This is a genomic window from Kitasatospora sp. NPDC057936 (assembly GCF_042887525.1).
Taxonomy (GTDB): Bacteria; Actinomycetota; Actinomycetes; order Streptomycetales; family Streptomycetaceae; genus Kitasatospora.
The window spans coordinates 1-56,281 of record NZ_JBHVPD010000019.1; the positions used below are offsets into that span (position 1 = coordinate 1).

Here is a 56,281-nt window from a genome sequence, read left to right on the forward strand (position 1 = left end):
CGGCCCCCCCTCCGTGCCCTTTCTTCTGGTCAACGCGGGCCGGTTCAAATTAACCCCCCCGGCTCCCGCCCCCCCCCCCCCCGCCCGGGGTGGCGGCGGCCTCTTCGCGTCCCCTGCTCCCCCTGCTACTCCCCCCGCTCTTCCTCCACCGGGTAGTCCCAGTCCGTGCCGGCGCCCGCCGCCAGCAGGTGCTCGGCGATCGCCAGCGGCAGCGCCACCAGCGGGACGCCCGAATCCAGCGGGATCCGGATCCGGTGCGTGCCGCCCGGCGCGCACACCTGCACCACCGCCGTCACCCCGCCCACCAGCCGCACGGCGTCCAGCCGCGCCGCCGCCTGCGGACGCCCGACGTCGGCCGGGTAGGTGGTGAGCGTGAAGACGAGGTCCCCGAGGTCGTCCAGCAGATCGGCGTAGACCGCCAGCGGCGGCGCCGGCGCCGAGACCGGCAGGCGCGGCCCCACCCCGCGGTCCGGCTCCGCCCATCCCGCGGCCTCCCCGCCCAGCGCCGCGAACAGCTCGTCCCGCGAGGCGCTCACGTCGAGCCGTACCTCTTCCCAGGGCGTCCCCACGATCACGACACCCGCCCCCGGGAACATGATCCGCTCCAGCCGCCGCGCGCCCCCGGTGTTCGCCCGCTGCAACGCGGCCGCCTCCCGCAGGAAGTACCCCCGCGCCAGGCCCTGCCGTCCGCCCCCCATGGCACGTCCCCCTCACCGGCCTTGACGGATGCTCACCAAAGCGCACGGTACCGCCGCCGCCACGCCACCCGTTAGCCGATTTCCGTCCAACTTCCCTCCGCCACGGACCCGGTGGGGTCCGGCGGCATGCGACCGGTGACCGCCGGCATGCGCGGGCGACCGCCGGCGAGCGGAAAATCCGCTCGCGGGACGTGCCGCGGTGTGGCAGGGTGCGGGCCGTCCGCGCCCTGCCACCGACCGGAGTCGTCCCGATGCCCCTGCCGCCCCGACTCGTCCCGCTGCTGGCCGAGTTCGACTTCGCCCGCACCCGCCTGCGCGACCGGCTGGCCGGCCCCGCCGTCGACAGCGGCAACGGCACCGCGGTGGCCGTCGGGCCGCTGACGGACGACGAGTACCGCTGGGAGCCGGTGCCCGGCTGCTGGTCGGTGCGGCGCCACGCGGACGGGCCGGGCGAGCGTGCCACCCTGCTGGTCGGCGCCGGCGCGTGGGGCCGGGACACCGCCGGTTGGCCGCACCCCGAGCCGCCGCCGTTCACCACCCTCGCCTGGCGGCTGACCCACCTCACCGAACTGCTCCTGCTGCGCGCCGACCACACGGACGGCACCCGCGCCCTCACCCGCGAGGCCTTCCCGGTCCACGGCGACGCCGAATCCGCGGTCGCCGCCTTCGACACCGCCGCGGACGCCTGGCGGAAGGCCCTGCTCGCCGCCGACGACGCCGCGCTCGACACCGTCGGCCACTGCACCTACCCCTACGGCGGCGACGCGGACGAGCCCTTCCTGGACGTCGTCTGGTGGGTCAACCAGGAACTCCTCCACCACGGCGCCGAGATCGCCCTGCTGCGCGACCTCTACCGCTACTCCGCGCGCGGCTAGGGCGCGCCCTGCGGGTCACTCCGGGCGCGGGGGCAGCGGCACGGGCAGGGCGGGCAGGCCGTCGATGCTGGTGACGACGTACGGCTTGTTCTCGCAGTAGGTGCCGAACTCCTCGTCGCTCTTGCGCGCGAAGTAGTCCGCGTGGAGGGCGCGGTCGGCGCGGTAGTCCATCAGCGGGACGGCGAAGCCGCAGGAGTCGCTGACGCGTTCGGCCGCGACCAGGACGACCGCGCGCAGGGCGGGACCGTCCACGCCGGGCCCGAAGCGGGCCAGGAGGCCGGTGAAGCGCGGGTCGTCGCGGAAGACCGGCTCGCCGCGGCCGTGGACCCGTACGACGGTGGGCGGGCCGTCGAAGGCGCACCACATGAGCGTGATGCGGCCGTTCTCCCGCAGGTGGGCGATGGTCTCGGCGGTCGAGCCGCCGAAGTCCAGGTAGGCGAGGGTCCGTTCGTCCAGGACGACCAGGGTGCCGGAGCGGCCCTTGGGCGACACGTTGACGTGGCCGTCGGCGGCGAGCGGCGCGGTGGCGACGAAGTAGACGGGCTGGCGCTCGATGAACTCGCGCAGCCGGCCGTCGATGTTCTCGTACTGCTTTCCCATGCCGCCATTGTGCGCTCATCTCGCCCATTGAGAAAGATCGTTTCTCATATCGAGACTGTTCGCGTGGCGGACCTTCCGGCGGACCTTCCCGGGAGAACACGCCGGCGGCGGGCCCCCGTGCGGTCGTTCGCACGGGACCCGCCGCCGGGGACGTCCGGCCCGGTCAGGCCTTCATGTAGACGCCCTCCATGAACTCCAGGATCTGCTGGTCGGTCAGGCGGTGGCCGTCGCGCCGGCCCATCGCCAGGTCGGCCTCGCTGATCATGCCGACCAGCCGCTCGCCGTCGATCACCGGGATGCGCCGGATCTGGTGCTGCTCCATCTTCCGCAGCACCGCGTCCATGTCGTCGTCGGCCCGCACGCAGTGCAGGTGCCCGGCGAGGTCCATGGCCGTCATCTTGGCCGGGTCCTTGCCCTCCGCGAGACATCGCACGACGATGTCGCGGTCGGTGATGATGCCCTTCAGCTTCTGGTCGTCGCCGCAGATCGGCAGCGCACCGACGTTCTTGTCGCGCATCATCATCGCGGCCTCGGCGAGCGTCTGGTGCGCGCCGATGCACTGGGCGCCGGTGTGCATGATCTCTCGGGCTTTGGTCACGGGGACTCCTTCGTGAGTGGTTCCCCCCAGAGGTCGTTCCCCCCGGAAGTTCCCCCCGTTCGCTCCCCCGTCGGCGGCACCGCGCACCCGCGGTGTGACCGTGCGATCACCATAGGCAACATCCCGCCCGCCCGCGACCGCGGCCACCGATACTGGGAGGGTGACGACGGAAGCCGCCGAACCCGTGCGCGAAGGCGTGGTCGACGAGGCAGTCCGGGCCCGGCCCGCGACGGCGCTGCGCCCGTACGTCGCCTGGTACTCCGGCTACCGCCAGCGCGGCATCGCGCCCGCCGTGCACCGCGGCCTGCCCTCCCCCTACCTGACCTTCATCCTCACCCTCGACGAGCCGCTGGTCCTCGCCGCCCACCCCGACCCGGCTCAGCGACCCGACGCGTACGCCACCCTGCTCGGCGGCCTGCACACGGCCCCGGCGCTGATCACCCACGACGGCCGGCAGTCGGGCGTGCAGATCGCCGTGCACCCGCTGGCCGCCAGGGCGCTGTTCGGGGTACCGGCCGGGGAACTCGCCGGGATCGACCTCCCGGCGGAGGACGTCCTCGGCCGACTGGCCCCGCACCTCCAGGAGCGGCTGCGCGCCGCCGCCACCTGGGACGAGCGCTTCGCCCTGCTGGACGGCGCCCTGCTGCGGGCCGCCCGCCCGTCGGGGCGGGTACCGCCGGAGGTCTGCTGGGCCTGGCAGGCGCTGCGGCGCAGCGGCGGCGGGCTCGCGGTGGCGGCGCTGGCCCGGGAGACGGGGTGGAGCGCGCGGCACCTCCAGGAGCGCTTCCGCCGCGAGACCGGGCTGACGCCGAAGGCCGCCGCCCGGGTGATCCGCTTCGACCGGGCCCGGCACCTGCTGGCCGGCGGCGCGCCGCCCCGGCTGGCGGAGCTGGCGGCCCGCTGCGGCTACTTCGACCAGGCGCACCTGGCCCGCGAGTTCCGCGCGCTGGCCGGGGCGGCGCCCAGCGCGTGGCTGGCGGCGGAGGGGCCGGAGGAGAAGCGGTTCCGAAACGTCCAAGGCGGGGCGGGCGACCCGGTCGCAGAGTGGGAGGCGTGACGGCGACCGGCCGGCACCCACCACCGCAGGAGGCAGCCATGGACACCACCGACGCGAAGACCCCCGCCCCGCAGGTCTGGCCCACGCTGCGCGCCGACGACGCGCGCGCCCTGATCCGCTTCCTGGCCGACGCCTTCGGCTTCGAGGAGGTCGTGGCGTACGGCGAGGGCGAGTTCGTCGCGCACGCCGAACTGGCCTGGCCCGAGGGCGGCGGCGTGATGCTCGGCTCGGAGCGGGACGCGCCCGAGGGCACCGAGACCTGGCCGGGCCGCCCGGGCACGTTCAGCGCCTACGTCGTCACGGCCGACCCGGACGGCGTCCACGCACGGGCCGTCGCCGCCGGCGCCCGGATCACCACCGGGCTGCACGAGACCGACTACGGCTCGCGCGATTTCGCGGCCGCCGACCCGGAGGGCAACCGCTGGTACTTCGGCACCTACCCGGGCTCCCCGCGGCCGTCGGCCCCGCAGCACGGGTGACGCCGATGCCCACGCCCGTCGACCGCCTGCGGGCGCTGTGCCTCGCCCTGCCGGAGACCGCGGAGCGGGTCGGCCACGGCGAGCCGACCTGGTTCGCGGGCGCCGGCCGCCGGGCCCGGGTGTTCGTCATGCTCGCCGACCACCACCACGACGAGCGGCTCGCCTTCTGGTGCGCCGCGCCGGACGGGGTGCAGGCGGAGCTGACCGGGCGGGACCCGCAGCGGTACTTCCGCCCGCCGTACGTCGGGCACCGCGGCTGGGTGGGCGTCTACCTGGACGCGGTGCCCGTCGACTGGGAGCGCGTGGAAGATCTCGTCGGGGACGCCCACGCCCTCGTTTCGCCCGGCTGACGGGAGCCGCCCTCCGGCGTCACTGCGGCGTCGGATCCGCCGCGTCGGGGCTCGGAGCGGGCGCCGGGGAGTCGGTGGCGGGGGAGGTCGGGGTCGGGGCCGCGCTCGCACCCGTGGCCGCGGCCGGCGTCGGGACCGGAACCACTGGCGCCGTCGCCGGGTCCATGATCACCGGGGTGCAGTTGCGGCTGTTGTCCGGCTGCTCGCCGCAGACCTGGATCCGGCTGTCGTTCTGGGACGCGTCCACCATCGGCGAGTACGCGTCGTACCCCCAGTGGACCAGGGCGGTCTGGCTCTGCCCCGCCGAGTTGGTGATCGTCGCCCGGTACCCCGCCGTGGCGTCCGTCAGCTTCGCCCAGGCCGTCCGGCAGCGGCGGCTGTAGCGCACGTAGACGGTCATCTGCCGCACGTTGGCGGTCGCGATCGTCGTGGCGTCCGATCCGCAGCCGCTCGCCTGCGGGTCCTTCCCGACACAGCCGGCGGCCTCGCACAGCGCGGTGGCCTGGGCGGTGGCCCGGGCGGTGCCCGTCGTCGCGGCGGCCCCCGGGCTGCGCTCGGAGCCGCCGTCGTTCAGGGCGAGCGCCCCGGCCACCGCGGCGACACCGGCCGCCGAGGCCGCCGCCGCCCACCACCAGCTCCGGCGCGGCCGGGCCGTGGGCTCCGACTCCCCCTCCTCCGGCCACGACGGCGGCTCCGCAGGCCCGGGTAACTCCGCCGCGGCCTCCGTCGCGCCGGCCCCGGCAACCGCCACCCGCAGCGCCTCCAGGGCGGCGCACCGCTCCGCCGGCGCCCCCGCCAGCGCGCCGAACGCGGCCAGCGCCGCCTCCGTCACCACGCGCTCCCCGTTCAGCCACCGGTGCCAGGACGACTTGCTGTAGTGCGTCTTCGCCGCCAGCTCGGCCAGCGTCAGCCCCGACCCGTCCTTCAGCGCCCGCAGCCCCGCCACGAGCTCCCGCTCCTGCGGCCCCAGCCTCGCCGGCAGGGCCCGCCAGTCACCGACCATCGCCCCGATCCCCCTTGACGCAGCGTCAGTTCGCGAACCGTCGGCAGCATAACCGCCCCACCGACCGTGCGGGCGCGTACACGGAAAGCCACGCTCGCGCCCGCCCCGCACCCCGGGCAGACTGGCAGCGGGGGCCACACCGACGGCTTCGGAGGCGGCCCATGCCGCAGATGGTCGTGGACGGGCGCACCCTCGCGCTCTCCCACCTGGACAAGGTCTACTACCCGCGGACCGGCACCCTGAAGGGCGAGGTCCTCAGCTACTACGCGGCCGTCCACACCGCCCTCCTGCCCCACCTGCACGACCGCCCGGTGTCCTTCCTCCGCTGCCCCGACGGCGTCGAGGCCGAGGTGTTCATCGCCAAGAACCCGCCGGCCGGCACCCCGCGCTGGATCCGCACGGCCGAGGTGCCCAGCGACAGCGGCGACCTGCGCCAGGTCCTCCTGGACGACGGCGCCGCGCTGCTCTGGGCCGCCAACCTCGGCTGCCTCGAACTGCACGTCCCCCAGTGGCACGCCGCCGCGCCCGGGCTGGCCGACCGGCTGGTCCTCGACCTCGACCCGGGCGAGGGCGCGACCGTCCTCACCTGCCGGACGGTCGCCGGGCTGCTCCGCGAACGCCTGGCCGCGGACGGGCTCGCCGCCTGGGCCAAGACCTCCGGCTCCAAGGGCCTCCACCTGCTCGTCCCGATCGAACCCACCCCGAGCGCCCGCGTCTGCGCCTACGCGAAGGCGCTGGCCGCCGCCCTGGAGGCGGACCGCCCCGACCTCGTCGTCCACACCATGGCCAAGGCCCGCCGGGCCGGTCGGGTCTTCGTCGACTGGTCGCAGAACAACGCCAAGAAGACCACCGCCGCCCCGTACACGCTGCGCGCCCGCCCGCAGCCCACCGTGTCCACCCCGGTCACCTGGGAGGAGCTCGCCGAGGCCGACTCCGAGGACGACCTGGTCTTCACCCTCGCCGACGTCCCCGAACGGCTCGCCGCCCACGGCGACCTCCTCGCCCCGCTGCTCGACCCCGAGCACGCCCGGCCCCTCCCCGCCGCGCCGTCCCCCGAGCCCGACCGCCAGGTGCTGCGGCCGCCCGTCGACGTCATGCGCCCGGCCGCCGTCCCGGCCGTCCCGCCGCCGGACGGGCTCGGTGGCGGGGGCGTGCAGTACGAACTCAAACTGGACGGCTTCCGCTGCCTCGCCTTCGCCCGCGGGGACCGCCCGGCCTACCTCCAGTCCCGCAGCGGACGGGACCTCGCCCCCGAGTTCCCGCCGATCGCCGCGGCCGTCGCCCGGCTGCCCGAGGGGCTCGTGCTCGACGCCGAGCTGGTCGCCTGGCGCGCGGGCCGGTTCGCCTTCGAGGAACTGCTGCGCACCCGCCAGGCCCGCGCGAGCGACGACGTCGCGCTCGGGCTGATCGCCTTCGACGTCCTCGCCCTCCCCGGCCGCGACGTGCGCCGGCTGCCGCTCGCCGACCGCCGCCGCCTGCTGCTCGCCGCGCTCGCGGACGTCCCGCCACCGATCCAGCCCGTCATGGCCACCACCGACCGCACGGAGGCCCTGGACTGGATGGACCGCCTCGCGGCCACCGGGGTGGAGGGCCTGGTCTGCAAGGCCGCGGGCTCGGCGTACCGGGCGCAGGGAGCGGGCCGGGTCTGGGTCAAGTACCGCCGCACGGACACCGTCGACGCCCTCGTCCGCGCACTCACCGGCCCGGCCGCCAGGCCGCACGCCCTCGTGGTCGAACTCGACGACGGCCGCGTCCTGCTCACCACCCCGCGGCTCACCGCCGTCCAGGCCGCCCAGATCTCCGAGGCCGCCCACCCCTACCTGGCCCCGCCCGTCCACGACCCCGCCCACGGCACCGTCCACCCCCTCACGAGCCCCCTGCGCGCCGAACTCACCCTCACCGGCCGCCCGCCCACCGCCACCTACACCCGGCTGAGGGGCGACTGACGGCCGACACCCGGGCGATGGGCGGGCGTTGGGCGGGCGTTGGCCGGTCGACGGGCTCGGAACTCCCGGCGCTCACCCCCGCCGCAAGGGCCCCGGCTCCCAGGTCACTTCCGCCGTTCCGTCGCGTGGGCGAACTCGGTGACCAGGGCGTCGTCGAAGACCGGGAGGTCGGCGGGCTTGCGGCTGGTGACCAGGGGGCCGGGGCCCTCGTGGCACACGTGGACCTCGGCGTCGATCCAGTGGGCGCCGGCGTTCACGAGGTCGGTGCGCAGGCTGGGCCAGGAGGTGAGGGTGCGGCCGCGGACGGCGTCGGCCTCGATGAGGGTCCAGGACCCGTGGCAGATCGCCGCGACCGGGCGGCCCGAGGCGCAGAAGGCGTGCACGAAGGCGACCGCGTCGCGGTCCTGCCGCAGGTGGTCGGGGCTCGCGACGCCGCCGGGCAGGACCAGTCCGTCGTACCCGGCGGCCTCCGCGTCCGCGACGACCGCGTCCACCGCGAAGGTGTCACCCGGTGCCCGGTGCCGCACGGCCTGCACCCGGCCCGGTGCGGTGGAGAGCAGTCGCGGCGTGCCCCCGGCCTCGGCCACCGCCTGCCAGGGGGAGGTGAGTTCGATCTCCTCCACGCCGTAGGGCGCGACCAGGAAGGCGACGGTCCGGCCGGTGAGCGTCGTGGTGGGCCAGCGCACGGCTCACCCCGGGCGGTGCCCGAGGACGTCCACGGCCGCGGGCGGCGGGGCGGAACTCACCCGGGCGCGCGGGCAGTCGAGGTGGACGACGAGCTCCAGGTGGTCGATCCGGGCGACCAGGGCGACCAGCACGAGCACCCGGGAGCCCGGCACCCAGGGCTCGGCATCGACCAGCAGGTGGTCACCGGCGTCCTGCTCGACCCGCCCGAGCGGGCCGTCGGTCGCCTCCACCTCGTAGCCGGCCAGGCCGAGTTCGGCGGCTTGGTGGGAGCCCGGGCGGTACTCCCACAGGTCGGTGGTCATCACACCTCCGGTTTGTCCCAGGGCCGCCGCTCGCGCCCCTCGGGGCGGTCGGGGCCGTCCGGGCGGTCGAGCGGGTCGCGGCGCCGGGCGCCGGCGCGGCGGCGCAGCAGGACGGCCGCGGCGGCGGCGACGGCCAGGGAGGCCGCCCAGACCACGCCGAGGGCGGTGAGCACGGCGACGGTCGGCGTCCGCACGCCGACGCTCAGGCAGATCGCGGTCATGACGAGGGCGGTCAGCACGACCCCGGCGGGGATCCGGCGGGCCGTGCGGCGCACGGCCGTGCGCACCCGGCCCGGCCGTTTGGCACCCATGGTGCTCAGTTTCCGGTCGAGGCGGGTGTCCTGGCGCAGCCCGGACTCGATCTCCTCGAGGAGCCGCCGTTCCCGTCCGCTCAGCGAGGGTCCGTCCATCTCGGTCACCTCCGACAAACTTCCGGTGACGTGCTCGTACCCGGGCGGTTGCCCGGTACGGGCCTGCGCTAACCGCCTCCGGGACGGCCTGTTCCCGCGCCGACGGGTCCGAAGGCCCGGGGGCGTGCGAGCAGGCTGTCGTCGAGTACCCGCAGCAGGGCGACGGCGTCGCGGTGGACCTCGGCCGCGCCGGCTGCCCGGAGGTCGGCGGCGTCGTCCCGTCCGCACTCCAGGGCGAGGCAGAGCAGCCCGGCACGGCGGGCGGCGAGGACCTCGCGGACGCTGCCGGCGACGTACACGGCGTGGTCGGCGCCGCCGCCGACGAGGTCGAGGGCGGCCCGCTCGGGGTCGCTCCCCGGGGTGGCCACGGTCAGTGCGGGCGCCCCGGCGGGGCCGGGTCCGGTCAGGACGACCGTCCAGCCCCGGGCGGCGCACTCGCGCAGCAGGTCCGCGGCACCGGTCGGCGCGGAGCGCCAGTCGGTGCCGAAGAGTGCCGTCGAGACCACGGTCATGGGCCACCGTTTCCCTTCCGGTACCGCGCGCGGACGTGGGCCGCGCAACGGAACGCGCCCTTCCAGGTTAGGCCTCCGCCCCACCGGGCGCGCTGCCGGCCGGCCACCGGTTTCCGGGCCCCGGCGCGTGCGCGGGAAGTCGGCCGGTCCGACTTCCCGTGCGGGCGGCGGAAACCCGTTTGGCGCCCCGCGCGTGGCCGTGCCCGACGGACTCGTCGCCACCGCCTTCGGCCCCACGCTCGATGCGCTGCTCCCGGCCGGCCCGCCGGTGCGCGCGCTCGCCCTGGCCGGCCCCGGGGTGCCGGCGCCCCGCGCAGACCTCGTCCTCGTCCCCCGGCCCCCACTGACCGGTGAGGTGTGGCGGCCCGGCGGTGCGTGCGCGGCCGTGCCGCTGGACGCCGAGGTCCGGGCCCACCTGGCCTCCCCCCGCGACGGTGCCCGCGTCCCGGCGACCGGCGGGCTGCCCGCGGGCGTCCAGCGCGACGACCCCCTGCCGCCGCGCCCGCCGTCCGGCTTCCGACCCGACCGCGTGCTGCTCCTGCGCACGCCGGCCCGCCTCCCGGCCGTCCGCGAGCCGTGGCTGCGGTCGGTGTACGGCAAGGCCCGCGGCCGGCCGTAGACGTCCCCGGTAGACGGCCCGTCAACGCCCGCGTCGACCGCGCGTCCACGGGCCCCGGCCACAGTCCTCGTCGAGCACCGGCAGCACGCCGGCCCGACATTCCGAGAGGACGACCATGAGGAATCCCGTACGCAAGCGCCACGCCTGGGGCGCGCTGGCCGCCGCCGCGATCGCCGTCGCGGCCCTGCCGGGCACGGCCAGCGCCGATGCGGGCACCACGATCACCGGGGTCGGCGGCAAGTGCCTCGACGTCCGCGGGAGCGGTACGGCGAACGGAACGCCGGTGCAGATCTACGGTTGCAACGGCACGGGCGCCCAGTCGTGGACCGTGACCAACAGGCCGGACTTCACGGGCGTCACCCTGTCCGCGCTCGGCAAGTGCCTGGACGTCAGCGCGAGCGGCACGACGGACGGCACGAAGGTCCAGCTGTGGGACTGCAACGGCACCGAGGCCCAGCGCTGGGTCCAGTACGAGGGCCCCGTCCTGATCAACCCGCAGTCCAACAAGTGCCTGGACGTCCCCGGCGGGACCACCCAGGACGGCACCCAGCTGCAGATCTACACCTGCAACTTCACCACGCCGGCCCAGCAGTGGTACTTCCACGCGCCGGGCGCCTCCGTCAGCGGCTGACGGCCGCCGGACCGGAGCGGCCCGCCACCCCCGTGCGGGCCGCTCCGCACGTCACCGGGCATCACCGGGCGTCACCGGGCACTACCAGGCGTCGTCGGCCAGGCGGGCGTGGAGGTGCTCGTCGTTGTAGTCGCGGCCGGGGTAGCGGTAGGAGGAACGGAGGGTGCCCTCGTACCGGAAGCCGGCGCGCTCTGCCACGTGGCAGGAGGCGTCGTTGCCGACGGCGTGGGCGAGTTCGAGGCGGCGCGCGGCGGCGGTTTCCACGCCCCAGCGGGCGACGGCGAGGGTCGCGCGGGTCGCCAGGCCCCGGCCGCGGGCGGCGGGCAGGAGCCAGTAGCCGATCATGGCCAGTCCGTCCTCGCGGTCCCGCCAGAACAGGGCGACGTTCCCGCACAGGGTGCCGTCGGCGGCGTCGGTGATCGCGAAGGCTCCGGTGCGGCCCTCGGCCCAGGTGGTGTCGCAGCGGTCGAGGTAGGCCTCGGCGGCGGACGGGTCGTCAGTGCCCAGCGGGTTCCAGCGGGCGATCACCGGATCGGCCGCCGCGGCGACGAGGGCCGGCACGGTGCCGCCCGGGAGGTCGAGGGCGCGGTCCCACGGGCGGAGCACGGCGTCCCCGAGGTCGAGGACGGTGCGCCGGAAGGTCCGCTGGTCGGTGCTCATCCGACTTTCCTATCCCGCGCCCCGCCCGCCCCGCCAGCGGTTTTCCGGTGGCGGGCGGCGCGGCGGTCCGGTCGTGCGAGGATCGCCGGGTGATCGAGCTACTGACGGCCCGCACGGCCGAGTTGGACGCATCCACGCTGGACGAGGCCCGGGCCCTGCTGTTCGAGGTGTTCGGCGCCGACCTGACCGAGGCCGACTGGGAGCACGCGCTCGGCGGCGTGCACGCGCTCCTGCGCGAGGACGGCGTGCTGATCGGGCACGCGGCCGTCGTGCCGCGCGTGTTCCGGCACGACGGGCGGCAGGTGCGCACCGGCTACGTCGAGGGCGTCGCCGTCCGGGCCGACCGGCAGGGGCGCGGGCACGGCTCGGTGCTGATGGGCTCGGTCGCGGGCCTGGTCCGAGGCGGGTACGAGCTCGGCGCGCTGAGCTCGTCGGACGCGGCCGTCGAGTTCTACGCGAACCGCGGCTGGCTGCGGTGGGACGGACTGCTGTCGGCGGCGACCCGGCACGGCGGGGAGCGGCCGACGCCGGACGACGAGGGCGGGGTGTTCGTCCTGCCGGGCACCGCCCCGCTGGACCTCACCGGCCTGCTGACCTGCGACTGGCGGCCCGGCGACCTCTGGTGACGAGGTCGGCGGACGGCGGCGGACGGGGGCGGGCGGCGCCGGGGGCCGGGCCCCCCCGCCCCGCCCCCCGGGGCCCCCCCGCGGCCGGGCGTGATTCATGAGCCGTGCTAATCAATGCATGAGCTGATCGATCTTGCTCGCCCCCGGGCCGGCTGATGAGCTTGGGCCATGAAGAACGCGGAAGTCCTCACTCCAGCCAACTCGCCTTCCACCGAGGCCCGTTGGTCCCCCGTCGTCGCCGTCGCCCTGAGCACGTTCACCGTGGTGTCCGCCGAGATGATGCCGGTCGGGCTGCTGACGCCGATGTCGGACAGCCTCTCCGTCACCGACGGTGTCACCGGCCTCTCCCTGACGATCACCGGGCTCATCGGCGCGGGCGTCTCCCCCTTCGTCCCGGCCCTCATCGGGCTGCGCGACCGCAGGAGCGTGCTCGTCGGCCACATGCTGCTGCTCGCCGTCGCCAACGCGGTGACCGCGATCGCCCCCGATTTCACCGTCCTGGTCGCCGGCCGGATCCTGCTCGGCCTGGCGATGGGCATCGTGTGGGGGCTCGTGCCCGGGCTGGCCCCTCGCCTCGTCGACGGGCCGCGGATCGCCCTCGCCTCCACCATGGTCTTCTCCGGCGTCTCGATCGCCTCCGTCCTCGGCGTCCCGCTGGGCACCTACCTCGCCGCGCTGCTCGACTGGCGCGCCGCGTTCTGGGCGCTCGCGCTCCTCGGCGTGGTCTGCGCCGCCGTCCTCGCGCGCACGCTGCCCGCCCTGCCCGTGCACGAGCGCGGCCGGCTCGACGGGATCGCGGGTGTGCTGCGACACCGGGGCGTCGCGACCGGGCTGGCCGTCACGACGCTCGTCGTCCTCGGCCACTTCGCCGGCTACACGTACGTCCGCCCGGTGCTCGAAGCCGACGCGGGCCTGGGCACCGGCGTCATCGCGGCCTGCCTCCTGGTGTACGGGCTCGCGGGCGTGGCCGGGAACTTCACGCTCGGCCCGCTCGCCGGCCGCAGCCCCAGGGCGGCCGTGACCACCGCCCTCGCGGGGGTCACGCTGGCGACCGGCCTGCTGCCCGTCCTCACCGGCAGCGTCGTGACGGTGGTGCTCGCGCTCGTCCTCTGGGGCGCGTCGTACGGCGGGGTGTCGGTCTCCACGCAGACCTGGGTCCGCACCGCCGACCCGGCCCGGATCGAGGCCTCGGGGGCGCTGTGGGCGGGCGTGTTCAACGCGAGCATCGCGGTCGGCTCCCTGGCGGGCGGCCTCGTCATCGACCACGCCGGGAACCGTGCGGTGCTCCTCGCGGCGGCGCTGGCGACGGCCTCCGGGCTGCTCGTCGCCGTCGCCTCCCGGCCGCGGCGCTAGCGGACGGGAGGGCCGGAGGGAGAGCGGATTGCCACGATGAGTGATCGACCGGATACTCGGCGTAGGGCGCCGTCGCGGCCCGCCACCTACGCAGGAGGACATCACATGACCGGCAAGGCCAGCATCGTCTTCGCCCACGGGCTCTGGGCCGACGGGTCGTGCTTCGGCAGGCTCATCCCCGCGCTCCAGGCCGAGGGCCACGAGGTCCTCAGCTCGCAGCACGGCCTCGACTCGCTCGAAGGCGACGTCGCGTGCGTCACCCGCGCGATCAACCGCGTGCCGGGACCGGTCGTGCTGGTCGGCCACTCCTACGGCGGGACCCTGATCACCAAGGCCGGCGTCCACGACCGGGTGGGCGCGCTGGTGTACATCGCGGCGCTCGCCCCCGACGAGGACGAGACCTCGCAGGGCCAGCAGGAGAAGTTCCCCGGCACGCCCGTCTTCAAGAACATCGAGGTCGCCGACGGCCGCATCTGGCTCCAGGAGTCGGGCCTCGGCGACTTCTGCGGCGATCTGCCGGAGACCGAGCAGAAGCTCGTCCTCGCGACGGGCGCCGTACCGGTCGCCGACCTGTTCACCCAGCAGGTCCCCGGCACCGCCTGGCGCACGAAGCCGAGCTGGTACATCGTCGCGAACGACGACCGCACCGTGCACCCCGACCTGGAGCGGGCCGCCGCCGAGCGCATGGGCGCGAAGACCTACGCCGTCGACAGCAGCCACGTGCCGATGCTCTCGCACCCGGCCTTCGTCCTCGACGTCATCCGCGACGCCGCGAGGAGCCTGGAGGCATAGGAAGGCGCTGGAAGGCCCAACGGCGCGACAGGTCAGCCGACGGATTCCGCGAGAAGCCCGAGGAAACGTTCCGTCAGTCCGTGCACCGCCCGCTCCCGCCGGACGACGAGCAGGGTCGACGGCTCCAGGTCGGGCACCGGGAGGTAGCGGATGTCCGGGCGCTGGACGTACCGCACGCTCGCCTCGCAGAGCAGCAGGCCCTGCGCGGTGCTGGCCACCGTCGACAACCCCTCCTGGAGCGTGGCGGCGCCCGCCGGGTACGCCAGGTCCCGCCCGTCGGGCAGCCGCCGGGGCGCGTTCGCCAGGCGCCAGTAGTCCGGCGCGGGGCCGCGCGGTTCGATGAGCCCGAGCCCGGCGAGGTCCCCGGCGGAGACCCCGGCCGCCCGGGCCAGCCGGTGGGCGGCGGACAGGGCGATGCGGACCGGCTGCCGCGAGAACTCCATGAGCACGCGCAGCCCCGGCTCCCGGCACGGCGCGAGCACGATGGCGAGGTCGACGTCGCCCTGCGCCAGCCGGGAGAACGGATCCCCCCAGGGCAGTTCGACGAGCTGGACCGAACCCTCCGGCAGGCCCGCGACGGCCCGCGCCACCGGCTCGTACACCACGCACTGGAAGCCGACCCGCATCGGCCGGTCCGCCGACGCCGCCCGCGCCCGGGCGGCGTCGAAGCCCTCCCGCAGCCGCTCGAAGGCCGGCACCACCTGCTCGGCCAGCTCCCGCCCCAGCTCCGTCAGTTCCACCCGGCGGCTGGTCCGCTCGAACACCGGCGCCCCGACCCGGCCCTCCAGCCGCTTGATCAGCTGCGAGACCCGGCCCTGCGACACCCCGAGCAGCCCGGCCGTGCGGCCGAAGTGCAGCTGGTGGACCAGCACGGAGAAGCACTCCAGCTCCTGGAGCGGCAGCTCGGGGAGTACGGGCGGTGTCCTGCGGTCCATCCCGGGAGTGTACGACCCGGCACCGACGGACCACAGTGGTCGTACGCCCCGAATCCGGGCCGGGTGCTACAGCCGCTCGGCCAGGGCCGCGTGGACGCGGCGCCAGGCGTCGGCGGTGGCGGCGGCGTCGTGGTCCGCCGGGCGGTCGGCGGCGAAGCCGTGGCGGGCGCCCGGGTAGGTGACCAGCTCGTGGCCGACCTCGGCCTCGGTGAGCTTCCGCTCGGCCTCCTGCCACTCCTCGGGCGGGAGGATGTGGTCCAGCTCGCCGCAGAAACCCAGCAGGTACACGCCGTTGGCGGCGATGCGCCCGGCCGTCTCCAGCGGCGGGACCGGGCCGACCAGCGGGAAGCCGGAGTTGAGCAGCCAGCCCGGGTAGAACACGGCGGCCAGGTCGAAGCGCAGCTCGGTGGCCGCGCGCACCGCGATGTGGCCGCCCATGCTCGTGCCCACGAAGGCCACGCCGTGGTCGTCGGCCCAGGCGACGGCCGAGTCCAGCGCCTCGGCGGCGTCGGCGACGAGCTCGTCGCGGTCCAGGGCGCGCATCAGCGTCAGGCCCTCTTCACGCTCCTCCGCGCTGTAGCCGAGCTCGGTGTGCCGCCGGCTGCGCCAGTAGAAGTCGGGGGCCAGCGCCACGTACCCGAGCCCGGCGAGCTCCGCGCAGATCCCGCGGACGTAGGCGTTCACCCCGTACAGCTCCGGGCAGACCACCACCGCGCCGCGCACCTCGCCCACCGGGCCGTGGACGTACGCCTCGATACCGCCCGGCGTGCCGAGCTCCAGCCACCGGCCACTCGTCTGATCAGTCATCAATTCCCCCGTGGAATGGACCCGCAGGTCCGGACGATGTCGCGCGCATCCTAGCGCCGCCCGGCACCCCCACCCCACCCGGCCACTATTCACACCCCTGTATACATGGTGTGTATAGTTCCCGGCATGTCACTAGGTCAGATGCTCCTCGGCCTGCTGGAAGGCCGGCCCCGCCACGGATACGACATCAAACGGCGCTACGACGAACACTTCGGGCGCGACCGCTCCCTGCACTACGGGCAGGTGTACTCGACGCTGTCCCGGCTCCTGAAGAACGGGCTCGTCGTCGTGGAGGGCGTCGAGGCGGGCGGCGGTCCCGACCGCAAGAAGTACGCGATCACCGAGGCCGGCGTCACCGACCTCGCCGACTGGCTCGGCCACCCGGAGAGCCCGCAGCCGTACCTGCAGAGCACGCTCTACCAGAAGGTCGTGCTCGCCCTGCTGACCGGCCGCCCGGCCGCCGACGTCCTCGACCTCCAGCGCGCCGAACACCTCAAGGCGATGCGCGAGCTGACCCGCCGCAAGCTCGACGGCGACCTCGCCGACGAACTGGTCTGCGACCACGCGCTGTTCCACCTGGAGGCCGACCTGCGCTGGCTCGAACTCACCGCCGCGCGCCTCGACGAACTCGCCGCCCGAATCACGGAGTCCCAGCGTTGACCGCCCCCGAACCCCTGCTCTCCGCCGAGGACCTGCACAAGTCCTACGGGCCCACCCCCGCCCTGGAGGGCGCCTCGCTCACCGTCGCGGCCGGCGAACTCGTCGCCGTGATGGGCCCGTCCGGCTCCGGCAAGTCCACGCTGCTGCACTGCCTCGCCGGGATCGCCCGCCCCGACAGCGGCACGATCACCTACCGCGGGCGTGACCTCACCGCCTGCTCGGACGCCGAGCTCTCCGCCCTGCGGCGCACCGAATTCGGGTTCCTCTTCCAGTTCGGCCAGCTCGTCCCCGAGCTGTCCTGCCTGGAGAACGTCGCCCTGCCGCTGCGCCTCAACGGGATCCGCCGCCGGGCCGCCGAGGCGCGCGCCGCCGAGTGGCTGGAGCGCCTGGAGGTGGCGGACGTCGCCGCCAAGCGCCCCGGCGAGGTCTCCGGCGGCCAGGGCCAGCGCGTGGGCGCCGCCCGGGCGCTGATCACCGAGCCCAGGGCCGTCTTCGCCGACGAGCCGACCGGCGCGCTCGACTCCCTCAACGGCGAGCGGGTCATGAAGCTCCTGACCCGCGCCGCCCGCGAGTCCGGCGCGGCCGTCGTCCTCGTCACCCACGAGGTCCGGGTCGCCGCCTACGCCGACCGCGAGGTCGTCGTCCGCGACGGCCGCACCCGCGACCTGGCGGCGGCGATATGAGCACCCGGACGGACGGGACGGTCCGCTCCCCCTTCCTCGACCACCTCGGCCTCGGAGTGCGCCTGGCACTGAACGGCGGCCGGGACGGCTGGGGCCGGCTGCTGCTCACCGCGTGCGGCGTCGGCCTCGGGGTGGCGCTGCTGCTGTTCACCGCGTCCTTCCCCGGCATCGTCCAGCACCGCAACGACCGCCTGTACACCCAGAACGACACCTTCCAGGACGAGGTCATCCCCTCCCCCGGCGACCGGACCGTCCTGATCGCCACCGCCGACACGACCTTCCGCGGCACCCCCGTCCGCGGCCGCGTCGTCCAGCCCGAGGGCGCCAACCCGCCGCTCCCGCCGGGCGTGGGCGCCTACCCCGGGCCCGGCCGGATGGTGGTCTCCCCCGCCCTCGCCGACCTCCTCCGGGACCCGGCCAACCAGCTCCTGCGCGACCGCCTCCCCTACCCCGTCGTCGGCACCATCGGCCCCGCCGGGCTGCTCGGACCGGCCCAGGCCGACTACGTGCTCGGCGGCGACGGCCTGACGGTGGACACCGGGGCCGTCCGGATCGACGCGTACGGGCACTTCTCGCCGCCCAAGCCGATGGACCCCAAGCTGATCCTGCTCAACGCCGTCGGCCTCATGGTGATGCTCGCGCCGGTCGGCGTCTTCCTCGCCGCCGCCGCGCGCTTCGGCGGCGAGCGGCGCGACCGCAGGCTCGCCGCACTGCGCCTGGGCGGCGCGGACCGCCGGATGACCGCCCGGATCGCCGCCGGGGAGTCGCTGGTGGGCGCCGTGCTCGGACTGGTCGCCGGCGCGGGCCTGTTCGCGGCCGCCCGGCAGCTGATCGGGCGGATCAGGCTCGCGGACCTCAGCTTCTACCCGCAGGACGTCGCGCCACACCCGGCGATCGCCGCCGTGATCGCGGTCGTCGTGCCGCTGCTGGCCGTCGGCGTCACCCTGGCCGCCCTGCGCCGGGTCGTCGTCGACCCGCTCGGCGTGGTCCGCCGCAGCGGCCCGGGCCGGCGCCGGATCGGCTGGCGGCTGTTGCTCCCGCCGGCCGGACTGGCCGTGACGGTCTTCGCGCTCGTGCTGCCCTCGCAGGACAACCCGAGCGGACTGCCGCGCACCGCCTTCCTCAACTCCGTGCAGGACACCCGCGGTTCGCTGCTGGTCGCGTTCGGCCTGCTGCTGATGCTGATCGGCGTCTGCGCGCTGCTGCCCTGGCTGGTCGAGGCCGTCACCCGGCGGGCGGGCGGCGGCGGGCTGTCCTGGCAGCTGGCGGTCCGCCGCCTCCAGCTGGGCTCCGGGCCCGCGTCGGCCGCCGTCAGCGGCGTCGTCGTGGCCATCGCCGGGTCGATCGCCCTGCAGACGCTCTTCCTCGGCGTCAGCGCGGGCTACGAGCGACTGCCCCGCCACCGCCCCGAGACCGGCCCGTACCAGCAGTCGGTCACCTTCCCCGGCGGCGCGCCCCGGGCCGACGGACTCGGCCAGCGGCTGGCCGGCACGACCGGGGTCGCCGCGACCGCCGCCTACACCGAGTTCTCCCTGGAGAGCCCCACCGGGAAGCCGTGGGAGATGCCCTCGGTGCGGATCGCCGGCTGCGCCGTGCTGCGCGGCTTCGTGACACTGCCCGACTGCAAGGACGGCGACGCGTTCGTCCTCAAGGGACCGGAGACGAGGCCGAGCAGCGGGGCGGAGCCCGGAACGACCGTCCACGCCGCCTTCTTCCGCGGCCAGGGCGAACCGGCGGCCTGGCAGCTGCCCGCCGCCACGCCCGTCCCGGGCATCGTGGGCGGCGACCCCGACGGGCGGATGGGCAGCGGCATGCTCCTGCTCACCCCCGGCTCCGTGCCCGCCGCCGCGCTGCGCGGCCAGCCGGCGACCGTCCTGGTGTCGATGGAGCCCGGACTGCCGGACACCAAGGAGCAGTTGACCAGCAAAGTCATGGCGATCGACCCGCAGGCGCGCACCGAGTTCCCGCTCGACCGCACGCTCGACCCGACCTACCTCGCCGTCAAGCGCCTGCTCACCGCGGGCTCCGCGGTCACCGTGCTGCTCGTCGCGCTCGGCCTGCTGGTCGGCCAGCTGGAGCGCTTCCGCGAGCAGCGCCGCGTCCTCGGCGTGCTGAACGCCGTCGGCACCCGGCGCAGGGTCCTCGGCCTCTCGGTGCTCTGGCAGACGCTCGTCCCGATGGCGCTCGGCGTGCTGCTGGCGACGGCGGGCGGCCTGGGGATGGGCGCGGTGCTGCAGTACACGGCCGGGCTCGACTTCGCCGTCGACTGGGGCGCGATGCTGTCCACGGCCGCGATCGCCGCCGGTGCCGTGCTCCTCACGACCGCCCTCGGACTGCCGCAACTCCTGCGCCTGATGCGGCCGAGCGGCCTGCGCTACGAGTGAGACGGGGTCAGGTCAGGGCCGGGCCAGCACGACGAAGCGCAGGTCCGGCCGGCCGCCGGGGCTGAGCACCTGGGCGACGACCTCGACGGGCTCGGGGCGGACGTGCGGCAGGTGCAGGCTGAACCGGTCGCCGTCGCGGTTGGCGACCACGCAGGCCCGGCCGGCCCACAGCCGGCGGCAGACCGGGTCGCGCAGGACCTCGGTGAGCAGCGCGACGAGCTGTTCGTCGCCGGGGTAGCCGGCCATGGCGAAGCGGATCATGGCGAGGGTCATCCGGGCCTGCCAGGTCCAGTCGGCCATCTGCGCGCGGGCCTCGGGGTCGGTCAGCAGCCAGCGGACGAAGTTGGCGCCGGGGCGGGCGACCCACGGGAACCACTCGGCGGCGGCCCGGTTGTGGCCGACGACGTTCCAGGCGTGGTCCGCGAGGTAGGCGGGCTCCGGCATCTGACGGTCGACCAGTTCCTGGAGGTTGCTCAGGTCACCGGGCGCGTGCGGTCCGACGGCCGGGGTGCCGCCCATCGCGTACAGGTACAGCGAGGCCCGCTCGTCGGCGTCGAGCAGCAGGACGTCGGCGAGCCTGCCCAGCAGCCTGGGGTCGAAGCGGGCGCTGCCGCCGCGCTCCAGGTCGCGGTACCAGCGCTCGCTCATGCCGAGCGTGGTGGCGACGGTCATCTGCGGCAGCGGCTTGCCGAGGCCGAGCCGCTGCCCGGCCCGGGCCCGCCAGTCGCGTAACAGGCTGGCGAGCCCCGGGAGTTCGGCGACGGCCGACTCGTCGTGGTCGAGGGGCGCGGGAATGTCCAGTGCCTCGCGCGGCACCGTGAGTCTCTCCGCCGACAAGAGTCCCCACCCCCATGGTTCCGTGCCGGAGGGGTGTCCTCGGCACGTTCAGGGGAGCCTAACTCCTGGCGTGTATTCAATCAAGCAACTATATACCTACTCAAGCAACACAGAGTGACATCAGCTGGTCAGCGCCTCCGGTTCGGCCGTGGAGGTGGCCCGCTCGGCCGCGACGGCGCCGCGCGAGGCGAGGACGGTGACGGCGGTGGCCCCGGCGAACAGCGCGGCGAGCAGCACCCAGCCCGCCGCGCCGGCCGGCAGCAGCAGGCCGGTGGCCAGGAACGGACCGATGATCAGCTGCGCGCTCATGCCGGTGCTGAACAGCGACAGGTAGCTGGACCGGCCCGCCGGCGGCGCGAGTTCGTAGGAGATCTCCCAGCGCGAGACGGCGTGGAGGTTCTCCCCGACGGTCAGCATCGCGACGGCGACCACCGCGGCCCCCAGCGCCAGGTACTCGCCCCGTCCGTCGGCGAAGGCGAAGAACGCGCAGGCCAGCACCAGGAACAGGCACGCGACGCGGAGCATCTTCAGCGCCCTGGCGAGCCCCTGCGCGAGGCGGCCCACGGAGAGTTGGAGCACCACGGTGAGGACGGTGTTGATCGCCAGCAGGCCGGAGCTGGCGCTGGCCGGCAGCCCGGCCCGCTCCACCACCCAGAGCGGGAGCAGGATGAACAGCACGCAGTCGTGCAGCATCAGGATCGCGTTGGCGGCGGTGACCAGCAGGAACCGCCGGTCCCGGTAGGGCGATCCGCCCGTCGCGGCGGCCTCGGCCGGTGCGGCCCCGGCGGCGGGCGCCGGCGCTTCGGCACCGCCCGCGACCCGGCCGGCCCGCACCACGGCGAGGGCCACCGCCGTGAAGGCCGCCGCGTTGAACAGGAACAGGGCGACGAACGCGGCCCGGGAGTGGGCGGCCTGCACCAGCGCGGCCAGCAGGAAGCCCGCGGTGAGGCCGATGTTGGTGATGGCCCGCAGCGAGGCCATGGTCTTCGTGCGCTCGGCGGCCCCCTCGAACTCGCCGACGATCACCTGCAGCAGCGGTGAACAGGCCCGCGCCGCCGCGATGGTGAAGCACGTGACGACGAGGTACCCGGCGTAGCTGCCGACCAGGGCGTACCCGATGAACCCGGCGCCGCGCGCGAGCGTGAGCGCGACGTAGACCGGGCGGGCGCCGAACCGGTCGGCGACCGGCCCGAAGACCAGCGGGCTGATCAGGCCCACGACGTTGGCGGAGGCGATCGCGGTGCCGACGGCGACGGCGCTGATGTTCAGGTAGTGGACGAAGTACAGCGTGGCGGTGGCCAGGTAGAGGCCGTTGGCCACGGCGTCCACGGTGGTGCCGGCGGCCATGATCCGGCCCTGCCGGGAGCCCGGCAGCAACGACGCAGTGAGCCGGCGCAGCAGACTCGCCGCCGGCGGGGCGGTGGCAGTCGTCGTCACTCGGACTCCACGGTGAAGCGGACCGAGTCGGCGAGTTCGCGGGCGAGCTTGCGGGCCTGGGCGGGGGTGTCGGCGCCGACGACGATGACGCCGGCCCGGTCCCCGGAGGTGCGCAGCGGGCGGACGGTGCCGCCGGGCGCGACGGCGAGTTCGGCGCGGAGCACGTCGGGGTGGGCCGCGGCCTCCTCCCAGCCGTCGACGGCGACGACCTTCCCCGGCGGCGGGGCGAGGTAGCGGGCGGCGGCGGCCCGGACCGGCGTCAGGTCGGCCGCTTCGCGCGGGAGGCCGAGCAGGTCGTCGTAGATGAGGCCGTAGACCTGGAACCCGGGGATCACGTGGCCGAGCATGCGGTGGATCCAGTCGCCGCCGTAGCGGTTGTGGACCTCGCCGAGCACGATGCCGTCGGGGCCGAGCCAGAGCTCGACGTGGAAGGCGCCGCGGCGCAGGCCGAGGACGTCGAGCGCCGCCGCGACCGTCCGCTCGATCTCCGTCCGCCGCGCGTCCGGGAGTTCGGCCGGGAGGATGTGGCCGACCTCGACGAAGAACGGCGGCTCGACCTTCTCCTTCTCGGTGACGGCGAGGACGACCGGCGCGCCGTCGAGGAAGAGCCCCTCGACGCTGTACTCGGCGCCCTCGACGAACTCCTCGACCAGGAACGGGCCGGTGCCGGGCAGCAGGGCGACGGCGTCCGCCAGCCCGTCCGGGCCGGTGATCCGGCTCACGCCCGTGCTGCCCATCGCGTCCCGGGGCTTGACGATCCAGGGCCCGGTGGACGCGGCGAGGAAGGCCGCGGCCTCGTCGGTGCCGGCGCAGAGGCGGACGGCGGGCTGGCGGAAGCCGGCCGCGGCGAGCGCCTCGCGGCAGGCGTCCTTGGTGCGCACGCGGCGGACGGCCTCCGGCGGGTTGCCCGGCAGCGCGAGGGCCTCGGCGGTGTCGGCGGCGGCGACCTGGGCCATCTCCTGGAGGGCGAGGACGGCGTCGAACCGGGTACCGTCCGCGACCTGGCGGCGCGCCCAGGCGGCCGTCTCGCCGGGGACGGTGAAGTCCACCGCCGAGACGGCGCCGGCCCGGCCGGTCACCGCCTCCGTGGCGGCGAGCACCGCCTCCTGGTTGGTGAGGTGGGTGCGCAGCCCCCGCTCGTGGGCTTGGTCGAGGGCGAGTTCCGCCATGTCGAGGCCGAGCGACACCGCCCGTACCCCGCCGACCAGCAACAGCGTGGCGGGGTCGGTTCCTGCGGACATGCGAGGGCTCCTTGCTCCAGGGGGTGGGTGGTGCGTGGGTCAGGCGTCGTCGTCGGCGGGCGCGAGTTCGACCAGGACCTGCTCGGTGGCGACCAGGTCGCGCACGGCGCACGTGATCGCGGTGACGACGCCGGTGAAGGGCGCGAGGATGCGGTTCTCCATCTTCATCGCCTCGACGACGACGAGGGCGGCCCCCTCCTCGACCCGGTCGCCGACCTCGCAGAGGAGGCCGACCACGGTGCCCGGCATCGGCGTCTTGACGGCGTTGTCGGCGGCCGCGGCGCCCGCGCCGGCGACGCTCCGGTCGGCCAGGGCCACCCGGTGCCCGTCGATGCCGAGCTCCCAGCCGGCCGCGGTGCGCAGGCCCGTCCAGGCGAGGCCGTCGACGGTCCCGCGGAACAGGCCCGGGCTGCCGGGCACGGCGGTGGCGGCGACGGTGAACGGCCGGCCCTCGACCTGCACCTCGACGCTCGCGCCGCGGCGGGCGGTGAGGCCGACGCCCAGGGTTCGTCTGCCGTGGCGCAGTTCGACCCGCCCGAACGGCGCGACCGGGTCGAGCCGGCGGCGGTCGGACGGGCCGACGGTGCCCTGCCAGGGGGAGGCGGGGGCGCCGTCGAGCGGCGGGAGCTGCATCGCGGCCGCGCACGCGGCGGCGGCCTCGGCGCGCTCGGCCGGGGTGGTGCTGCCCTCCGCCGGGGTGGCGACCAGGGCGTCCACCAGGTGGGTGTCCATCCGGCCGGCGACGACGGCGGGCGCCCGCAGGAGCTCGACGAGGAAGCCCAGGTTGGTGGTCAGGCCGAGCAGGGCGGTGCCGCGGACGGCGTCGGCCAGGCGGCGCAGCGCGGCCGGGCGGTCGGGCGCGTGGGCGATCAGCTTGGCGACCATGGGGTCGTAGAAGGCGGGCACCTCGGCGCCGCCGGTGAAGGCGGATCCGCCGAACTCCGGCTCGAAGGGGTCGAGTCCGGCATCGAATCCGGCGTCGAGGCCGGTGTCGAATCCCGCGTCGAATCCGGCCGCGCCGGTGCCGTGGCCGGTCGCGGTGTCGTCGAAGGCGGCCTCGACCCGGACGCCGGCCGGCCAGCGCACCGCGGCGGCGCGGCCGGGCGCGGGGCGGAAGCCCTCGGCCGGGTCCTCGGCGTAGACGCGGACCTCGACGGCGTGGCCGGTGGCGGTGATCTCGTCCTGGGCGAGCGGGAGCGGCTGCCCGTCGGCGACGCGCAGCTGCCACTCGACCAGGTCGACGCCGGTGATCTCCTCGGTGACCGGGTGCTCCACCTGGAGGCGGGTGTTGACCTCCAGGAAGTAGCAGCGGTCGGCCGGGTCGACGATGAACTCGAAGGTGCCGGCGTTGACGTAGCCGAGCGAACGGGCGCCGCGGACGGCCGCTTCCAGGAGCTCGGCGCGGACGGCGTCGGGCAGGTTGGCGGCCGGGGCCTCCTCGACGACCTTCTGGTGGCGGCGCTGCAGCGAGCACTCGCGCTCGAAGAGGTGGACGACGTTGCCGTGGCGGTCGCCGAAGACCTGGACCTCCAGGTGGCGGGGCCGCTCGACGTAGCGCTCGACGAGCAGCCGGCCGTCGCCGAAGCTGCTGCGGCCGAGCCGGACGGCCTCGGCGACGGCGTCGGGCAGTTCGGCGGCGGCGCGCACGACGCGCATGCCCTTGCCGCCGCCGCCCGCCACGGGCTTGAGCATCACGGGGTAGCCGATCCGCTCGGCGTCGGCGAGGATCGCCTCCGCCGATTCGGTGGCGGTCTCGGAGCCGGGCAGGACGGGCACGCCGGCGGCGGCCATCAGGGCGCGGGCGGTCGACTTGTCGCCCATGGCCGTGATCATCTCGGCGTCGGGGCCGACCCAGACCAGCCCGGCGGCGGCGACGGCCGCGGCGAAGCCGGGGTGCTCGGAGAGGAAGCCGTAGCCGGGGTGGACGGCGTCGCAGCCGGTGCGTAAGGCCGCGTCCACGAGCGCGGTGACGTCGAGGTAGCTCTCGGCGGCCGCGGCCGGCCCGATCCGGACGCGTTCGACGGCGCCTTCGAGGTGGGCGGAGCGGTGGTCCGCGTCGGAGTGCACGGCGACGTACTCGACGCCCAGGCGGCGGCAGGTGCGGGCGATCCGCCGGGCGATCTCGCCGCGGTTGGCGATCAGGACTCGTTTGATCATTTCGTCATCACATCCGGAACACGCCGAAGCGCGTCTCCTGCTTGGGAGCGTCGACGGACATGGCCAGGCACAGCGCCAGCCATTCGCGGGTCTCGGTCGGGTCCACCACGGCGTCCACCCACATCCGGGCGGCGTAGTAGAGCGGGTGGGACTGCCGCTCGTAGGTCTCGATGATGGGGCGCTTGATCGACTCCTCCTCCTCGGGGGAGAGGATCTTGCCCTCCTTCGCCAGCTGGTCGCTGCGCAGGAGCGCCATCACCGTCGCGGTCTGCTCGGCGCCGACCACCGTGGACTTGGCGCTCGGCCACATCGCCATCAGCCGCGGGCCCATCGAGCGCCCGCACATGGCGAGGTTGCCGGCGCCGTAGCTGCCGCCGACGACCAGGCTGAACTTGGGCACCTTGGCGGTGGAGACGGCGTTGACGAGCTTGGCGCCGTGCTTGGCGATGCCGTCGGCCTCGTACTCGGCGCCGACCATGAAACCGTTGATGTTGTGCAGGAACAGCAGCGGGATGTCCCGCTGGGTGCACAGCTCGATGAAGTTGGCGGCCTTCTGGGCGCTCTCCGGGAAGAGGACGCCGTCGTTGATCAGGACGCCCACCGGGTAGCCGCCGATGTGGCCGGTGCCGCAGACGATCGTCGGGCCGTAGCGGGCGCGGTACTCGACGAGCTCGCTGCCGTCCAGGAGGCGGGCGAGGACGTCCCTGGCCGGGATGTGCTCGCGCAGGGTCGCGCTGACGATGCCGGGCAGTTCCGCCGGGTCGTACAGCGGCGGGCGCGGGGCCCGCGGCGGCGGGGCGAGTGCCGGGCGGCTGTCGCGGGCCATGATCTCCCGGACGATCGCGAGCGCGTGCTCGTCGTCCTCGGCCAGGTGGTCGGCCACGCCGCTGACCCGGGTGTGCAGGTCGGCGCCGCCGAGGGTCTCGGCGTCCACCATCTCGCCGGTGGCGGCGCGCACGAGCTGCGGGCCGCCGAGGAACACCGTGCCGGTGCCGCGCACGATCACCGTCTCGTCGCACATCGAGGGGATGTACGCGCCGCCGGCGGTGCAGCTGCCCATGACCGCGGCGATCTGCGGCAGGCCGAGGGCGGACAGCTCGGCGATGTTGCGGAACATCCGGCCCAGGTGGTGCTCGCCCGGGAACAGGTGCTCCTGCAGCGGGAGGTAGACGCCGCCGGAGTCGACCAGGTAGATGCAGGGCAGGCCGTTCTCGCGGGCCACGTTCTGGGCGCGCAGCTGCTTCTCGACGGTCAGCGGGAAGTAGCTGCCGCCCTTGACGGTCGCGTCGTTGGCGAAGATCACGGCCGGCCGGCCGCTCACCACACCGATGCCGGTGACCAGGGCGGCCGAGGGCACGTGCTCGTCGTAGACCTCGTGCCCGGCCAGCTGGCCCAGCTCCATGAACGGCGTGCCCGGGTCCAGGAGCCGGTGCACGCGCTGACGGGCGGTCATCTTGCCGCGCTCGGTGTGGCGCCGCCGCGAGCGCTCGTCGCCGCCGGCCACGGCGGTGGCCCTGGCCCGCGCGATGACCTGCCGCTTCTCGTCGAACGCCGCCGAGTTGCGGCGGAACGCCTCGGAGGAGGTGTCGACGTGGGACTGCAGGACGGTCATCGGCGCTGCTCCTGGGCGCCTGCGGCCTTGGCTGCCAGGCCCTCGGCACGCAGGCCGTCGTTGAGGGCGGTGCAGAAGTCCCGGATCTCCGCCTCGGCCATGTTGGCGCGCAGCATCAGGCGCAGGCCGGCCTTGCCGCGGCCGATGACCGGGAAGAAGATCGGCGAGGTGTAGTAGCCGCGCTTCAGGAGCTCCCCGGCGAGGCGGATGGTGGCCTCCTCGGAGCCGATGTCCACGAAGCGGATCGGCAGGCCGTCGCCGCTGAACGAGGTGTCCACGAGCGAGTCGAAGAGGGAGATGTTGTCCTGCAGCCGCAGCTGGAGCTCCTTCAGCTCCGGGGAGCGGTGCAGTTCGACGGAGGCCATGACGGCGCCCAAGCCGGCGGTGTTGATGCGCTGCGACCACATCAGCGGGCCGCCGTTGCGCAGCGCGGTGTCACGGCGCTTCTGATCGCCGTTGCGGCCGAGGAAGATCGCCCCGCCGGACGCGCCGAAGCCCTTGTTGAGCGAAGTGATGATCAGCGTGCGGTCGTTCATGCCGCCGCGTGCGGCCATCTCCTCCAGGACGGCGCCGCGGCCGCGCTCGCCGACGGTGGAGACGCCGTGTGCCTCGTCGAAGAACAGGAACAGCCCGTACTTCTCCTGGAGGCGCAGCAGTTCGGCGATCGGGGCGGCGCCGCCGGTGCTGTAGACGCCGTCGGCGACGAAGGCGACCTGCGGGTGCTTGCGGCAGAGGTCTTCCAGGGCCGCCATGTCGTTGTGCGCGATGGTGACGATCTCGGCCTCGTCGGCGACGGCGGGCTTGAGCGCGTTGAGGCAGAAGTGCGCGTTCTTGTCGAAGACCATCAGCGGCGGCACGTCGTCGGTGAGCAGTCCGGAGGCGAGCAGCGGCAGGCTCGCCCAGGCCGCGGCGGCGCACGAGGCGACGGTGACGGCCTCGACGTCGAACAGCTCGGACAGCGCGGTCTCGGCGTCGCGCAGCGAACCGAAGCGGATGCGCATGCGGGAGGTCGAGCTGTTGAGCGCGCCCTCGGCGAGCACTGCGTCGGCGGCGGCCCGCACGATCCGGGGGTGGGTGTCGAGGCCGAGGTAGGAGTAGGAGGACATGTTCACGAACTCGTGGCCGTCGGCCAGCGCCCGGTGCCGCCCGTCACCGAGGCCGGACACCACGATGTCGAACATCCCGGCCTCGGAGGTGACCTCCCAGAAGTCGTGGCTGATCCGCGCGGACTTCTTGAGGTTCAGGTAAGTGTGCACGCCGGTTTCCTTGTCGGATTGCGGTACAAAAATGCAAGGCGAAGCCACCCGGAATGACGACGTCATTCGGGACCATCGGGGTCATTGGGGGAAAGGGCAACGCCGCTCAGCGAACGGAAGCATTGATCCAAAGAATTCAATACCCCGGAACGACTGTCAACCGGAAACTATTTGCCGCCTCGCAAAACGGACAGACCGGTATGCGCCGGGTGCACCGGAAAATATTTGCCGGTCGGCCGCCATTGACACCCCTCGGGCCATTGGATAAAAACCGGGGCGCATTGTGCCGACCGACCGGTCGGGTGGGAACCCGGGATTACCGGATCGGGACGGCGGCGCCCGAGACGCGGACGCGGGCGTCGCCCTCGCGCAGCTCGACGTGCAGCAGACCCGGGCGGCCGAGGTCCTCGCCCTGGTGGAGCGTCAGGACGGCCGGCGCGCCGACGGCGCCCAGCTCGCGCAGGTAGGCGCCGAACGCGGCGGCGGCCGTGCCGGTGGCCGGGTCCTCCACCACGCCGCCGACGGGGAACGGGTCGCGGACGTGGAAGACGTGCGCGCTCTCCCGCCACACCAGCTGGAGGGTCAGCAGGTCCCGGGCCGTCATGTAGGCGGCGAGGCCGTCGAAGTCGTACGCGAGGCGGGCCAGGCGGTCGCGGGTGGCGGCGGCGAGCACGAGGTGACGGGCCCCGGCGTAGGCGACGCGGGGCGGCAGGTCCGGGTCCAGATCGGCGGCGGCCCAGCCGAGGAGGGCGAGCGCCTCGGCGACGTCGCCCTCGCTCACGTCCTCGACCTTCGGCTCGACGCTGGTGAGGGTGGCGCGCAGCACGCCGTCCGCGTCCGCTGCCACCTCGACCGGGACCTCCCCGACCGCGGTGCTGAAGACGAACCGCCCGGGGCCGGTGCGCGCGGCGAGGGCGACGGCCGAGGCCACGGTCGCGTGCCCGCAGAACGGCACCTCGGCGAGCGGGCTGAAGTACCGGACGGCGTAGGCGCCCCGGCCGGTGCCGGGGGTGAGGAAGGCGGTCTCCGAGTAGCCGAGCTCGGCGGCGATGGCGAGCATCCGCCCGTCGGACAGCCCGGTGGCGTCCGGGACGACGCCGGCCGGGTTGCCGCCCTCCGGGCGGGTCGCGAAGGCGGTGTAACGGAGGATCTCGGGAGTGGTCGAGGACGTGTCACGGGTCATGCCCGACGAACGCGGGCCGCCACGGCCGTGTTCCCCCTGGTCACCGTTCCCCCGGTCACCGCAGGACGGCCTCCAGCAGGTCGGAGCCCAGCCGGGCGCTGCCGGCCAGGTCGAGCTCGTACAGCATGTACCGCCCGCGCCGCCGGGTGACCAGCAGTCCGGCCTTGCGCAGCACGGCGAGGTGGCGGGAGACCTCGGGGGCCGAGAGCTGCCAGGCGGCCGCGAGTTCGCCGGTGGTGTGCGGGCCGCGGGCGATCGTCCGGGCCAGGCGCAGCCGGATCGGGTGGGCGAGCGCCTCCAGCCGCTGCTGGACGAGCGCCAGCGAGACCGGCTCCGGCAGCCCGGCCTCGGCCACGGGGTACTGGACGACCGGCCGCCAGCCCGGGGCGTGCACGACGAGCAGGTGCGGACGGCCGAACGCGGTCGGGATGAACGTCACTCCCCCGCTCGCCACCCCACTGGTGGCGTTGTCCTGGAGCTTGTCGACGACGATCCGGCGCCGGCCGTCCGCGCCCTGCTCCAGCGCGACGGACGGCGATACCGCCGCGAGCGCCTCGCCGGCGCCGCGCAGGCGCACCAGGTCGGCCTTGCGCCGGGCGTCGGCGGCGAGGTCGGGCAGGACGCGCTGCCAGGCGTCGGCGAAGAACGCCGACCCGCAGTCCTCCAGCATCCGCCGCACCAGGGCGCGCACGGCGGGCGGGTCGGCCAGCAGCCGGTCCGCGAACGCGGCCTGACGGGGGCCGCGGGCGAGGGCGAGCTCGCGGGCCCGCTCGTTCGCGACGGGATCGCTCAGCGGGGAGGCCATCCGCCGGGTGAGCCTGGAGGAGCCGCACGTGGTGATGAGCGCGGCGGTGACGTACAGCTCGTCGTCGACCCGGTCGACGGCGTCGAGCTCCTCCGCGAGGGTGGCGCCGGGCAGGCCGGGCACGAGGAAGTCCGCACGGGAGGAGCGCCAGAGGAAGTCCGCCTCCAGCAGCCGCTCCGACAGCTCGGGCGGGATCGTCGCGGCCGTGGAGGAGGCCCAGCCGTGCAGCGCGGGGTGGTGCCCGGGCTCGGCGAGGACGTGCAGCATCGCGTTCAGCTCGGCGAGCGGGGACGGCGTGAAGACGAGGCGCTCGTCGGGCAGTCCGGTGATGTCGATGGTCAAGCTCACGGAAGGAATCCTCCCACCAGGCCTGATGCACCCCGCCGTCGATTGACGCGAACCGTCAATCGACGTGCCCCGGCGGCCGGCCGGGGCGCACGGTGTCGGCCATGAGCCTGATCCAGGAGAAGTCCGTCCACGACCACGCCGCCGCCCGGGCCGGTGAGCCGCCCGCGCCGCCGGTCGGCACGAGCCGCCGCGGCCCGTCCGCCCTCCTCACCCTGCTCACCGCCGCCGGCGGGCCCCGCTACGCCGCCGCCCTGCTCGTGGACGCGGTGGGCACCGGCCTGCTGCGCCCGTTCCTGCTGCTCTACGGCATCGAGGTGCTGCACCTGACCGCCGGCGGGGCCGGCCTCGCGATGACCCTCGGCATGGTCGTGGGCCTCATGGTGGTGCCGCTGACCGGCCGGTGGATCGACCGGGGCGCCCGCACCCTGCCGGCCGCGGCGACGCTCGCGGTGCGGTCGCTGGGCGCGCTCGCGCTGCTCGCGGCCGGCGGACTGCCCGGCTTCACGGCGGCGGCCGTGCTGATCGGCGTGGGCAGCCAGTCCTGGCCGGCCACCCACGCCGCCGTGGTCAGCACCCTGACCGAGGGCCGGCTGCGGGACGCGGCGCTGGCCGCCGGGCGCTCGCTGCGCAACGCCGGGATGGGCGCGGGCGCGCTGCTGGCCACCGTCGCGGTGACCGGCGGCGAGGGCGCGATCCGGCTGCTCGCGGGCGTGACGGGCGTGACGTGCCTCGGCGCCGCCGCCCTCGTCCGCTCGCTGCGGGTGACGGCTCCGCCCGCTCCCTCCGCTCCCGTCGGCGCTCCGCAGGCCGGCCCCCGCACGCCGATGCGGCGGATCACCCTGCTCAGCCTCGCCAACGTGCCGTACGCCTTCTGCTTCGACGTGCTGGAGGTGGCCCTGCCCGCGCTGCTCGTGCTGCACCTCCAGGCCTCGCCCGCGTGGTCGTCCGGCGTCTTCGTGGGCAACACGGTGCTGGTGCTCGCACTCCAGCTGGCCCTGGTGCTGCGCCTCGCGCACCGGCCGCGGCGCGTGGTCATGGCGGCCGCCGGGTTCGCGCTGTCGCTGTCGTTCCTGGGCTTCTGGGCGGCCGGTTCGCTGGGCGGCACGCCGGGCGCGGCGGGCATCGCGGTGGTCGCGGTGCTGTTCACGCTGGGCGAGATCCTCTACACCGGCTCCGGCACGGCCCTGGTGGCGGCCGTGGCGCCGCCGCACCTGCTCGGGCGGGCGCTGGCCCGCTGGGAGCTGTCGATGGGCGTGGGCAGGGCGGCGGCACCCGCGGTGCTGACGGCCCTGCTGGCGGCCGGGCCCGGGGTGCTGTGGTCCACGCTGGCGGTCGCCACGCTCGCGGGGGCGGTGGCGGTGCTGCGGCTGGGACCCGCGGAGTGACGCCGGCCGCGGCGGCCCTTCCCGGGATGCGGGCGGGCCGCCGAGCACCGATCCTGGGCGCGACGCCTGTCCCCGGAAGGAAGATGCATGAGCGAGCGAAGCGAGCAAATCATCGAGAGGTGCGTGTTGCGCGAAGCGCCTGCCGACCGAAGGGAGGCGGGCGCATGAGCGCGCTCGACTTCGAGGTCATCGACAGCCCGGACAGCTCCCTCAACAAGACCTCCGTCCTCGTCACCGGCCCGAACGACGCCCTGCTGGTGGACGCCGGCTTCACCCGCTCCGACGGCCGCCGCCTCGCCGAACGGATCCGGGCCACCGGCAAGCGGCTCACCACGGTGTTCGTCAGCCACGGCGACCCGGACTTCTACTTCGGCGCGCAGGAGGTCCAGGACGCCTTCCCCGAGGCCCGCTTCCTCGCCACCCCGTCCACCGTCCAGCACATCCAGGACACCTACGAGGCCAAGCTCGGGGCCTGGGCGCACCTCGGCCCCGAGCTGCCCACCCGGCTCGTGCGGCCCGAGCCCCTGCACGGCGACGAACTCGTCTTCGAGGGCCACCGGTTCGAACTGCGCGGCGCCGACTTCCACCTGCCCGACCGGCACTACCTGTGGCAGCACCACCACCACGCCGTCCTCGGCGGCGTGCTGCTGTTCGAGGGCCTGCACGTGTGGACCGCCGACACCCCCGCCCCCGAGCAACGGGCGGCCTGGATCGACCTGTTGGACGGCATCGAGGCGCTGGAACCGCAGTTCGTCGCGGCCGGCCACCGCACCGCCGGCGCGCCCACCAACCTCACCTCCGTCTTCCACACCCGCGACTACCTGCGCGCCTTCGAGACCGAGATCGGCCGTTCCCCGGACGCCGCCGCGGCCGAACAGGCCCTGGAGAAGCGCTTCCCGGACCTCGGCCTGGCGATCGCCGTCGACCTCGGCACGAAGGTCGCCATGGGCGAGACGACCTGGGGCTGAGCCACGATGATCGAGATCCCGCGCGGGACCGCCGCGTTCAACGAGTCCGCCGCCCCCGCCGACGTCGTCCGCCGCCAGTACCTCGCCTCCGCCCGCGGCGACCTCGCCGCCCTGCGCGCCACCCTCGCCGACGACATCGAGTGGACGGAGATGGCCGGCTTCCCCCTCGCCGGCACCTACCGCACCCCCAAGGGCGTCACCGGCAACGTGATGGAACGCCTCGCCGCCGAGTGGCACGACTGGACGGCCCACGACGACACCTACGTCGTGGACGGCGAGAACGTCGTCGTCCTGGCCCGCTACACGGCCGTCCACAAGACCACCGGCAAACCCCTCGCGGTGCGCGTCGCCCACCACTTCGTGGTGCGCGGCGGCCGCATCGTGCGTTTCGAGCAATTCACCGACACCGCCCTGGTCCGCGACGCGACACAACCGTAGGCCACGCCCCTCACCTGACTTCACCCGAACGGGGGAGCCGGTGGCGGCGCGCCCGGCGCGGTCTCGACAGGCCACCGGCGAGGCGGCAGGCTGGCCGTCGATCCGGGCCGGAGAGCGAGGAGTTCAGCATGGGAACCGCGGACGACAGCGGACGTGAGCGGCCGATCGTCATCGTCGGCGCGTCGCTCGGCGGGGCCAAGGCCGCGCAGGCGCTGCGCGAGGCCGGGCACCGGGGCGGCATCGTCCTGATCGGCGAGGAGCACGAGCGCCCGTACGAGCGGCCGCCGCTGTCCAAGGGCTACCTGCTCGGCAAGACGCCCCGCGAGAAGATCTACGTCCACCCGCCGCAGTGGTACGCCGAGAACGACATCACGCTGCGCCTCGGCACGGCCGTCTCAGCGATCGACCCCGCCGCGCACACCGTCACCCTCGCCGACGACGGGCGGATCGAGTACGCCAAACTCCTGCTCACCACCGGCTCGGTGCCGCGCCGCCTGCCGGTGCCCGGCGCCGACCAGGACGGCGTGCTCTACCTGCGCCGGGTCGAGGACAGCGACCGGATCAAGGCGGCGCTGCGCCCGGGCGCCCGGGTCGTGGTGATCGGCGCCGGCTGGATCGGCCTGGAGACCGCCGCCGCGGCCCGGGAGGCGGGCGCCGAGGTCACCGTGCTGGAGGCCGCCGAACTCCCGCTGCTGCGCGTGCTCGGGCGCGAGGTCGCCCAGGTCTTCGCCGACCTGCACCGCTCGCACGGCGTCGACCTGCGCTTCGAGGTCCGCGTCGAGGAACTCACCGGCGCCGACGGCACGGTGACGGGCGTCCGGCTCGGCGACGGCAGCACCGTCCCGGCCGACGTCGTCATCGTGGGCATCGGCATCGCGCCCGCCACGGCCCTCGCCGAGGCCGCCGGCCTGGAGACCGACAACGGCATCACGACCGACGAGCACTTGCGCACCTCCGCCCCCGACGTCTACGCGGCCGGCGACGTCGCCAACGCCTACCACCCGCTGTTCGCCCGCCACATCCGCGTCGAGCACTGGGCCAACGCCGTCAACCAGCCCCAGACCGCCGCCCGCGCGATGCTCGGCGGGGACGACGCCGGGTACGACCGCGTCCCGTACTTCTTCACCGATGCCGAGTGGACACCCCGGCATCCTAACGAGCCGGTGGCCTCGCGGGACAAGCTGAGCATGGAATACCTCGGCTACGTCGAGCCCGACGGCTACGACCGGGTCGTGTTCCGAGGGGACGTGGAGGCCAACGAGTTCATCGCCTTCTGGCTCAAGGACGGCCGCGTCCTCGCCGGGATGAACATGAATGTCGGGGACGTTACCGACCCGATCCGCGAACTCATCCGGTCGAAGCGGGCGGTGAACGCCGATCGTTTGGCCGACCCGAGTGTTCCTCTCGGGGAAGTGTGAGCGAGGACGGATACGCGCCGCCGCGCGACCTGAGATCGCACGCCGATGGCAACGCAAAGCCCCCGGAGTGACACCGCCAAGCGTCTCCGGGGACTCTGCTGTATCCGTCCGACCCCGCCACAGAGAAGGACGGTTATCCGTACGACGCTACGGCACGACAGGGTTGGCCGCCGTCTGGACGGCCTCGGCGATGTCGAGGCGACGCATCAGCCAGCTGGCCAGCATCAGGGTTTCCTGTGCCTCCTCGCGATCGTCCGACTCGTCCGCCCCGTGACCGCGCGGATTCCGGAGCGCCTGCATGGCCCCTTTGAAGAGGTCCCGCATGCCGCTCTGCTCGCTGGGCAGCGAAGCGCCCGTCGAGCGGGTCACGACTAGCCGCGGGGCGTTCGTGCCGAGGGCGATGCCCATCAGCTTCTCGCCGATCTCTGTTGAGCCCATAAGCAGCTGGACTCGGTACTCGACAGCCTTGAACGCCGCAAACACCGCATCGGCGTAGTGCCCAGTCTCAAAGCGGCGGGCGGACACAGCGGTGATCGCCGGATGCAGAAGGCAGGTGAGTGAGAGCTCTTCGTCACCCTGCCCGGCCATCGGGGCAGGTTCGGGCATGACGAGACTGCTGCTTGCCGTCTCTGTGGCGGTCGATGTCTCGGTGCGCCCGAGGACCTGCTGGCGGCGCTTCCAGTAGCCACGCAGATCATTGACGCCGATCCCGGCAAACTTCCTGACCTGCCTGTCGAAGGAGATAGCCCACGACTCCGGCCCCTCCCCAAAGCTCAGGTTGACGCACCAAGGTTCCGTGACGGACACCTTCGCGGCAAAGACGATCACGTCAGCGTCGATGGTGTTCGGGTCGCGACCCGCCACAAAAGCGTTGAAGTCGATGGACGGCCTTACGCCGCGCTTTGGGTCCAAGGCCGGCTCCCAGCCGTTCTCAACCCCTACTGCCTGCTCCAGGAGCAGCAACATTGCTCTGATCACAGGTCCACCCGATTCGCAGTTCGCCAGCCCGGCGGGGGTGAGCTGGATCTGCTGGTGGCTCTGCGGCAGAGCACCGCGTCTCGTGTCGATCCCCCACACCAGATCGTCGGGCAACTGCTGCACCGCGACCTCGTATTCAATGCCTTTCCGGTTCAGGGTCCGGTCCAGCGTGTCGAATGTCGGCCATTCGCCGCTGTCGGACATGTGCCAGAACAGCGCCTCCAACAGCTCGTACCCGTCTCCGCCCGCCGGGCGCGGCATCCCCTCCGGAGCCGTGATGCGCATGTTCCCCACCTGTCGCTCGTCCCGTACTGGACGGCAGGCTATCCGTCGACCACACCGGGACGCATCGTGATTCATCGCCTCCCGGAAGCCGCTGGTCATCGGCCTTCCGCGGCGGCGGCACGGTCAGGGCTTCGGCGTAGTCGGGTGATGTCCGGTTTGTGATCACGCGAGTCCGAGGAGTCCGAGTGGTCTCTGCGGGTCGCGGGCGTTACGGCGGAGGGCGGCGGCGATGTTCGTGACGCCGGTCCGCTTCACGGCGCCGATGGCCAAGTTGCGCAATGTCGCCATCGGGCGTGGCGCACTACCGGTCCGCAGCTGGGAGGCGTCCTCCGCGAACGTGGTGTCCCGGACGTGGTGCAGGACCTCGATGGTCCAGTGGTCGCGGACCAGCCTCGCGAGATGGGCTGGGGTGGCCTGTTTGGTGGTGAGGCTGGTGACGGCGTAGATGGTCTTGATGGTGATCCTGCCCGTCTTGCGGTCGGTGCGGCGACGCTTGATCTGGATGGCCTGCCGGGCGCCGGGGAACAGCAGGTTGTTCACCGTGGCGGCCTTGATCCGGCGGATCTCGGAGCGTCCGTGGCCGCTGTCCTTGGTGCGGCCCTGGAGCGGGATGTGCTTCAAGGGAAGGGACTTGAGCTGCTTGCGAAGGTTCTTCTGGTTGCCCTTAACGATCACGACGTAGTGGGCGCGTCGACCGAGGAGGTACTCGGCGTGCTCGCGCTGGGTGTGCATCGCGTCGCTGGTGACGACCAGGCCGGCAACGTCGGCGACGGTGTCCAGCAGCGGCTGGAAGCAGGTGATCTCGTTCGTCTTCTCACCGACGTCCAATTGGGCCAGGACCAGGCCGGTGGTGTGCTCCATCGCGGCGAGGAGGTGGATCTTGCGGCCATGGGCCTTGGCGGCGCCGCGCAGGCTCTTGCCATCCACCGCCAGGCCGCGTAGGCCGGTGGTCGCACGTCGGCGGTCTGCGAGCCAGCGGCCGACGGCCCGATCGAGTGCGTCGGCGTCGATGCGGGCCAGCAGCCGACGGACCGTCGATTCGGCAGGCAGGAGCCGTTCGGGCATCAGCGGATCGGGGCGGACGCCGAGGTGCTCCAGCACCTGGGCTGGGGCGTCGGCGATCCATTCGCCCACCGCCAGAAGCGAGGTCGCCCCGGCCAACACGGCGCACGCGGTCAGCGCGAGCACGGCGGCCAACGCGTGTCGCACCCCGCGCGGATCACGAGGGTCCGGCACCGCGGCCAGCCGCTCCAACAGCCCCGGAACCTCGGCAAGAGCAACCTCGGGTTGCTCGCGGAGCTGGTCAAGAGCAGGCGAGATCAGAGATGATGCGTCGACAGGCACGGTCTTCCACTTGGATCACGGGGCGTAGAGAACTCCATGATCTTGGAAGCCGTGCCTGCCTCACCCAGGCAACCATCAGCGACCGGGTCCGGCGGCGCGTAGCATCAGCCTGTGACGAGGACACCGAGGCCAGGAGCACATTGCCCCGTATGCGGGCTCGATCAGGGATTCGACCCCTGGGGTCCAGACGGACTGACGCCGTCGTTCGCAATCTGCAGCTGCTGCTTCATCGAGTTCGGCTACGAGGACGCCTCGAATGCAGGGGTCATGGCCGCGCGAGCTGCATGGATTGAGGCTGGCTGCCCCTGGCGTGGATCGGTGAGCGAACGCCCGGCGGCGTGGGATCCCCAGGTGCAACTGATCGACAGCTTGAAGCTGCCGTAAGGCTGGGTCTCGGGCTGGACGTCCGTACCCGTGAATGCCTCTCACCTCTTAAGGCCATATCCTCATGAATCGGACATCCTGCGACTTCGCCGAAGCCCTGCGTGCCGTCTCGTGACGTTTTGCCTGATCAGAGCACGTGCGGCAGGTTGACCCGTGCTACCCCATGTTGCACCGTCCAAAGGCGTCCGTCCACCGGCTGTCCACCGAGACAGCTCCCGGCGGGACCGGTGGACAGCCGGTGGACAGTTAGCGAGGTCTTGTCGGCACGCTACAAACCGACCCGGGGAGGTGCCGCCACTGCCAAAGAGGGCTCGGCCGGCGTCCCGTCCGGTCAGCCAACCGCCCCGACCGCCGCCACCACCCGACGATGAGTGCGCGCCACCGGCTCCTGAGCCAAAGGAACAGGAGTGAGGAGGAATACGTCGCTCCTCTTCTGGATTGGTTCCTCCGTACGGTCGTGCGAAGGGGGCGTGGGTGGCTGACCTGAAGGTGTTCCGGCTCGGGGCGGACGGCCAGGACGTGGAGCTGCGCAGCTCGACGGTGGCGCTGGAGGTGCAGCTGCAGCGCCGCGTGGAGGCCAGCATGGAGGCCATGCTCGGCGTCCGGTTCCTGGCGTCGGAGTACCCGACCGGTCCGTGGCACCGGGGCCGGGTGGACTCGCTGGGTCTGGACGAGAACGGCGCGCCGGTCGTGATCGAGTTCAAGAAGGGCAACGACAGCGGGGTCGTCTCGCAGGCCGTCTCCTACCTCACCTGGGTGAAGAGCGGCCGCCACGAGTTCGAGGCCCTCGTCAGGGAGAAGCTGGGCCCGGAGGCGGCCGAGTCTGTCGACTGGCGTGCTCCCCGGGCGCTGTGCATCGCGGCCGGGTTCTCGCACCACGACCGGGTTGCCGTTGGTGACCTGGGGCGGCAGTGGCCGATCGAGCTGGTCCGCTACCGGATCTTCGACGGCGGGCTGCTGAGCCTCCAGCGGGTCGAGCCGGTCTCCGCCGCCGTCAGCTCGGCGGGCATGCGCAGATCGACCACGTCTTCGGTGCCGGCGGCTGCCGTCGAGGCGGCCGAGCTGCCGGTCCTTGCCGACGTACCGGAGTGTCTCCGGGATCTGTACGGCGAGCTGGACGAAGTGCTCACCGCGTCGGGCGAGGTGGAGACCGTCGTCCTCAAGCACTACATCGCGTACCGACGGCTGCAGAACGTGGCCAGCGTGATCTTCCGGCCTTCGGTTTCGCACCGGGTGATCCTGGTGTACCTGCGCCTGGACCCGGACACGGTCGAGCTGGAGGAGGGCTTCACGCGCGACATGCGCGGGATCGGGCACCTGGGCACCGGTGACCTGGAGGTGCGGATCGCCTCGGCGGCCGACCTGACGAAGGCGGGACCGCTGATCGAGCGGGCGGTTCAGGCGGCCTGACGAAACGGCGAGGGCGGCTGGAGCTTGATGCTCCAGCCGCCCTTGTGGGTCTGCAGGCCGGTCGGTGCCGGCTGTCCGAGGTTCTCACCGTCACGCCTCCGGTCCGGCGAGGACGAAGTCGTCCTTGGTCAGCTCGGCGCGCAGGCGCTGCTCGGCGACGTCGGCGTAGTGCGGCGAGAGTTCGGCTCCGACGAATCGCCGGCCTTCGCGCAGGGCGGCGACGCCGGTCGAGCCGCTTCCGGTGAACGGGTCGAGGACGGTGCCGTTCTCGGGGCAGATCTGGACGAGCTGCTGCATGATCTCCAGCGGCTTCTGGGTGATGTGGACCCGGTCCCTGCGGGGCTGGCTGGCGATGAAGTGGCCGGGCAGGTAGAGGTCCCGGCTGTTGTCGAGGGTGCCCTTGACGCCCCAGATGATGAACTCCGTGGACTGCTTGAAGCCGCCCTTGCGCGGACGGCTGGCGGGCTTGATCCACGGGATGGTGCCCTGCCACGTCCACCCGGCCATCTGCAGCGCGTCGCTGGTGGTGGGCTCCTGCCGCCAGTCGGAGAAGACCATCGCGACCGAGTGCTCGGTGCTCGCCCGGTATGCCTCGGTCAGCAGGTCGGTGAGCCAGGAGCGGTACGAGCGCTGGTCGCGGTTCTCGCCGGGGAAGGTCTTCAGGTCGTGCGCGGAGTTGGAGGTCACGTACTTGGCGCGGGCGTCGCGGCTGGTGCGCTCGGAGCTGGTCCGGCCGCCGCTGTTGTACGGCGGGTCAGTGATCACCGCGTTGACGCTCTCGTCGGGCAGGGACTTCAGGACGGTGAGAGCGTCGCCTCGGTGCAGCTTGTAGCTCATGGGTTCTTCCTTCAGGGCGTGGTTGGGCCCGCTCCGGGCGGCGCCTGGCGGCAGCCGCCGGGAGCGGGGATGTCGAGGAAGGTAGCGGCGATCGGCGGCCGTACCTAACGAGCGGCGACGCAGGTGCCGGGCCTGCTCGGGGGTCGTTTGGTGCGGCCGACTTTCGCGTCTACTGTCTCGCCATGCCAACCCGGCAGCAGGCCGAACGGGCTTGGGCCCGGCGCGTGTTGCCCTGTGCTGCCCTGTCTCGCGGAGCCACGCGGGCGGCATCTTCCTTCCCCCGATTCCGAGGAGTACCTCCGTGTTCCGGCTGAGATTACGAGCGCGGCTGGCTGCCGCGCGTGACCCGAGACCGGCGTCCGGGAGCTACCAACTCCTCTGACCCGGGCCCGCCCTGAGCGAGGGCGGTTTCACGACCGGCGCGGTGCCGGTGACTTCTTCGCACGAGAGTCCGGCACCGCGCCCTCCTACGAATCCCGCAAGGAGCCGCTGCGATGCAGCATGCCCTGGCACACCCGTGCCCTCATAGTTCCCCGCCAACTGCCCTGTACCGCTTCGGCGATCGGCGGCGGCCGTGAAGAAGACCGCCGGCGCGCTCGTCGGTGTCCTCGCCTGCGGCCCGCTGCTGCTCGCCCTGCCGGTGGTGATCGTCGGCGCGGGCAACGCATCGGCCGCGTCCGCCTCGTGTCCGCCCGGCGGCGCGCAGGGAGTGGACAGTTCCGCCGTCGCGGCACAGGTGGAGTCGATCCTCAAGGGCTCCAGCCCGCTGTCGGCGCCGAACGTGGCCGGGCTGGACAAGCCGGACGAGCAGATCCCGAACGCCAAGACGATCCAGGCCACCGGTGTCGCGATGCATATCCCCGCCCGCGGGCAGATCGTCGCCCTGGCAACGGCGCTCCAGGAGAGCGGACTTCGGAACATCAACTACGGGGACCGTGATTCGCTGGGCCTGTTCCAGCAGCGGCCCTCGCAGGGCTGGGGAACGGCGGCGCAGATCATGCAGCCGGTGTACGCCTCGACGAAGTTCTACGAGGCGCTCCAGCAGGTCAGCGGCTGGCAGTCGATGACCGTCACCCAGGCCGCGCAGGCGGTGCAGCGCAGCGGTTTCCCCGACGCGTACGCGAAGTGGGAACCGCTGGCGACCGCGCTGCAGAAGGCGATCGAGCCGCTGCTCACCCCCACCGGCACCGCCTCACCGCCACCTGGTGGGAGCCCGACCCCGGCGCCGACTCCTTCGGGCGGAGGCACCGCGAGCCCCTCACCGAGCACCGACGGCTGCGGGTCGGGCGCCGACGGCAGCAACTTCGGGACCATTCCGGCGGGCTCGCTCCCGGCCGGGTACACGATCCCGACCGACGCTCCCCCGCAGATCCAGACCGCGATCCGTTGGGCGCTCGGCCAGTTGGGCACCCCGTACCAGTGGGGCGGCAACTGCAACGATCCCCATGGCGCCGACCCGATGGGCAGGTGTGACTGCTCCTCGCTGATGCAGGCGTCCTACCGGGCGGCCGGGGTCACGCTCTCGCGAACGACCTACACCCAGGTCGGCGAGGGCCAGCCGGTGACGGTGGACTCGTTGAAGCCCGGTGATCTGCTGTTCACCGAGGGAGCAGCCCAAGTGCCCGAGCACGTCGGTATGTTCATCGGCGGCGGCCTGATCGTTCAGGCCCCGCACACAGGCGACGTGGTCAAGATCTCGACCCTCGCCGAATGGCGGCCACAGATTCTCGCCGCCCGCCGCGTCGTCTGACCGGCGCTTCTCCCCTCCCTCCCTTTCCCCTCTGTCCCTCCGGGCCTTCGCCCGCCCGTATTCGAACTGGAGTACCCATGTTTCTCGCGAACGCGGCCACGCAGCTCGCCTTCGACCCCGGCATCACCCCGAACGAGGGCGGCCTGCCCGGCCTCTCGGTTCTCAAGCAGGTGATGGGCTCGATCAACCTGTTCGGGATCATCGCGATCGTCGGCGCGCTCGCGGTGAGCGCCGGAGTGTGGGCCTGGGGCCACCACTCGGGCGGCCACCAGGCCGAGGCCAACGGCAAGAAGGGCGTACTGGTCAGCGCGGGCGCCGCTCTGCTGATCGGCGCGGCGAACGGAATCGTGGCGTTCTTCTCGGGCCTTGGCGGCCAGGTCCACTGATGCAGAATCGTTCCTTCACCCGTGAAGGCGTGTCCGGCGGCGCATCGCGCGTGCGCCGCCGGGCGCTGCTCGGCCTCGTGGTCCTTGTGGTCCTCGTCGTCCTGGCCGGCGCCCTCGCCTACTTCACCCGCGACTCCCGAAGCGCGCCCAAGCCCGCTTCTCCGGTGGCCAGTTCGCCCTCCTCCGCCGGGGCGCCCCCGTCGACGGTGCCGACGGGCGGTGCCGGCTCGGTTCCGTCGCCGCCGTCGACGCACGATCCGATCGCCTACGCGAAGGCTGCGGTGGTGGCGCTGTGGTCGTACGACACCCGCGCGTACTCGCAGCCGGAGCTGGTGGCCGGCCTCCACCGCTGGCTGACGACCGAGGCGAGTTACGCGGACGCCGACTCGGTGGACCGCCTGGTGCCCTCGCCGCTGCTGTGGGGACGGATGGCCGACTCCGGTCAGTTCGCCACCGCGACCGCGGAGGAGGCGCACTTCCCGGACGCGTTCACCAGGGCGCTGCAGGCTGATCCGGGGGCGATCAAGCAGGCGTACATCTACGCCGTCACCGTCACCGGCAAGCAGTCGATCTCCTGGAACGGCGCTCCGCAGGGCGGGGCCGAGGACCGCTCGTCCACCCTGGCCGTCCAGTGCCGCCCCGACCGTCCCTGCGCTTTGGTCGGCGTGCTGCCGACAGTGTCGCCCTGACCCCATAAGGAGGTTCTCCCATGGGTGTCTGCGACGTCCCCATGATCAGCCAGGTCTGCGACGCGGTTGATGCCATCAACTTCGTCTCGGATCCGGGCAAGAGCATCACCGACGGCATCGGTGCGTGGATCACCAAGTCGATGACGGAGCTGGCGACCAGTGCCGTCAACCTCGCCTCGCAGGGGGTCAACCAGACGACCGGCATCGACCTCAACGCCGGTTGGTTCAGGCAGAACTACGAGTTGATCCTGCCGATCGGCTTGATCCTCACGGTTGGTACGTTCTGTGCGCAGTTGATCATCGCCGCCTGGCGCCGTGATGACCGGGCGCTGGCCCGCGCGGCCTGGGGCACGATGACCGGCGTGCTGTTCTCCTTCGGCGCGATCTCCTTCACCTCCGTGGCGGTGACGGTCGTCGACGCTTTGTCCGACAGCCTGTTCAAGGCCGCCGGGACCACGTTGGAGGACGCGATCAGGCGGATCATCAAGGTCTCCGAACTCGGCTTCATGTACGGCCTCGGCTGGGCGATCCCATCCCTGGTCGCCATCGGGTGCGCGATCGGCGCGTTCCTCTACTGGGGCACGATGGTCGCGCGCAAGGTCGGCATCCTGGTCCTGGTCGTGCTCGCCAGCTTCGCCGGTGCCGGCGGTGGCTGGGAGGTCGCGCAGCGCTGGCGACGCGGCTGGATCGAGGCCACCGCCACCCTGGTGGCCTCGAAGCTCCTGATGACCATCGTGTTCATCACCGGCATCTCCGCGATCGGCAACTCGAACGCCAAGGACGGGATGAGCGCCCTGTCCGACGCCATGGCCGGTGTCGTGATCATGGTTTTGATCCTGCTCTGCCCGTACGCCTGCTACAAGTTCATCCACTGGGCGACCGACGGCTCGGGCCACGACGACATGCACCGCACCAGCGTCGCCGGTGTCGCGGTGGCCGCCGGGGCCGCGAAGACCGCCGCCGGCCTCGCGATGCAGATGGGCACCAGTGTCCCGGCCCCGCAGGGCCCCGCCAAGGTCCCCGGGACGGACGGCGGCGGTGCCTCCTCCGGCATCGACCCGACCGGGCGGATCAGCAAGGAAGGCATCGACGCGGGCTCCGCACAGCCGACGAAGTTCCGCTTCGGCGAGGACCCGGCCGCCCCCGGCGACCGCGGACGCGCCCTGGTCACCCGGCCCGGTCTCCCGGCCCTGATCACTCGGGCCGCCCCCGGCGGAGACGGTGGTCAGCCGTCGTCCGGCAGCAGCCAGGACGGCGTCGCGGCCCAGCCCGCCGCTCCGCCCGCGCCGCAGCTGTCGACGACCCCGGCTGCACCCGCACCCTCGGCGCCCGGTCCGGCTCCTGCTCCGGCGGCCCCCTCGGTCCCGGCGCCGCCCGCACCGGCAGCCGAAGGACCGTCCCCGGCCGGACCGCCGGCCCGGTTCGTCTTCCCGAACCAGCCGCCCCAGCCCGGTTCCTGACCGGCCCCCTTCCCGGGGGTGGGCGGCCCTGCGCCGCCCACCCCGGGCCCCGGCCCGATCTCTCGAAAGAGCACCGCGATGACGTCCAGAAGATCGCCGCGCCCCCGCCCGCCGCCCGCATGCTCACCCCTCTGGAACCCCGATGTCCTCCTCGACGCCCGACGCCACCCCTGCGTCCGTCAAGTTCCCCCACCGCAGCCGCCGCGGCATCCTGCTCGGCCTGAGCGCGCCGCAGCTGATCGCCACGTCCATCACCGGCCTGCTGCTGCTCGCCGTGCTCACCACCCGGGGCGTCACCGGCGCCCTGCAGCTCATACCCCTGTGGGCGGGTGTCGCCGCGCTGGTGTTCATCCGCTACCGGGGCCGCACCCTCGCCGACTGGGCACCGATCGCCGCCCGCTACGGCCTGCGGCGCCTGCGCGGACAGCTGATCTGGCTCGCCCGCCCCTCCCGCCGCCCGGTGCGCGAGGGCCTGCTCCACCTGCCCGGCAGCGCGGCCAGCCTGCGCGTGGTCACCGCACCGGACCGCCGCTACGGCGCCGTCCACGACCCGCACGCCGGCACCCTCACCGCGATCGTCAAGGTCAGCAGCCGCGCCTACGCCCTCCTGGACCCCGGTACCCAGAGCGCCAACGTCAACGGCTGGGGCCGCGCGCTGGCGGCGCTCGCCCGCACCGGCCAGGTCGCCCGCATCCAGGTGGTGGAGCGGACCGTTCCCGACACCGGCGACGCGCTTCGCCGGTACTGGGAGGAGCACGGCCACCCCGACGCGCCGCTCGCCGGCGAGCTGTACGGGGAGCTGATCCGGGGCGCCGGTCCGGCCGCCGCCCCGCACGAGGCGTACGTCGCCGTGGCCCTGGACTTCAAGGGCGCGCGGCGGCTGATCAACCAGGCCGGAGGCGGCCTGACCGGCGCCTTCGCGGTCCTGGCCCAGCTCACCTCCGCGTTCGAGCAGTCCGCCCGCACCGCCGGCCTCAACCCGACCGGCTGGCTGAACGCCGGGGAGATCGCCGCCGTCGCGCGCACCGCCTACGACCCCAAGTCCCGTGCGGCGCTGGACCGCTGGTCCGAGGACGGGCGTCCGGCCGCCGACCCGGCCGCCGCAGGTCCGGTGGTCGTGGTGGAGAAGGCCGACCACATCTCGACCGACTCCGCCCACCACACCACCTACTGGGTGGAGAACTGGCCCAGGACGCAGGTCAACCCCGGCTTCCTGCACCAGCTGATGTTCGCCTCCGGTGTGCGCCGCACCGTCTCCCTGGCCTACGAGCCCCAGGACCTGGACTCGGCGATGCGCGATGTCCGCCGCAAGAAGGCGTCGGTGATCGCCGACTCGGCCGAGCGTGCCCGCAAGGGCCAGGTGGCCAGCGAGGCCGACTCGGTGGAGTACCAGGACATCCAGGACCGCGAGCGGCAGCTGATCGCCGGCCACGCCGACGTCGCGCTCACCGGTCTGCTGACCGTCTCCGCCGACACCGAGGACGAACTGCGCTCCGCCTGCGCCGTGGTGGAGACCGCCGCCGTGGGCGCCCAGCTCGACCTTCGCCCGCTCACCTGGCAGCAGGCCGAGGCGTTCACCGCCTCCGCGCTGCCGTTCGCCCTCGCCGCCTGATGCCGGCCCGCCCTCCCTCTGAAAGAGCACCCTGATGCCGGCCACCACCCCCGTCGCGCAGGACTTCGTCCCGTACGCAACCGCCGCGATCGACTTCCACCGCGCGCTCAACGTCCCGACCGGCCCGCTGGTCGCCTCCCGCGCCGAACTCGACGCCCTGCACGAGCACTTGGTCTCGCTGCACGGCCTCCTCGACGCCCACACCCAGCGCACCTCCCCGCTACTGCCCGCCGAGGGCGACCACCTCAAGGCCGCCCGCACCCGCCTGTGGCAGGCCGCCGACCACCTCCACGCCGCCTACCACGCCTCACCCCGGCCCGGCAGCGGCGACGTCCCCGAACCGGAAGCGCGCCGCGCCCGCCTGCCCGAGGGCGCGCCGGAGCTGACCATCTGCCGCCGCCACCAGGAGACCGCCCAGCTGGTCCGCCGCCGCACCACCCCCGCCGACCTGCACACCCCGTTCACCGGCCTCGTCCGCCGCTGACCCTTCACCCCCCGGAATCCGTGACCATGCCCAGGAACCGCGCCACCGCCGCCCACCTGTTCGTCCCGCGCAAGACCACCCGAGCCGACCGGCGCTCCGCCCGTGCCGGGTACGCCGAAGCCCGCACCAAGGCCCGCCTCGCCACCCTGCCGACCGTGCGACGCGAGCGCGAGGGCACCGACCCCGAGCTGCGGCCCGCCTACCCCGTCTCCGGCCGCCCCGGTCTCGCTTCCGCACGCGGCGGCAAGCTCCGCCTTCCGCAGCACCGCATGACCACCGCTGTCGCCGGCGGGGCCTACCCCTTCCTCGCGGAGGCCGGGCTCGGCGCCGAGGGGATCTTCATCGGCCGCGACCTCCACGCCGAGGGCAGCTTCTGCTACGACCCCTTCGCCCTCTACAACGGCGGCCGAATAGAGGGGTTCACGAACCCGAACGGGATCTTGTGCGGCATCATCGGCATGGGCAAGAGCGCGCTCGCCAAGTCCATCGCGACCCGCGCCATCGCCCACAGCTACAAGATCTATGTGCCCTCCGACCCGAAGGGCGAGTGGTCGGGCCTGGCCGAGGCGCTCGGCGGCCAGACCATCGCCCTGGGCCCCGGCCTCCCCGGCAAGCTGAACCCGCTGGACGCACCGCCGCGTCCGGACGGGGTGAGCGAGGAGGACTGGACCAGCGAGGTCCGCAAGCGCCGCCTCCTGCTGCTGGCGAGCCTGGCGGCCACCGTACTCAAGCGCGATCTGCTGCCGATGGAGCACACCGGCCTCGACGTCGCGCTCGACCTGGTCGTTGCCGACGCCGAGGCGACGGGAACGGTGCCGCTGCTCGGCGACATCGCCCATGCCCTCGGCCGCCCGGAGCGCCTCGACGCCGCGCTCGGCGAGGAGGCCGGTGGGCTCGGCCGGGCGGTCGACGACTTGGCCCACGCCCTTCGTCGACTCGTTCACGGCGACCTGTCCGGCATGTTCGACGCGCCGTCCACCGTGGTCTTCGACCCGAGCGCACCGATGCTGTCCATCGATCTGTCCCGGCTCGGCAGCAGCGGAGACGACACGGCGCTGGTGCTGGCCATGACCTGCGCGAGCGCGTGGATGGAGTCCGCGCTCGCCGATCCCGCCGGCGGCAGGCGGTGGGTCATCTACGACGAGGCGTGGCGAATCATGCGGCACGTCGGCCTGCTGGAGCGGATGCAGCAGCAGTGGAAGCTCAGCCGAGGATTGGGAATCGCCAACCTCCTTATCCTGCACCGGCTCTCGGACCTGCTGTCCGCAGGCGACGCCGGATCGCGCGGGCGCGTCCTCGCCGAGGGCCTCCTGGCCGACTGCTCGACCCGGATCATCTACCGCCAGGAACCCGACCAGATCCCCGCCGCCATGGCCCTGCTCGGCCTGACCGGTGTCGAGGCCCAGGCCATCGCCGCGCTCACTCGCGGCCGGGGCCTGTGGAAGGTCGCCAGCCTGAGCTTCATCGTGCAGCACCTCCTCCACTCCCGGGAGAAGCAGCTGTACGACACCGACTTCCGCATGGCCGCCTGACCGGCCCGACTTCAGGAATCCTGAACCCGAGTTTCTACCAACGACGTTGAGTCCTACCTCGACCACGCCCACCTCACAGCGACCGACTTCACGGAGTTCGAGCAACTGGTCGCCGCCCGTCCCGACCAGCGCCCCGCCCTTCACACCAACTGGCACCCCGTACTCACCTCCACCCACCGCGCCGGCGCCCAGTGGGTGTCCTCCTCCGCCGTGTTCAAGCCTTGCGACACCCGCACCGACACCGAACTCGGCGAAGAGACCTACGTGCGGGTGTACTTCGACGAGGACGGTCGGGCCCTGCCCGACCGTCCCCACCGCTCCGGGCCCGTGCCCCCGCTGGCCGCCGAGCTGGCGGAGCACCTGCCCGGCTGGTCCGTCCAGCCCTGCCCGCTCAACCCCGGCCGGGACCTCGTCGAACTGAGCGAGCGGCTCTGGGGCGGGGGCCCGCCGCCCTGGGACAGCGTCTCGGCCCCGCACACCGCCCTCGCCCTCGCGGGCCCCGGCGGCGAGCGGTTCCTCGCCGTACGGCCACGCCCCGGCCACGAACTCCAGGTCCGCTCGGCCCTACCCGATGACGATCCCGACTGCCGCCTCGGCGCTGTGAAGCCTCCGCACCGCATCGTGTTCCGCGCCGACGCGACGCCAGCCACCGTGGCGGCCGATATCAGGGACCGGCTCGCGCCCGGCTACCGGCAAGCCGTCTGGCACGCGCGGACGAACGCCTTCACCTACGCCGCCGAGGGCCTGCAGCAACTGAGCCCCGCCTACATCCCCGAACCCGGCTCGTCCTGGGGCCGTCACGGGGAGGTCGGCGGCTTCGAATCGGAGGCCGACCGCAACCGCGCCGCCTGGCGCTACATCACCACGCTCACCGACCAGGGCCCGCACCTCGTGGCCGGGATCCGAGCAGCCATCCGGCTTGAGGACCGCCTCGACCCCAGCGTCGCTGCCGACCTGGGGAGGCTGCCCGCCACCGAGTACGCACTCGCCCGTCTCGCCGAGGTCCGCCAAGCCTGGCAGGGCGCCATGGCAGCCATCGTCGGCACGAGCCCCGAAGCCGGCCGGACGCGCGCCCGCGCCGAGAGGCTGCGCAACCAGGAGGCGTGGGAGACCGCCGCGCCGCTCAGGGACGGCCCGCTTCCCGCGCTCGCCGCGCACGTCGGCCCGAGGATCGCCCTGCCCGTGCCGGACCGCGAGCAGCAGATCAAGGCCGCGATGGCCCGCACCGGCCGTCCCCGAGGCGACGTCTCCGTAACGCCTGCACCGCCCGCGCCGCCCCCAGCAGGCGTGCCCCGCCGCACGCGGTGACCGCCTACCACCGCTTCGCAGCCGGACCAAGTCCGCGGTCCTCGGCATCATCAGCGCCCCACCCCAAGCGCCCCGGGGCGCGCACCCCCAGGAGCACGACATGCGATCCGACGATCTGACCGTCCTGTTCACCGAGAACGCCTTCGGTGTCACCGCCCACGTCTACGGCCCGGACACCCTGACCGACCGTAACGCCACCGGCCCGGCCCGGCGCTATCTCCCCGTCACCCGCCCCCTCGCACAGCGGGGCCTTGAGACCGGAGTCGACTTCGGGGCGGACGACTACATCGTCGACGCCGGCCTGCCCGACGGTAGCCGCCTGGTGATCTCGCCGGAGCAGTCCGGCCATGCGGACGACGCCCCGCCGGACTGGCTGGCGACTCATCACTCCAGCCCCGACGACCCTGAGCTGTTCGAAGTCGTCTACGACAGCAGGCTGGAGGGGCCCGACGCCCGCAACGGGGGCAGCGTGCCCAAGCTGCTCGCCGCCGTCGACCAGCACCTCGACGGCCTCGGTGTGCCGTCCCGCCAGCAGGTCCGGGCCGTGCGCGACGGCGCCGAGTCCGCTCTCCACCGCGCCGGGTTCATCCCCGTCCTCCGTATCCACGAGACCCACCACCGGCTTCCCGCCGCCATGGTCGACCCCGGCGAGCGCCGGGTCGCCGTCACGCGGGCCGTCGACCACCTGCGCTACGAGGGCTACCGCTTCACCTGCCCGGCGGACCTGATCGACCACAGCCTCCCGCCAGCGCTGCCCCCGGCCCGGTCGCTGGCACAGGTCAGCGGCACCATCGCCGAGGCCGGCCACACCCGGGAGGCGGTCGACGCGCTGAGCGAGCTGACCGCACCCGGTGACGGTGTCCTCGTCCAGACCATCGCGGTCCTTCAGGAGACGGCCTCCTGGTGGGAGGGGCTGGGCGGCGCCGCCGATCCGCACTACGCGGCCCGCCTGCGCTACATCGCGGACATGGCGGACGGGTACGTGCGGGAGATCCGGGCGATGCGCGGCGACCTCGCTGACCGGCACACCGCCCACCCCGGCCGCACTCGGTCCACCACCCTGGTCGCAGCCGGTGGCCTCGACACCCGGGTGCTCGCCGCGCTCGCCACCTCCCCCACCTCCGCGCGCACCCTCACCGGCCACCCGGCCGAAGCCGTCCTCGCCGCCCCGGTCGCCGTCGTCCGCGCTGCCGGCCCGCGCCGCTGACCCCTGTTCAGGAAGGAAGACCGCTGTGCCCCGCCGCTGCAGACCGCGCCCCACCCACCGGTCCACCGTCCGAACCAGCAACGCGGAGCCCCACCGTGCCTACCGCCGAACCCACCCAACTGCCCGACGTCGCCATCGGGCACCACCCGACCCACGGCATCGTCGCCTCCCTGCCCACCCAGAACGCCGCCGCCCAGTGGTTCCTCGAACGCCTCGACTTCCAGCAACTGCCCGACAACCCGCGCCTGTACGCGCTCACCGACCAGCACCGAGATTCCCCCGACCGCGCCGCCTGGGCCGCCAAGCTCCTCACCGGCGCCGGCTACCGCGTCGACACCGACATGGCGCTCACCCCCGTCGAGAACACCGGCACACGGGAACAGGCCCACTCCCGGCTGCCCGCGACCGAACCGGCGCCGGACACCGGCCCGGACGTCGTCTTCGCCGAGCACCCCCAGCTCGGTGTCGTCGCTGCCACAGCCGACACGGCCAACGCAGCCGTTCGCGGCGGTCAGATCCTCGAAGCCCACGGCTGGCGGCTGAATCACGTCCTCGACGTCTACACCCTGCCGGTCACCGTCGACCGGGGCGAGTCCCTGGGGCGCATGGCCGCCGCCACCACCGCCATACACCGAGCAGGCGACCTGCAGGTCGCGGTCCAACCGCATCTCGCCGAGGACCTCGCCGCCTGGCGCACCCCGGCCCAGCAGGCGTTCACCACGCACAAGTTCCGCGCAAACGAGGCCGCGCTCAAGGCACCCGCCACCGTGTCGACCGCCGTCGCCGTGAGCCCGCCGCCGCCGGCGGCCGACCCTCGCATCGCCTTCGCCCGAGCCCGCTGACCAACCCACCCCTACCACCAAGGAGCAGAGCACATGGCTGTTATCGGTAAGTCCGGCTATTGGGACTTGCGGAATGCCTCCCGTGGGGCACCAGCCCCGGCCGTGCAACCGGCAGCTGGCGGAACGAAGGAGGCCAGGGTCAGTCTCGGCCCGAAGATCCGAGACGACACCCCGAGACCGCTCCAGGTCGACGAACTGATTCAAATGCCCCATCTGGGAGTGTGAGCAGTGCCGGCGGCCCTCAGTCCTGGCGAGCTCATCGTCTCGGCAGCGGGAGCCACACCTGCTGTCTCCGGTCAAGGGAGTCTCAGTGACCGCGTTGTGCTGGCCGAGCCCACCCAGTGAGCGTTTCTACAACGGTGTCGTCGCCGCGTTCGGACACCTGGTGGCGGCCATCCTCACCTCCCGGCCCGCACGGTGCTGCGCGCATCTCCAGCCACCGAGGACTCAAAGGTTCCGAGCGGCATAGTGCGGTTCTTCCGTAGCTGTTCTTGCGTTTCCGGAGCAACCCGGATGTGATGCGCGCATGATGGGGCATCAGTCATCTGTGTGGCCAGACGGCAGGGGCTGCGATGCCGACCGCGCTGGTCACCAGGCGCGCAATGGGCTCATGCCCAGCGGGGAGGGGGATTGATGCTGGCGTGGGCTGAGGCCGTGGCCTGCGGCGCCGGAGGCGGACTGATCGCTGAGGCGATCGTCACCTTTGGGCGGCTCCGTGCTTGGCAGCAGGCGCGGCATGCGGCGAGGGCCGTGGCGGACCCGCTTCCTCGCATCGGTGCGTTCGTTGATCCGCTGGCAGACTCGCTCGCCGCGCTCTTCCGCGTGGCGTTAGGGGGTGCGGCGGGGTGGCTGCTCCATGCCGAGATCACCGGGGTATACGCGGCAGTGACCGTGGGCGCATCCGCACCCGCGCTACTGGCCCAGGTGGGCAGGGCTGCCACCACCGTCGATGCCCTTCGTAGTGGGTCCAAAGGCGAAGAACCGAGTGTCGCGCCCGCCCAGCCAGATCTTCCGAGGCTGCCTCCCTTCGACGGGGAGGTGACTTCATGAGCGCCGGTTCCATTGCCCAGCGGTCCTGGAAGTCGTTCATCGGCGGACGGCTACCATGCCTCCCGCGAGCGGTGGAACGCGGACGCAACGGATACGCCCTACGCCATCGTGTCTGGGCGTCGTTCATCGGCTTCAACCTACCCGCGCGGTCTGGCACAGTACCGACTCACGAGGCATCGACCGTCGTCCCAGGGCCGATTCCCGGGAGGGGACCGTCCCGAGGCCATCAGCAGGCAGACCAGCTACTCTCCGGGTGGTTCGCGCTGCCTCAGCTCATCTCGGCCACTGTTCTGACAGCTGCGGGAGGTGACGCCGTGGTACTGGAGACATCGTCGCCCGACGGCCGGACTGGATTCCTGGTGCGCAAGGTCGGGGTCCTATCGCCCGAGTACAGCCTGGAGTTGGTGCTGCATGGCGTGGATGCCGCGCAGCCGGTGGTGACCGCCATCAGTTACACACAGGTTGACGGCCGCGAGCGGATGCTGCTCCTGCCTGTAATGCAGGGACAGTTCGGCCCTCCCGCTTCGTACGTCCGGCTCCCGGGCTTCGGTATCGACGTAGCATGGACAGCGTCCAGCCCCTCGCCAGCGACCTCAGACACCGTGTGGGACGCCGAGGTGGTTGCGGACTCGGTCCGGTTGGCGCTCAACGAGGCGACCCGTGATACCTGGCGGCAAGTCCGCGAGCTCGTCGACGAGAACCTGCGCGGCGTGATCGACGGTGCGCTGCGATGACGGCCGCCGATGAGCAAGAGGGCACCGAGAGCCCTCTGAACGCGACGCTGCTGGGGTCTGCTCGGCCACCTCGGTCGTCTTGGCACCGATCGAGTCCCCGGCCCGGCCCGTTCCCGGATCGGGCCACTCTTGAGGACGTGCTAAAGACCGCGACGAGCCCTCAAGGCGTCGTGGTCGAACTGCTCGGCGAAAGGCAACTGTGGTGGAAGTGCTGCAGCGAGGCAGTCCGCACCGATCCCTCCTGGCTGTTCGGGAGCGGCAGCGACGAGCTGCGGTCATGGGTCAATGCGACAGCGCCGGACCGGGCAGCCGGCTCGGTAACGCCGGTTGACCATGCGTACTTGCTGGGCCGAGCACTGAGCGCACCAGAAGGCCACGTCGAGGAGCAAGACCAGGCCCTGGCTCGTTTGTTGGAGGAGTGGGGGCAAAGTGGACTGATCTCTGCTGACGCCGCCACCGGGCCAGCGCAGCCGTCCGGCAGGGGGGTCGCCGGCCTTTCTCCACGCATCGCGGGCGGGCTGAGCGCCGTCATCGAGCGCATCGAGCGTCTGCACCCCGCCGACGGCGCGCGCTTGACCGGACCCAGGAGAATGCTGGTAATCGCCGCATTACTCATGGCAGGTGCGGAGCCGCGCAGGAGGCCCCTCGTGACTGTGCCGGTGGTGTTCGGACGGCCCGCCCGCCAACCTGGAGACGCGGCCCTGGAGCAGGGGGCCACCGGCGTTCTGGAACTGCGCGAATTTCCCGCGGGACCAGCAGGGTTGTATCCCGATCCGCGGGCGATGACAGGAGTACACAGCCCCAATGGGCAGTTCGCCGCCTCCGTGGGCCACGCATGGAACGTGGCCGGGTCCAGGCGCGAGGGCCGCTGCGTGCTGTGGCGCATCGTCCTGACCGACGATCCCCTGCCTCCTCCACGGATCGAGGGGCCCTCTCTCGGCGCTGCCTTCGCGCTGGGACTGCGCGAGCTCTTACGCTATCCGCAGTCTCGCCGGCCGAGCGTGGCCGGGGTTCGCGGCCTCTTCTACGGGCTGCGGCCACGGACAGCGGTGACGGGGGCGCTCGATGGCGGTGAACGCCTCCTCAAGGTCAGCGACATGGACGCCAAGCTCTTGGCCGCGCGCCGCAAGGGACTGCGCCTCGTCGCGCCCCAGGCGAACCGGCTCGACGTCGCCAATGCACCCGAGCCCGGCAATGTGAAGTTCGCCGACACGCTGAGACAGGCCGACCGCTACGCCCGAAGGTTCCGTACCGGCCGCCTGGTCACGGCCCTGGCGCTGGTCGCCACAGCCACAGCCACGGGACTGCTGGTGGCACAACAGAACGCCGCGGACACCAACCACCAACGTGATATCGCCATTTCTAACCAACTGAGCATCCAAAGCCAACAGTTGGGCGCTACCGACCCGACCCTCGCTAGGCTGGAAAGCCTCGTGGCCTGGCGGATAGCACCGACCGCGCAAGCCCGCTACGCGATGCTCACCACCGCGGCCCTCCCGAGGATTGCCGCTCTCCCAAGCGACACGACCGGCACGCAAGCGTTGGCGTTCAGCCCGGACGGCAAGACACTCGCCACTGGCAACGCTGAAGGCACGGTGCGCCTGTGGAGTGTGGCGGACCGCCAGCAAGCCGGCATGCTTCCCACCGCAGACATGGGCATGGTGAAGGCGTTGGCGTTCAGTCCGGACGGCAAGGTCCTGGCCACTGGAAACCACTTCGGTCCGGCGCGACTGTGGAACGTAGCCACCCACCAGCAAATCGGCGAGAATCTTGCTTCCGCGAACAGTGGATCCAGCAATGCGGTGGCGTTCAGCCCTGACGGTGACACCTTCGCGGTCGGCAGCGCGGACGGCACGGTGCGGTTATGGAATATGGCCACCAATCAGCAAATCGGCCAACCCCTCAATAACCCCAGTGACGTGCTCGCACTGGCATTCAGCCCGGACGGCAAGGCACTCGCCACTGGAATTCTGGATGGTACGGCACGCCTGTGGAACGTGACCACCCACCAGGAAATCGGCCAACCCCTCACCATCAAGGGCACCACCGCCCTCACCAACGCTGTGAGGGCCGTGGCGTTCAGCCCGGACGGCGGGACGCTAGCTACCGGAGGCGACGACGGCACGGCACGCCTGTGGAACGTGGCCACCGAACAGCAGATCGGCCAACCCCTCACCACCGCCAAGGGCACCAACGCCAACACCACGGTCGTGAGGGCCGTGGTGTTCAGCCCGGACGGCGGGACGCTGGCTACCGGAGCCGAGGACGGCACGGCACGCCTGTGGAACGTGGCCACCGGTCAGCAGATCGGCCAACCCCTCACCACCGCTGACATGGTCAGCACGGTGGCGTTCAGCCCGGACGGCAAAACGCTGGCCACCGGCGGCAACGACGCAGCTCAGCTTTGGAACGTGGCCGCCTACGAGCAAATCGGCAAGCCCCCCGTCACCAGCACCGGCAACATGAACGCGGTGGCGTTCAGCCCGGACGGCAGGACACTCGTCACGGCCGGCCAGTACGACGGGGTTCGTATGTGGAACGTGAGCAGCACGCCCCCTCGGCAAATAGGCCAGTCCCTGCCCGACAGCAGTTTCACTTCTACGGTGGCGTTCAGCCCGGACGGCAAGACGCTCGCCACCGGCACTGACCTCGGCGGCACCGCCGGTACGGTGCGGCTGTGGGATGCTGCCACTCGGCAGGAAATCGGCCGCCCCCTCCCGGGGGGCCTGGTCAATGTCGTGGCGTTCAGCCCAGACGGCAAGGCACTCGCCACCGGCTCAGGCGACGGTACGGTGCAGCTCTGGGATGTGGCCACCCACCAGCGAATCGGAGAGCCATTCTCCACTTCTGGCGACGTGAATGGCTTGGTGTTCAGCCCGGATGGCAGGAATCTGGCAACTAGCGATGTTGACGGCCCGGCACGGCTGTGGAATGTGGACACTCACCAGCAGGTCGGCGAACCTCTCGCCGCCCCCGACGACGTCCCCACTACCGCTGTCGCATTCAGTCCCGACGGGAATACGCTGGCCGTCGCCGCCCGCGACACTACAGTGCGGTTCTGGGATGTGGAGACCCGTCACCAAATTGGCCAGCCAATCGCAGGGAGGATCGGCATCGGTAACGCGATGGCGTTCAGCCCGGACGGCAAGGCACTCGCCACCGGCTCAGGCGACGGTACGGTGCGGCTATGGGATGTGGAGACCTATCAGCAAATCGGCCAGCCTCTCACTGGTGATG

52 protein-coding genes and 1 pseudogene (1 of these 53 cut by a window edge) are annotated in these 56,281 nt (G+C 73.1%); 31 read left to right on the forward strand and 22 right to left on the reverse strand.

What is annotated here, in order from left to right:
- Positions 1-125 precede the first annotated feature (125 nt).
- Positions 126-698, reverse strand: coding sequence for a hypothetical protein (locus ACFVU9_RS12885; protein WP_387592822.1), 573 nt, complete (start codon positions 696-698; stop codon positions 126-128).
- 251 nt (positions 699-949) lie between these two features.
- On the opposite strand from ACFVU9_RS12885, the gene ACFVU9_RS12890 reads away from it, so the two are divergent.
- Complete coding sequence (locus ACFVU9_RS12890; RefSeq protein WP_380440226.1) at positions 950-1,573, forward strand: DinB family protein; 624 nt, start codon at positions 950-952, stop codon at positions 1,571-1,573.
- 15 nt (positions 1,574-1,588) lie between these two features.
- On the opposite strand, the gene ACFVU9_RS12895 is transcribed toward ACFVU9_RS12890, so the two are convergent.
- Positions 1,589-2,173, reverse strand: a complete 585-nt coding sequence (locus ACFVU9_RS12895; RefSeq protein WP_380440224.1) for a pyridoxamine 5'-phosphate oxidase family protein — start codon at positions 2,171-2,173, stop codon at positions 1,589-1,591.
- Between the two features lie 163 nt (positions 2,174-2,336).
- Positions 2,337-2,771, reverse strand: coding sequence for a CBS domain-containing protein (locus ACFVU9_RS12900; protein ID WP_380440222.1), 435 nt, complete (start codon positions 2,769-2,771; stop codon positions 2,337-2,339).
- Between the two features lie 160 nt (positions 2,772-2,931).
- Here ACFVU9_RS12900 and ACFVU9_RS12905 point away from each other — a divergent pair, with 160 nt between their 5' ends.
- From ACFVU9_RS12905 to ACFVU9_RS12915, 3 genes are read left to right on the forward strand one after another with little or no spacing between them, the layout of a single operon-like run.
- Positions 2,932-3,828 (forward strand): helix-turn-helix domain-containing protein, encoded by an 897-nt coding sequence (locus ACFVU9_RS12905; RefSeq protein WP_387592827.1) that lies wholly within the window; start codon positions 2,932-2,934, stop codon positions 3,826-3,828.
- 38 nt (positions 3,829-3,866) lie between these two features.
- Complete coding sequence (locus ACFVU9_RS12910; protein WP_387592830.1) at positions 3,867-4,307, forward strand: VOC family protein; 441 nt, start codon at positions 3,867-3,869, stop codon at positions 4,305-4,307.
- A 5-nt stretch (positions 4,308-4,312) separates the two neighbouring features.
- Positions 4,313-4,657: an MmcQ/YjbR family DNA-binding protein gene (locus ACFVU9_RS12915; RefSeq protein ID WP_380440217.1), complete on the forward strand. Its 345-nt coding sequence runs from the start codon at positions 4,313-4,315 to the stop codon at positions 4,655-4,657.
- A 19-nt stretch (positions 4,658-4,676) separates the two neighbouring features.
- Here ACFVU9_RS12915 and ACFVU9_RS12920 read toward each other — a convergent pair whose 3' ends face one another.
- Positions 4,677-5,660 carry a DUF2690 domain-containing protein gene (locus ACFVU9_RS12920; RefSeq protein ID WP_387592833.1) on the reverse strand — a complete coding sequence of 328 codons (984 nt, stop codon included), beginning with the start codon at positions 5,658-5,660 and terminating at the stop codon, positions 4,677-4,679.
- A 161-nt stretch (positions 5,661-5,821) separates the two neighbouring features.
- Here ACFVU9_RS12920 and ligD point away from each other — a divergent pair.
- Positions 5,822-6,700, forward strand: a pseudogene (gene ligD / locus ACFVU9_RS12925) (non-homologous end-joining DNA ligase); the annotation flags it as partial.
- A 54-nt stretch (positions 6,701-6,754) separates the two neighbouring features.
- Positions 6,755-7,606 carry a DNA ligase gene (locus ACFVU9_RS12930; RefSeq protein ID WP_387593075.1) on the forward strand — a complete coding sequence of 284 codons (852 nt, stop codon included), beginning with the start codon at positions 6,755-6,757 and terminating at the stop codon, positions 7,604-7,606.
- A 104-nt stretch (positions 7,607-7,710) separates the two neighbouring features.
- Here the strand turns inward: ACFVU9_RS12930 and ACFVU9_RS12935 are convergent, their stop codons facing one another.
- The 4 genes from ACFVU9_RS12935 to ACFVU9_RS12950 all read right to left on the reverse strand — a co-directional run bounded on the left by ACFVU9_RS12935 (position 7,711) and on the right by ACFVU9_RS12950 (position 9,517).
- Positions 7,711-8,292: a type 1 glutamine amidotransferase domain-containing protein gene (locus ACFVU9_RS12935; RefSeq protein WP_380440213.1), complete on the reverse strand. Its 582-nt coding sequence runs from the start codon at positions 8,290-8,292 to the stop codon at positions 7,711-7,713.
- 3 nt (positions 8,293-8,295) lie between these two features.
- Positions 8,296-8,595 (reverse strand): PRC-barrel domain containing protein, encoded by a 300-nt coding sequence (locus ACFVU9_RS12940; RefSeq protein WP_387592836.1) that lies wholly within the window; start codon positions 8,593-8,595, stop codon positions 8,296-8,298.
- Positions 8,595-9,005, reverse strand: coding sequence for a DUF3040 domain-containing protein (locus ACFVU9_RS12945; RefSeq protein WP_380440209.1), 411 nt, complete (start codon positions 9,003-9,005; stop codon positions 8,595-8,597). The genes ACFVU9_RS12940 and ACFVU9_RS12945 overlap by 1 nt, the downstream gene beginning before the upstream one ends.
- 68 nt (positions 9,006-9,073) lie before the next feature.
- The gene (locus ACFVU9_RS12950; protein WP_380499213.1) at positions 9,074-9,517 is read right to left on the reverse strand and encodes a hypothetical protein; all 444 of its coding nucleotides are present in this window, start codon (positions 9,515-9,517) and stop codon (positions 9,074-9,076) included.
- Between the two features lie 193 nt (positions 9,518-9,710).
- On the opposite strand from ACFVU9_RS12950, the gene ACFVU9_RS12955 reads away from it, so the two are divergent.
- Both ACFVU9_RS12955 and ACFVU9_RS12960 read left to right on the forward strand, forming a co-directional pair.
- Entirely contained in the window at positions 9,711-10,136 is a 426-nt protein-coding gene (locus ACFVU9_RS12955; protein ID WP_387592839.1) for a hypothetical protein, read from the forward strand.
- A gap of 115 nt (positions 10,137-10,251) precedes the next feature.
- On the forward strand, positions 10,252-10,767 hold the full coding sequence (locus tag ACFVU9_RS12960) for a ricin-type beta-trefoil lectin domain protein (protein ID WP_380508022.1): 516 nt from the start codon (positions 10,252-10,254) through the stop codon (positions 10,765-10,767).
- 81 nt (positions 10,768-10,848) lie between these two features.
- Here ACFVU9_RS12960 and ACFVU9_RS12965 read toward each other — a convergent pair whose 3' ends face one another.
- Positions 10,849-11,427: a GNAT family N-acetyltransferase gene (locus tag ACFVU9_RS12965; RefSeq protein ID WP_380440202.1), complete on the reverse strand. Its 579-nt coding sequence runs from the start codon at positions 11,425-11,427 to the stop codon at positions 10,849-10,851.
- A gap of 89 nt (positions 11,428-11,516) precedes the next feature.
- Here ACFVU9_RS12965 and ACFVU9_RS12970 point away from each other — a divergent pair, with 89 nt between their 5' ends.
- The 3 genes from ACFVU9_RS12970 (at position 11,517) to ACFVU9_RS12980 (ending at position 14,198) form a co-directional block, all read left to right on the forward strand.
- Positions 11,517-12,053 (forward strand): GNAT family N-acetyltransferase, encoded by a 537-nt coding sequence (locus ACFVU9_RS12970; RefSeq protein WP_380499216.1) that lies wholly within the window; start codon positions 11,517-11,519, stop codon positions 12,051-12,053.
- A 168-nt stretch (positions 12,054-12,221) separates the two neighbouring features.
- The gene (locus ACFVU9_RS12975) at positions 12,222-13,406 is read left to right on the forward strand and encodes an MFS transporter (RefSeq protein WP_387592844.1); all 1,185 of its coding nucleotides are present in this window, start codon (positions 12,222-12,224) and stop codon (positions 13,404-13,406) included.
- 105 nt (positions 13,407-13,511) lie between these two features.
- On the forward strand, positions 13,512-14,198 hold the full coding sequence (locus ACFVU9_RS12980; protein WP_380439229.1) for an alpha/beta fold hydrolase: 687 nt from the start codon (positions 13,512-13,514) through the stop codon (positions 14,196-14,198).
- A 32-nt stretch (positions 14,199-14,230) separates the two neighbouring features.
- On the opposite strand, the gene ACFVU9_RS12985 is transcribed toward ACFVU9_RS12980, so the two are convergent.
- On the reverse strand, positions 14,231-15,133 hold the full coding sequence (locus ACFVU9_RS12985) for a LysR family transcriptional regulator (protein ID WP_387592847.1): 903 nt from the start codon (positions 15,131-15,133) through the stop codon (positions 14,231-14,233).
- Between the two features lie 66 nt (positions 15,134-15,199).
- Complete coding sequence (locus ACFVU9_RS12990; protein WP_387592850.1) at positions 15,200-15,940, reverse strand: dienelactone hydrolase family protein; 741 nt, start codon at positions 15,938-15,940, stop codon at positions 15,200-15,202.
- A gap of 126 nt (positions 15,941-16,066) precedes the next feature.
- On the opposite strand from ACFVU9_RS12990, the gene ACFVU9_RS12995 reads away from it, so the two are divergent.
- The 3 genes from ACFVU9_RS12995 to ACFVU9_RS13005 are packed head-to-tail and all read left to right on the forward strand — an operon-like array spanning position 16,067 to position 19,667.
- Positions 16,067-16,600, forward strand: a complete 534-nt coding sequence (locus tag ACFVU9_RS12995) for a PadR family transcriptional regulator (RefSeq protein WP_380439235.1) — start codon at positions 16,067-16,069, stop codon at positions 16,598-16,600.
- Complete coding sequence (locus ACFVU9_RS13000; protein WP_380495408.1) at positions 16,597-17,283, forward strand: ABC transporter ATP-binding protein; 687 nt, start codon at positions 16,597-16,599, stop codon at positions 17,281-17,283. Before ACFVU9_RS12995 ends, ACFVU9_RS13000 begins: the two co-directional genes overlap by 4 nt.
- Entirely contained in the window at positions 17,280-19,667 is a 2,388-nt protein-coding gene (locus ACFVU9_RS13005) for an FtsX-like permease family protein (RefSeq protein WP_387592854.1), read from the forward strand. Before ACFVU9_RS13000 ends, ACFVU9_RS13005 begins: the two co-directional genes overlap by 4 nt.
- A gap of 12 nt (positions 19,668-19,679) precedes the next feature.
- Here the strand turns inward: ACFVU9_RS13005 and ACFVU9_RS13010 are convergent, their stop codons facing one another.
- From ACFVU9_RS13010 to ACFVU9_RS13045, 8 genes are all read right to left on the reverse strand, one after another.
- The gene (locus ACFVU9_RS13010) at positions 19,680-20,504 is read right to left on the reverse strand and encodes a helix-turn-helix transcriptional regulator (RefSeq protein WP_380439241.1); all 825 of its coding nucleotides are present in this window, start codon (positions 20,502-20,504) and stop codon (positions 19,680-19,682) included.
- 120 nt (positions 20,505-20,624) lie between these two features.
- A complete protein-coding gene (locus tag ACFVU9_RS13015) occupies positions 20,625-21,941 on the reverse strand; it encodes an MFS transporter (RefSeq protein WP_387592857.1) in 1,317 nt (438 codons plus the stop codon).
- Positions 21,938-23,182, reverse strand: coding sequence for an ATP-grasp domain-containing protein (locus ACFVU9_RS13020; RefSeq protein ID WP_387592860.1), 1,245 nt, complete (start codon positions 23,180-23,182; stop codon positions 21,938-21,940). Before ACFVU9_RS13020 ends, ACFVU9_RS13015 begins: the two co-directional genes overlap by 4 nt.
- A gap of 39 nt (positions 23,183-23,221) precedes the next feature.
- Positions 23,222-25,339: a biotin carboxylase N-terminal domain-containing protein gene (locus ACFVU9_RS13025; RefSeq protein WP_387592863.1), complete on the reverse strand. Its 2,118-nt coding sequence runs from the start codon at positions 25,337-25,339 to the stop codon at positions 23,222-23,224.
- 7 nt (positions 25,340-25,346) lie between these two features.
- Positions 25,347-26,951 carry a carboxyl transferase domain-containing protein gene (locus tag ACFVU9_RS13030; protein ID WP_387592866.1) on the reverse strand — a complete coding sequence of 535 codons (1,605 nt, stop codon included), beginning with the start codon at positions 26,949-26,951 and terminating at the stop codon, positions 25,347-25,349.
- On the reverse strand, positions 26,948-28,207 hold the full coding sequence (locus ACFVU9_RS13035) for an aminotransferase class I/II-fold pyridoxal phosphate-dependent enzyme (protein WP_380439248.1): 1,260 nt from the start codon (positions 28,205-28,207) through the stop codon (positions 26,948-26,950). Before ACFVU9_RS13035 ends, ACFVU9_RS13030 begins: the two co-directional genes overlap by 4 nt.
- 316 nt (positions 28,208-28,523) lie before the next feature.
- The gene (locus ACFVU9_RS13040; protein ID WP_387592869.1) at positions 28,524-29,390 is read right to left on the reverse strand and encodes a PhzF family phenazine biosynthesis protein; all 867 of its coding nucleotides are present in this window, start codon (positions 29,388-29,390) and stop codon (positions 28,524-28,526) included.
- Between the two features lie 55 nt (positions 29,391-29,445).
- Positions 29,446-30,543, reverse strand: a complete 1,098-nt coding sequence (locus ACFVU9_RS13045) for a DUF5937 family protein (protein WP_380439251.1) — start codon at positions 30,541-30,543, stop codon at positions 29,446-29,448.
- 101 nt (positions 30,544-30,644) lie between these two features.
- On the opposite strand from ACFVU9_RS13045, the gene ACFVU9_RS13050 reads away from it, so the two are divergent.
- From ACFVU9_RS13050 to ACFVU9_RS13065, 4 genes are all read left to right on the forward strand, one after another.
- Entirely contained in the window at positions 30,645-31,928 is a 1,284-nt protein-coding gene (locus ACFVU9_RS13050; RefSeq protein ID WP_387592872.1) for an MFS transporter, read from the forward strand.
- Positions 31,929-32,092: 164 nt separating this feature from the next.
- Complete coding sequence (locus ACFVU9_RS13055; RefSeq protein ID WP_387592875.1) at positions 32,093-32,896, forward strand: MBL fold metallo-hydrolase; 804 nt, start codon at positions 32,093-32,095, stop codon at positions 32,894-32,896.
- Between the two features lie 6 nt (positions 32,897-32,902).
- The gene (locus ACFVU9_RS13060) at positions 32,903-33,334 is read left to right on the forward strand and encodes a nuclear transport factor 2 family protein (RefSeq protein ID WP_380495384.1); all 432 of its coding nucleotides are present in this window, start codon (positions 32,903-32,905) and stop codon (positions 33,332-33,334) included.
- A gap of 128 nt (positions 33,335-33,462) precedes the next feature.
- Positions 33,463-34,752: an NAD(P)/FAD-dependent oxidoreductase gene (locus ACFVU9_RS13065; protein ID WP_387592879.1), complete on the forward strand. Its 1,290-nt coding sequence runs from the start codon at positions 33,463-33,465 to the stop codon at positions 34,750-34,752.
- 147 nt (positions 34,753-34,899) lie between these two features.
- Here ACFVU9_RS13065 and ACFVU9_RS13070 read toward each other — a convergent pair whose 3' ends face one another.
- Both ACFVU9_RS13070 and ACFVU9_RS13075 read right to left on the reverse strand, forming a co-directional pair.
- Positions 34,900-36,015, reverse strand: a complete 1,116-nt coding sequence (locus tag ACFVU9_RS13070) for a TIGR02391 family protein (RefSeq protein ID WP_387592882.1) — start codon at positions 36,013-36,015, stop codon at positions 34,900-34,902.
- 162 nt (positions 36,016-36,177) lie between these two features.
- Complete coding sequence (locus tag ACFVU9_RS13075) at positions 36,178-37,224, reverse strand: ISAs1 family transposase (protein WP_387592885.1); 1,047 nt, start codon at positions 37,222-37,224, stop codon at positions 36,178-36,180.
- Positions 37,225-38,217: 993 nt separating this feature from the next.
- Here ACFVU9_RS13075 and ACFVU9_RS13080 point away from each other — a divergent pair.
- Positions 38,218-39,153 (forward strand): hypothetical protein, encoded by a 936-nt coding sequence (locus ACFVU9_RS13080; RefSeq protein WP_387592888.1) that lies wholly within the window; start codon positions 38,218-38,220, stop codon positions 39,151-39,153.
- 90 nt (positions 39,154-39,243) lie between these two features.
- On the opposite strand, the gene ACFVU9_RS13085 is transcribed toward ACFVU9_RS13080, so the two are convergent.
- A complete protein-coding gene (locus ACFVU9_RS13085; RefSeq protein ID WP_387592891.1) occupies positions 39,244-39,990 on the reverse strand; it encodes a DNA-methyltransferase in 747 nt (248 codons plus the stop codon).
- Between the two features lie 574 nt (positions 39,991-40,564).
- Here ACFVU9_RS13085 and ACFVU9_RS13090 point away from each other — a divergent pair.
- The 12 genes from ACFVU9_RS13090 to ACFVU9_RS13145 form a co-directional block, all read left to right on the forward strand.
- Positions 40,565-41,740, forward strand: coding sequence for a C40 family peptidase (locus tag ACFVU9_RS13090; RefSeq protein ID WP_387592894.1), 1,176 nt, complete (start codon positions 40,565-40,567; stop codon positions 41,738-41,740).
- 77 nt (positions 41,741-41,817) lie between these two features.
- On the forward strand, positions 41,818-42,126 hold the full coding sequence (locus ACFVU9_RS13095) for a DUF6112 family protein (RefSeq protein ID WP_387592897.1): 309 nt from the start codon (positions 41,818-41,820) through the stop codon (positions 42,124-42,126).
- A complete protein-coding gene (locus ACFVU9_RS13100) occupies positions 42,126-42,815 on the forward strand; it encodes a hypothetical protein (protein ID WP_387592900.1) in 690 nt (229 codons plus the stop codon). The genes ACFVU9_RS13095 and ACFVU9_RS13100 overlap by 1 nt, the downstream gene beginning before the upstream one ends.
- A 20-nt stretch (positions 42,816-42,835) precedes the next feature.
- A complete protein-coding gene (locus ACFVU9_RS13105; RefSeq protein WP_387592903.1) occupies positions 42,836-44,275 on the forward strand; it encodes an ATP-binding protein in 1,440 nt (479 codons plus the stop codon).
- A gap of 142 nt (positions 44,276-44,417) precedes the next feature.
- A complete protein-coding gene (locus ACFVU9_RS13110) occupies positions 44,418-45,887 on the forward strand; it encodes an SCO6880 family protein (protein ID WP_387592905.1) in 1,470 nt (489 codons plus the stop codon).
- A 34-nt stretch (positions 45,888-45,921) separates the two neighbouring features.
- Positions 45,922-46,371 (forward strand): DUF6238 family protein, encoded by a 450-nt coding sequence (locus tag ACFVU9_RS13115; protein ID WP_387592908.1) that lies wholly within the window; start codon positions 45,922-45,924, stop codon positions 46,369-46,371.
- A 26-nt stretch (positions 46,372-46,397) separates the two neighbouring features.
- The gene (locus tag ACFVU9_RS13120; RefSeq protein ID WP_387592911.1) at positions 46,398-47,903 is read left to right on the forward strand and encodes an ATP-binding protein; all 1,506 of its coding nucleotides are present in this window, start codon (positions 46,398-46,400) and stop codon (positions 47,901-47,903) included.
- 210 nt (positions 47,904-48,113) lie between these two features.
- Positions 48,114-49,211, forward strand: coding sequence for a hypothetical protein (locus tag ACFVU9_RS13125; RefSeq protein WP_387592914.1), 1,098 nt, complete (start codon positions 48,114-48,116; stop codon positions 49,209-49,211).
- Positions 49,212-49,311: 100 nt separating this feature from the next.
- Entirely contained in the window at positions 49,312-50,418 is a 1,107-nt protein-coding gene (locus tag ACFVU9_RS13130; protein WP_387592917.1) for a hypothetical protein, read from the forward strand.
- 95 nt (positions 50,419-50,513) lie between these two features.
- Positions 50,514-51,260, forward strand: a complete 747-nt coding sequence (locus ACFVU9_RS13135; RefSeq protein ID WP_387592920.1) for a hypothetical protein — start codon at positions 50,514-50,516, stop codon at positions 51,258-51,260.
- 1,364 nt (positions 51,261-52,624) lie between these two features.
- Positions 52,625-53,044, forward strand: a complete 420-nt coding sequence (locus tag ACFVU9_RS13140) for a hypothetical protein (RefSeq protein WP_387592922.1) — start codon at positions 52,625-52,627, stop codon at positions 53,042-53,044.
- A gap of 170 nt (positions 53,045-53,214) precedes the next feature.
- On the forward strand, positions 53,215-56,281 hold the 5' portion of the coding sequence (locus ACFVU9_RS13145) for a hypothetical protein (protein ID WP_387592924.1). It continues 224 nt past the right edge of the window; only the first 3,067 of its 3,291 coding nucleotides appear in the window; it begins with the start codon at positions 53,215-53,217; the stop codon falls past the right edge of the window.

What these genes read in the sequence shown, in the direction of transcription:
- ACFVU9_RS12885 (WP_387592822.1), bottom strand. Translation starts at nt 698, where the DNA reads ATGGGGGGCGGACGGCAGGGCCTGGCGCGGGGGTACTTCCTGCGGGAG.
- ACFVU9_RS12890 (WP_380440226.1), top strand. Translation starts at nt 950, where the DNA reads ATGCCCCTGCCGCCCCGACTCGTCCCGCTGCTGGCCGAGTTCGACTTC.
- ACFVU9_RS12895 (WP_380440224.1), bottom strand. Translation starts at nt 2,173, where the DNA reads ATGGGAAAGCAGTACGAGAACATCGACGGCCGGCTGCGCGAGTTCATC.
- ACFVU9_RS12910 (WP_387592830.1), top strand. Translation starts at nt 3,867, where the DNA reads ATGGACACCACCGACGCGAAGACCCCCGCCCCGCAGGTCTGGCCCACG.
- ACFVU9_RS12915 (WP_380440217.1), top strand. Translation starts at nt 4,313, where the DNA reads ATGCCCACGCCCGTCGACCGCCTGCGGGCGCTGTGCCTCGCCCTGCCG.
- ACFVU9_RS12920 (WP_387592833.1), bottom strand. Translation starts at nt 5,660, where the DNA reads ATGGTCGGTGACTGGCGGGCCCTGCCGGCGAGGCTGGGGCCGCAGGAG.
- ACFVU9_RS12930 (WP_387593075.1), top strand. Translation starts at nt 6,755, where the DNA reads ATGCGCCCGGCCGCCGTCCCGGCCGTCCCGCCGCCGGACGGGCTCGGT.
- ACFVU9_RS12940 (WP_387592836.1), bottom strand. Translation starts at nt 8,595, where the DNA reads ATGACCACCGACCTGTGGGAGTACCGCCCGGGCTCCCACCAAGCCGCC.
- ACFVU9_RS12945 (WP_380440209.1), bottom strand. Translation starts at nt 9,005, where the DNA reads ATGGACGGACCCTCGCTGAGCGGACGGGAACGGCGGCTCCTCGAGGAG.
- ACFVU9_RS12950 (WP_380499213.1), bottom strand. Translation starts at nt 9,517, where the DNA reads ATGACCGTGGTCTCGACGGCACTCTTCGGCACCGACTGGCGCTCCGCG.
- ACFVU9_RS12960 (WP_380508022.1), top strand. Translation starts at nt 10,252, where the DNA reads ATGAGGAATCCCGTACGCAAGCGCCACGCCTGGGGCGCGCTGGCCGCC.
- ACFVU9_RS12965 (WP_380440202.1), bottom strand. Translation starts at nt 11,427, where the DNA reads ATGAGCACCGACCAGCGGACCTTCCGGCGCACCGTCCTCGACCTCGGG.
- ACFVU9_RS12975 (WP_387592844.1), top strand. Translation starts at nt 12,222, where the DNA reads ATGAAGAACGCGGAAGTCCTCACTCCAGCCAACTCGCCTTCCACCGAG.
- ACFVU9_RS12980 (WP_380439229.1), top strand. Translation starts at nt 13,512, where the DNA reads ATGACCGGCAAGGCCAGCATCGTCTTCGCCCACGGGCTCTGGGCCGAC.
- ACFVU9_RS12985 (WP_387592847.1), bottom strand. Translation starts at nt 15,133, where the DNA reads ATGGACCGCAGGACACCGCCCGTACTCCCCGAGCTGCCGCTCCAGGAG.
- ACFVU9_RS12990 (WP_387592850.1), bottom strand. Translation starts at nt 15,940, where the DNA reads ATGACTGATCAGACGAGTGGCCGGTGGCTGGAGCTCGGCACGCCGGGC.
- ACFVU9_RS12995 (WP_380439235.1), top strand. Translation starts at nt 16,067, where the DNA reads ATGTCACTAGGTCAGATGCTCCTCGGCCTGCTGGAAGGCCGGCCCCGC.
- ACFVU9_RS13005 (WP_387592854.1), top strand. Translation starts at nt 17,280, where the DNA reads ATGAGCACCCGGACGGACGGGACGGTCCGCTCCCCCTTCCTCGACCAC.
- ACFVU9_RS13020 (WP_387592860.1), bottom strand. Translation starts at nt 23,182, where the DNA reads ATGTCCGCAGGAACCGACCCCGCCACGCTGTTGCTGGTCGGCGGGGTA.
- ACFVU9_RS13025 (WP_387592863.1), bottom strand. Translation starts at nt 25,339, where the DNA reads ATGATCAAACGAGTCCTGATCGCCAACCGCGGCGAGATCGCCCGGCGG.
- ACFVU9_RS13030 (WP_387592866.1), bottom strand. Translation starts at nt 26,951, where the DNA reads ATGACCGTCCTGCAGTCCCACGTCGACACCTCCTCCGAGGCGTTCCGC.
- ACFVU9_RS13040 (WP_387592869.1), bottom strand. Translation starts at nt 29,390, where the DNA reads ATGACCCGTGACACGTCCTCGACCACTCCCGAGATCCTCCGTTACACC.
- ACFVU9_RS13050 (WP_387592872.1), top strand. Translation starts at nt 30,645, where the DNA reads ATGAGCCTGATCCAGGAGAAGTCCGTCCACGACCACGCCGCCGCCCGG.
- ACFVU9_RS13055 (WP_387592875.1), top strand. Translation starts at nt 32,093, where the DNA reads ATGAGCGCGCTCGACTTCGAGGTCATCGACAGCCCGGACAGCTCCCTC.
- ACFVU9_RS13060 (WP_380495384.1), top strand. Translation starts at nt 32,903, where the DNA reads ATGATCGAGATCCCGCGCGGGACCGCCGCGTTCAACGAGTCCGCCGCC.
- ACFVU9_RS13065 (WP_387592879.1), top strand. Translation starts at nt 33,463, where the DNA reads ATGGGAACCGCGGACGACAGCGGACGTGAGCGGCCGATCGTCATCGTC.
- ACFVU9_RS13070 (WP_387592882.1), bottom strand. Translation starts at nt 36,015, where the DNA reads ATGCGCATCACGGCTCCGGAGGGGATGCCGCGCCCGGCGGGCGGAGAC.
- ACFVU9_RS13085 (WP_387592891.1), bottom strand. Translation starts at nt 39,990, where the DNA reads ATGAGCTACAAGCTGCACCGAGGCGACGCTCTCACCGTCCTGAAGTCC.
- ACFVU9_RS13095 (WP_387592897.1), top strand. Translation starts at nt 41,818, where the DNA reads ATGTTTCTCGCGAACGCGGCCACGCAGCTCGCCTTCGACCCCGGCATC.
- ACFVU9_RS13100 (WP_387592900.1), top strand. Translation starts at nt 42,126, where the DNA reads ATGCAGAATCGTTCCTTCACCCGTGAAGGCGTGTCCGGCGGCGCATCG.
- ACFVU9_RS13105 (WP_387592903.1), top strand. Translation starts at nt 42,836, where the DNA reads ATGGGTGTCTGCGACGTCCCCATGATCAGCCAGGTCTGCGACGCGGTT.
- ACFVU9_RS13110 (WP_387592905.1), top strand. Translation starts at nt 44,418, where the DNA reads ATGTCCTCCTCGACGCCCGACGCCACCCCTGCGTCCGTCAAGTTCCCC.
- ACFVU9_RS13115 (WP_387592908.1), top strand. Translation starts at nt 45,922, where the DNA reads ATGCCGGCCACCACCCCCGTCGCGCAGGACTTCGTCCCGTACGCAACC.
- ACFVU9_RS13120 (WP_387592911.1), top strand. Translation starts at nt 46,398, where the DNA reads ATGCCCAGGAACCGCGCCACCGCCGCCCACCTGTTCGTCCCGCGCAAG.
- ACFVU9_RS13130 (WP_387592917.1), top strand. Translation starts at nt 49,312, where the DNA reads ATGCGATCCGACGATCTGACCGTCCTGTTCACCGAGAACGCCTTCGGT.